Raw genomic sequence first — 57671 nt, forward strand, 5'->3', positions numbered from 1 at the left:
CAGCGATTTAAATTTTGCCGTTCTTCGTCATTAAGTGGAATCAGATTTTCGATTAATGGGATCAGGAATCCGACATTATCTAATTGTAAATGAATCAGGCTTAGGATTAACCGTTCCTGAAGATCATTAAGCCCCTTGAATATTCGGGGTTGAATGCAGTAAAGCTCCTTTATTACCTCAATAAATTGTTGTTTGGCTTGTCCTTCTTTTTCACTTAACCCAAATGTAGGCAAGCTGTTGCTAAGCTCAAACCTGTAGATTAATTCTACTGCCGCATTTTCTTTAACAAAGGCCTTTTGCTTCAAGCTAACAATTTTCTGAAGGCACTTAATTAACTGTCTGAAAATTGGGCTTTGCGGGTTCGAACCAAATAAATCTCCACTCTGTTCAACATCATTAAAATTGAAATTGTTGAAATAGTCTGATTCGATATATACACTATGGTAGAAATTAATGGCATTGTTATTAAAAGAAGTGAGTTGTTTAAAAACTTCTTTTTTATCACTGTTTAAAAAATAATAGTAAAACTTATCACCAATTTTTTCATTCCAGCGAACAAAGGTAATTGTAAAATTGAAGCGCGAGGCAGAGGCATCTGAAATTTCCGTTTCACTACGCTCATGGTCTGCTAAAATATCATCATACTCAATGGGTTCACCGTTAATACACAATTTAAACTGCTGCTTGCTATTGAGCAGCAGAAACCATCCAAATTCGTGTTTAAGGTAGTTAATAAAAGATTCAGCGGAAAAAGAGTAGGCCGTAACACCAAAAAGATTAATCAATTTCAACTTTGTACCGGTTTGCATTACGGTTGACATCTTTTGGTGGTCATCGTGGTAGAAATCTTTATTAGCCGCATGAATGCTTACCTCGTAATTAATGTAATTGCCAGAGGTTTCATCAAAATAAGTGGTATCCCAGATGGCTGTTTGGGCAAAAGCAATAAAAGAGAAACGACCTTTTCCTTTTTTACCTCTTATATAAGATGAACGATGTTCTGCACCTCTCTTCAACGAATCTAAAAAAGCACCAAAAGTTTGATGTAAATGATTAAGGTTAATACCACTCCCATTGTCGATAATTTCGATAGAAGGAATGAAATCAATTTCATTGGTGTCGAATATAAGATTAACATTTGTTGCGCCGGCATCAAAACCATTCCAGATCAATTCTGATATGGCTTCCATATAATCTTTAGTAATTCCAGAAAAATCTACACTGTTATTGTTGATGCTTACCTTATTTTCCATACAATTCTGTTAAAGAGTTTGCAATTTACTAATTTACTTAGTAATATTTGGCCGGTGGAATAATTTTTATCCTGTTTTGTACCCGGTATTTATTCCTTTTAAAGGTGTGATTGGGATTCATGGATTTTCCACCTGTCCATTTAAGCCCCAAAGCGGCTGCTTAAGGGTTTAAAAATGTAGTCTATTGGTCGTTTATGGCAGTTTTATGATATTTTTTGTCTTTTAAAAACCTTTTTGGTAGTTTGTTGGTTTTATTTGCCAATAGCTGCTCAATGTTGTGCTCATTAAATGCCCTTATTGCTTTTGATGGTTTATGCTTTAAGGCGGGCAGCAAACGAAACAGGCATACCATTAAAACGGATTAGTTTGGAAACACAAAAAAAATACAACTCAGCACAAAAGTCTTTTCTTCCTAAGCTGCTGCTCATCCTGGTACTGGCATTGTTGCTTGGTGCAGAAGGTTATTTCGGCTTCAGGTTGCACCAGCTTTCCGATCAACAGGAGCAAATTAAGGAAGATTATTCCAACATCAACAACATTACCTACGGGCTGTTCTCGGTACAGCGCTGGAAAGATAATGTATCCAGAATTGTACATCATCAGGTACGTAACCTAAAGATGACCGGGAAACAAAAAAAAGTGCTGCAAACAGAAGTTGAAGAAGTATTAATAGCCTTAATTAACAAAGCCGAAGCGTTGGTAAATAAACCAAAAAAAACACTGAGTGGAAAAATTCAGAAGTTTGCAATCCGGAATTTTGTAAACACTGATAGTATAAAAGCACAGGTGCCGGGCTTTGCTAAAAAGATTATAGCCGAGGTAGACAATCCCCAAAATAAGCATCAGTTAAGTAAAATGGCCATTGGCGAATTTAATGAACTGGCGAATGAAGAAAAATTGGATAGTGCATTTTTGGCCAATAGTAAGGTGATAAAGGCTTTGTATCAGAAATACCAGGTAACCTCTACCGGGGAGCTTAATAAAAAGCTGGTCGCTTCGCTTGGTAATATCCGCACACAAACCTATGGTTATTCTTTTGGTATGCTTGGCTGTATTGTAGTTGTGCTTGCTTTTTGGTGGGGACTTCGCCGCCGCCGCGACCTGCATGTTGCGCTCTTTGTTATGTCGCTGCTTTTTGCCTTTATTTTGCTGGCCGTGGGGCTTACAGCGTCAATGATTGAGGTAGATGCCCGCATCCGGTCGCTTGATTTTGTACTGCTGGGCGAGCATGTGCGTTTTGAAGATCAGGTACTGTTTTTTCAAAGCAAAAGCATTATGGATGTGGTTCGGGTGCTGATTGGGCAACCGGGCATTGATTCGATTTTAGTGGGGATATTGATATTGGTATTTAGTATACTTTTTCCGGTGGTTAAACTAAGCTCAACCGGAATACACCTGCTGGGTGGTAAAAGACTGGCTGAAAATGGCATTGTTAAGTACTTCGCGTTCCAATCGGGCAAGTGGAGCATGGCTGATGTAATCGTAATTGCCATCCTGATGGCTTATATCGGCCTGAATGGTTTGCTGGAAGGACAGCTTCAGGCGCTTAATATTAAGAATGATTCATTAACCATTCTTACTACCAATAACACTGCCCTGCAACCGGGATATATTATATTCATCAGTTTTGTGCTTTATGGACTTATTCTTTCTACAATACTGAAGTTTATTACACCAAATGATGCCCATTAAAGCCCGTTTATTGCACCTTGATTAAAATTTATGGCAACAACAACACATAAACCTCAACATATTCCTGGTAAACCCGGTCGGATAGCTTCTTTTGCGCTCATCGCCGGACTTAGTATCCTTTTAGTAGCTGCAGGCTTTTTTGGCTACCGTTTTCATACACTTGCTGTTGAACAAAAGCAGATTAAAGAGGATTACAGCTTATCTAACAACATTACCTTCGGAATATTTTCAGTTGACAAATGGGGAGAGAAGATTTCGGCAGTGGTTGACCGAAGGGTAAAAGGCTTTAACCTAACAGCGAAGCAGAAAACTGAAATGCGGGAGCAGGTTGAAAAAGAATTACACGGCTTGGTAAATAAGGCTGTATCTAAAATTACAAAACCCCAGAAAAGCATTGGAGGCAAGCTCAAAAAACTTGCCTTTAATAGTTTTGTAGATGTAAAAGAGCTTCATGCACTGGTGCCTTCATTTGCCAAAACAATAGTGCTAAAAGTAACCAGTCCAACCAGCCTGAAAAGAATTAAAGGCATAGCCAGTAGTAAGGTTGATGAGTTGGAAGAACAAACTTACGACAGTACAGACACTACCATTACTACCGTTGAACGTAATATTTACCGTAAGTATCATGTTGCTGATGCAAAAGCTTATGATCACGTGGTGAAAGCAAGGCTGGCAGAAATTAAGCAAGCAGGGTTTCAATGTGCCCTGGGGATGCTTGGCTGTGTAATTATTGCGTTGCTTTTGTGGTTGTTTTTACGAAAAAGGGTACAGTTGCATGTTCCGCTGTTTGTAATGTCGCTGTTGTTTGCCGTTGTTTTGCTTGCTGTAGGCGTTAGCTCACCAATAATAGAAGTGGATGCCCGGATACAAAGTCTCGAATTTGCATTGATGGGTGATAAAATTGCCTTTACCAATCAAGTCCTTTTCTTTCAGAGTAAGAGCATATTGGGCATTATAGGTACATTGATTGAGCAGCCAAAGCCCGATGCGGTAGTTGTTGGTGTACTGCTGTTGGTTTTTGTAGTGGTGCTGCCTTTGTTGCGTATTATAGCAAGAGGTATTCATGTTTCCTGTGGGCATCTTTTTGGCAGCCGCAAAGTGCTTCGTTTCCTGGCCTTTGACTTGGGTAAATGGGATATGGCAGATGTTATGGTAGTGGGTATAGCCATGACCTACATTGGCCTTAATGGAATTTTGAAGAGTCAACTCTCAGGTTTAAATATGGAGAATGAAACACTTAAAACGGTTACTGCAAACAATTCGGCTTTACAGCTTGGCTTTTTTGTATTTGTAGCTTATGTAGCCTATGCAAAGGTTCTTTCTCTTTTACTCAAACGGATTGATGAACAAAATGGCCCTTGCGAATAATGAGGTGGTTAACCTTAAATGTTAAAGAAGGTTTTTATCCATTTGCCGGGCATCTATATCTGACTTATATCATTTTTGTTGTTTTGTTTGGCTATTGTAGATAGAACACTCTTTTTGATACTGTTTTTTTAAAAAAACAAGTATCTTGCTCACGAAAAGATTTCAATAGAAAAACAATATTATTTTTATCAATATTTGATTGGTTTAACATAATATTTTTCTAAAGTCTTCGTTAAAAAAATATTTAAGAAATAAACGGCTAATAACGCTCAAATATTTATTTATGACCAAACTCTTTATTGGTGGCCTTCCGGATAATATACAAGAAATGGATTTAGCAATCCATGTGAGTATTCATGGTCAGATAGATACCATAAAAGTTGTGCGTGATAGGGCAACAGGAAGATGTAAAGGCTTTGCATTTTTAGAAATTGTTGACCTTGCTGCGGCAAATAACATTATCGATAATTTAAATGGCGAAACTTTTAGGGGAAATACTATAACCGTAAAAATTTGTGAAGAACTGCCGCCTAAAAATCCTGTATATAAAAAGGTAATGGATCCGTCAAAGAAAAAGAGGGCAAGATTGTAGAAATATTTAAACTTTTAAGTTCAGGAATACCCTTCGTTCTGAACTTTCGGGTTTTTTAAAGTGAATACTGAAGTCATTTACCAAGCAACTCTCTGAAATAGCTGAATAAAATATTAAAAAAGGCTTACCGATGGTAAGCCTTTTTTAATGGATTATCTTGAACAGTCTGCTGTCCAGACCGCACCATCTTTACTGACCAGCATTTTGAGTGAACTTGCATTAATCGTAATACCAGTTAAGCCTGATCCTATGCTCACGTAAGAATTATCTCCCGATTTTTCGAATTTAACCCCAGTAATATCAGGAATATTATTTCCGAAATAGAAATTATAGGTTTCCCCAACTTTACTTACCGTAACCTTACCATCAGAACTGGTAATGCTTTGGCTATTTTTGTTGTAAGATACAGATCCTTTGTAGGTGCCAACAAAAAAGTCTTTGTCTGCCGGGTCGGTATCCTTTTTGCACGAGGCCATAACCGTTAAAACGATTAAGAATAGGCCTAAAAATTGAATTGTCTTTTTCATATAGGGTATTTTTGATGTACGCTGCTATATTCAAAGGTTATGCCAAAAAGGCTCTTCGGTGTAATAAAACACGGTTTCTGCTAACTAAAACAGGTCTGTTTTTGAATTATTTTTTTGATTGAAAACAACACGGTAACAATGTTTTAGGTGTTTTTTCTGACACATAAACTACCGGTAGGTTCCAGGCTCGGAAAAATCATTTTGGGCAGAGACAGAATTATTTATTAAATGGATTTTTTTGTCAACAATATGATCCTTTGTTTGGGCACTTCAGGTTATACAAGGTGTTAAAAACACTCTGCTTCCCAAAATCTTGACCATTTTTTACCTTTTTCAAGCCTGTTGATCCCTTCTTTGCGTTCCAGCCGTTGGTTATGATTTACTGAATCCGCAACGCCACACCAAGGTTCGAGGCAAATAAATGGTGCATCAGGCGCTGCCCAAATACCAAAGAAAGGGAAATCCTCAAAATGAAAGTGTAAGCCAAATTCATTTTTGGTATTTAAAAGACTAATACAATTGCTTTGCATGTTTTTAAAAACTAAAGCATCATTGTAAAACAAATTATGCTCTAAATTTAATTTATGCCCGCCAAGCTCAACATTGGCTGTTTCGTTCGCCACCAAACCTGCATCCAATTTCCAGTAGGTTAATTTATCATCGCTGTTAAAGGCGAGGTAATAATCTTCGTAAACGGTATTAGGCGTATTTGGTACAGCAAAAGCAGGATGTGCGCCTAAAGAAAACAACAGCTCTTCTGATCCAGTATTAATAACTTCGTAAGTGAGGTTAAGTTTTCTGTCTATAATTTGATATTTAAGTTTTAGTTCAAATTGAAAAGGATAAGCCTTTAAGGTTTCCTCGCTTTGCGATAGCGTAAATACGACTTCAGTTTTACTTTGTTTTTCGATGCCGAAAACCTGGTCTCTTGCAAAACCATGCCGTGGCAAATTATACGTTTTCCCTTTGTAGATGTAACTTTCATCTTTTAAAGATCCAACAATAGGGAATAACACCGGACTATGTTTTGCCCAATATTTAGGATCTGCGCTCCACAAATATTCTATTTCGGTTTCTTTACTAAACAGGCTTTGAAGTTCGGCACCTTTGGTTGCCAGGGTTACTTTTAAATAGTTGTTTTCTAAGGTTATCATTGTATTTTAAAAGTAACAAATAAGACGAGCTTTAAAAAAACTTTTTTATTAAATTTGGGAGGTGCCCATTTACAAAAAAAATGCATCTGTTAAAAACGGAATGCCCTATTTGCAGAAGGGAATTAATAACTCAGAAAAGAACCAAATAAAATTGGATCAAATGGTTTTAGATTTAAATAAGTTACCCAATATAAAAGTAAAAGCAGCTATTGTTGCTTTGCAAAAAGGCGATAGTAAGGGTTGGTTTGCTTTATGCGCCGAAGATGCCGTTTTATATGATGATGGAAACCAGGTACAGTTTAATAATTTCTTTAAAAAGGCAATTGGACACGAACGGTTTACGACTATTGATAAGGTTGAAAATAACGGGCTTGATGTATATGGCGATTTTCACTCAGACCAATGGGGCAATTTTAAAACCTGCTTTAAATTTCAAATTAATAAGGCCGGAAAGATAAGTAGACTGGATATTGGACAGGCTTCCTATTAGTTTCTTTTTTTAACCAAAGAGATTGAACTTACAGAGCATGCCGAAGTCCAATCTCTTTAATTTGAGGTTAACTATTCTCTTCCCAGATGCAGGCAATATTAACAATGGTTTGAATTGCTTTTTCCATATCCTGAACACTTATCCATTCTTGTTTGCTGTGAAAAGCATGTTCGCCGGCAAAAATGTTAGGGCATGGCAAGCCCATAAATGAAAGTCTTGAACCATCCGTACCTCCGCGGATACTTTGCTGTTTTGCCACAACACCTGCCCGTTCAATAGCCTCAATACCGTATTGAACAATTTTAGGATACTGATCCAGAATTTGCTTCATATTTCTGTACTGCGCTTTAATGTTTAGCTGGTACGTAGAATTGGGGTATTTCTGCATTACACTTTTTACCGTTTCTTCCAAAAACTGACCATGCTCCGCTAATTTTTCATCTGTAAAATCACGGATTATAAATTGTGCTTCGGCTTGTTCTACTTGCCCTTTTATGGCAACAGGATGAATAAAACCTTCTTTTTGGTGTGTGGTTTCGGGTGTTAAACGGTCTTTTGGTAAACTATCCAAAATTTCTGCAAGTATTTTAATGGCACTTTCCATTTTTCCTTTAGCAAAACCGGGGTGCGTGCTTACGCCATGAATAATTAAATTTGCACCATCGGCAGAGAAGGTTTCATCTTCAATAGAACCCAAAGTTTCGCCATCAATGGTATAAGCAAAATCAGCCGAAAGTTTTTTAAGGTCTGCCTTATCTACGCCACGTCCAATTTCTTCATCAGGCGTAAAAAGAATTTTAATGGTACCATGTTTTATGTCTGGGTTTTTAATCAAAAAGTGGGCAGCTTCCATAATTTCAGCTACACCGGCTTTATTGTCGGCACCCAATAATGTGGTACCACTGGCCGTTATAATGTCGTTTCCCAGCTGATGCTTTAAATCTTTATGGTCGGCCAGTTTTATAATTATGGTTTTATCATCAGGCAAAATTAAATCTTCGCCCTGGTAATTGGTGTGAATAATTGGTTTTACGTTTTCTCCGCTACAATCGGGCGAAGTATCCATATGCGAGCAGAAACAAATAACCGGTATGTTTTTTTCTGACGTAGCGGCTATGGTTGCATATACATAACCATTTTCGTCTATTTGCGCATCGGTAATGCCCATTTCCAAAAGTTCTTTTACAAGCGCTGTTCCCAGGTTTTTTTGTTTTGCTGTTGATGGACAGGTTGGAGAATTAGGATCAGATTGAGTGTCTATTTTAGCGTATTTAATAAATCTGGTCTCTATCGAATTGTTAAAATTTTTATATGTGCTCATAAATCAAAGGTAAAAGTTATAGATATTCAATAAACATATTATTTTTGTGAAAAAAAGATATGTTTGATAAACGACTGAAAATTACATTTGTAGCCGTTGCATTTTTGTGTTCAATTCAATATTCTTCAGCGCAATCTAACTATTTTAAATGGTCAGGCGGCTTCGGAGCAGGTATAAATCATTCCAGCACCGATGTTTATAAAGGAAGCTGGGGGCATACCTTTTACGGCGTAATCGATCATCATTTTACCCCATTTGTAACTGGAGGCATCGAAGCCCAGTATGGTTTGGTACAGGGAGGAGATATTGTAACCGATCCCCATAACAGGCAGTTTGTAAATCAATACAGTTCAATTGCGCTGAGTGGAAAAATTATGATCGGCGAGTTTGTAAACTATGAAAGGAACGACTTTTTAAATTATATTAAAGGATTATACATGGGCGTTGGCGTTGGGGCAATCGGCAACAACATCACCCAGATTGTGCGTTATAAGCCTTCATGGGCCGCTATTGATCCCGGTTATGGTCCTTTTCCGGGAGAAGATAAAAGTTTAAACCTGTGGGTGCCTATAAATATAGGAATCAACTTTTTTATTAACGATGGTTACGGATATCCACGATATGTAATAAATTTTAATGCGCAAAGTAATTATACTTTTGGCGAAGGATTGGATGGATACAATGATCCATCAACCAAATTTAAGAATTACGACCCTGATACGTACAATGTGTATAGTATTGGATTTAGGTATTTCTTTGGAAATATTAAGGTTTACCGCAAATCGCTGTAAACAAATTACTCAATAAATAATTGCATGAGAAAAATCTTCGTGCTTTGGCTGCTTTCCCTAACGCTGAATACAATGGCACAACAAACTCCTTACGAACACAGTAATAAAACCGAAACAACAACCTATGGCGAGGCAATTGATTATTATGAAACGCTTGCCAAAACCTACCCCCAGGCCAAACTCTTAACCTATGGTAGCACCGATTTCGGGAAACCACTGCATTTGCTGGTTTTATCAAAAGATAAATTATTTGACCCTGAAGCAATTAGAAAGCAGAATAAACGCATTTTACTGATCAACAACGGCATTCATCCGGGAGAGCCTGAAGGTGTTGATGCCTCCATGATGCTTGCCCGCGATTTACTTAAAACCGATAAGCTGCCGAAGGATGTGGTAATTTGTATTATACCTCTTTATAATATTGATGGTAGTTTTAACCGAACCGGAACATCAAGAGCCAATCAAAACGGCCCGCTTGCCTATGGTTTCAGAGGGAATAGCAAAAACCTGGATTTAAACCGGGATTTTATTAAAACAGATTCCAAAAATTCAGCTACTTTCCAGCTCATATTTAACACCTGGAAACCCGAAATATTTGTAGATACACATACGAGCAATGGGGCCGATTACCAATATGTAATGACTTTAATCCCAACGCAAAAGGATAAATTAAATGCGGTTCTTTCGGCTTACCTAACCCAAACACTTGTGCCCGATTTGTACAAAGGGATGGAGAAATTAGGTTACCCGATGATTCCTTATGTAAACTCTATAAACGATACGCCAGAAAGTGGCATAACCGGTTTTATTGAGTCGCCGCGTTATTCAACAGGATACACCACGTTACACAATACAATTGGCTTTATGCCCGAAACACATATGCTGAAGTCGTACGATTTACGCGTTGATGCAACCTACAAACTATTACAAACTTACATTAACCTGGTGGAGCGTGATGCAAAAATTATAGGCGAAAACAAACACAAGGCAGATGAGTTTGTTGCTGCACAGGAAGAATTTCCTTTAGAGTGGAAATTAAATAAAAGTGAGGTTAATGATTTGACTTTTAAAGGGTTTGAATCCGGACAAAAGCCAAGCACAGTAAGTGGGGCCGACCGGTTATTTTACGACAGAAATAAACCATATACTAAAACCATTAAAGAATGGAATAAATTTGAACCGGCAATAACAGTGAAAAAACCCATTGCTTATATTATTCCAAAAGCCTGGGATAAAGTTATCACCTTGCTGAAGCTTAATGGTGTTAAACTGGAGGAATTAAAATCAGATGTTAAAATTGCCGTCGAAAGTTATTATATCGCCGACTTTAAAACTACGGCACGTCCGTATGAGGGACATTACCTGCATTCGGCTGTTAAAATAAACCCTGTTGAACAAACTTTGCAATATTATGCGGGAGATTATGTAGTGTATGTAAATCAACCGGTTAACCGTTATGTGGTAGAAACTTTAGAGCCACAGGCCACAGATTCTTTCTTCAACTGGAACTTTTTTGATTCGATACTGGATATGAAAGAGCATTATTCAGCATATGTATTTGAAGATACTGCAACAGGAATTCTTAAAAATAACCCTTCATTAAAGGCCAAACTCGACGAAAAGAAAGCATCAGATGAGGCATTTGCAAAGAATGGAGCTGCACAGCTTGATTTTGTCTATAAAAATTCTGATTATTACGAGAAAACACATAACAGATATCCAGTAGCACGTTTAACCAGCAACGTAAAACTCGATTTAAAATAAGCCAAATGGAATACCTAAACGCAGCCCCGGTTGCCACCATCATTTTTGTTTTTACCGTTGTTACAAGTCTTTACGCATTTTACGACAATGGCCTTTATGGCAAGTTTATGCTTCATCCTTACAGTGTAGCAAAAGGCCATAAAGTTTACTCCATTATAACCAGTGGCTTAATCCACAAAGATTGGATGCACCTGTTTTTTAACATGTTTACATTTGCTGCCTTTGCATTTACATTAGAACAGCTAATGGGAAGCTGGCAATTTGGTTTGCTCTATTTTTTAGGTTTGATTTTAAGTGATTTACCAACAATTTTTAAGCATAGGGACGATTTTCATTACAATAGTTTAGGGGCTTCTGGGGCAATCAGTGCGGTCCTTTTTAGTTACATATTGTTCAACCCAATGTCTAAAATCTATATTATGTTTATTCCAATTGGAATTCCAGCAGTAGTATTTGGTGTAATATATTTGGTGTATTGTGCTTATGCCTCCAGAAATTCGAGAGACAGTATTAACCACGATGCACATTTTTTTGGCGCACTTACAGGTTTAATTTTTACCATTATTTTTGTTCCCGGAATTTTACAAAATTTCTTTACGGCTTTAACAGGCCGATAACATGCCAGCTAAAAAGAGTTTACCCAGCCACCGGTAAATAAGGTTTTTCGAAGAAACTCATAGGTTGCTCCGGATTTTTAATAATTTCGAAAACGACATAACCCCAGGGTTTCCAGAAATTTTCCAGTACCTGTGCATAAATTTTATGCTGCCAAACATCAAAAAGAGGTTTAGTCATATTGCCGCGTAGCGGCATGGCCTCAATATAGGTTGTGCCTTCAACGGGCATATAAGTATATTCAGGCAGCCGATTAAACAAATAGGCCGAATAATAAAAACGGGCGCTTAACTCTTCAAATTGTTCAGCACTTAAAGCCTTTGCTTCTGCCTCATTAACAATATCCTGATGATATCGTTTATTGGTTCCATTATCCTGTAAACAAGCTATTATTCCAAAATCTTTCATCTTTAAAGAGAAAGTCAGGGTGTTAATTTCGTCGCGGAAGCTAAAAGGTGTATTTTCATTTTCCAGTTTTACGACGGTGATAGACCAGGGTGTAAAATCTTCAAATTCTAAGCTGGTGTATAGGTTCTGCATCATGAAATTCAGGTTTCCAAACTTCATCATTAAAGATTGCGACATATTTAAACCATCTGCTGTCATTTCTTTTCTTAAGGCAGAATGCATTTCGATGTAAACAAAACCGTATAAGAACTTACCAATCCAATTAAATAAATCCAGTGGTGGCAATGCTGATACGGCGCTGTAACCCTGTGCAAAAGCCGTTTCTATTTTCGCTTCCAACGGATTTAAGAACTGCTCATTAACCTCACTGTTTACCGGAATAACCAAAGTGTTATACGAGCGGATGCTTTCATCCAAAAACTGAATTTGTTCTTCTCCCGTTAAACCTGCCTGTTCTAAAAGCCATTTAGGAATTAAAGGGACCTGAATAACCGGAGAATTAAAAGTTTCGCCGCTTAAAAAGCAGGTTTTATATAAAAAATCGAATTTTTGGAAGGGATTGTATAAGCCGGTATTCATTGCTGCAATATTAGCCATTATATTTTTATGGCTTTGCAACAGCGCATTATTTTAACTTTTGGATTATAAAAGGTTCAGTTTCTTAATAATTGTTATAAAAGTAGGTAATGGAATTAACCAGCTGGTTGTAAATAGGCTTTGTAAACTCCAGGAATAGCGCACCGGGTGGCGGTGGTATAATTTCCTTTCTTCTGCACATGGCAAGTTGTTGATTGTTTAAAGCCCTGTCATCGCCATTGTAGCTTGCCCAGCTGTCTTGCCAGATATAAGTTCCAGGGAATTTTTGTTGCCTGATTATTTTTTGACTTTGCCAGTCTGTAATGGTTAAATCCAATAAGCCTGATGAAGAAACCTTTTTATCGAAAATACTTAAAGTGGCTTTAACGGTTCCATAAACTGCTTTTTTGTCTCTTGTTTCGCCTACAACCACACTATCACGTTTTAATTTTTCTACCCGCTCTTTAACATAAGTTTCACCAACAACAAAATCATCAAAATTTAAACTCAAAACCTGGTCTGGTTGTATTTTTTGGCTGCTTGCCTGTTGCTCTGAATAAAACAAAACAAACTTATTTCTTTGGTAATCTTCTATAAAACGATCAATTTGTTGTTGAAAATAGTCTGCACTCAATTTGTACGTGCGGCTGTTTACCAAAATAGGCTGCACCACAACTCTAACTACAGCGGCCCAATAAGCATCTTCCAATTTGGCTTTAACATCCTTATAATTAGGGTAATAATTTTGCGCTTTTTCAAATTCGTAATACGCATTTTTAGCATTTAAACGATTGTTTGCCTGCAACAAAGATAGCCCCGAATTATACCTTGAGGCTGCTGCATTATACTTACCATCGGCAAGTTCTTTAACATATTTACTTGGGTTTGCCACTACGTTTAAGCAAGCAGGGCAACTGTTAATTTCATCAGCAAGCTGATTAATTTTTTGATAATCGTATATAATGGCTTCCCATTTAAATTGGTCGGCAGATAACTTGGCTTCCTCTATTCTCCTTAAATGGTCTTGTAAAGATAAGTTATAAGCGGTTGATAAAACCTGGATGGCCTCGGCATTTTTAGGAGAATTTTGTAATCGCCCTACAGCTTTCAGTACGGAAGCATCATAATCGCCTTTTTGTAAGGCCTTTTTCCCTGTAGTACATCCCCCAATAATTATTAAGGATAAATAAATAAAATACCGTAATCTTGAAATGTTTTTCATGGCAGGTGTCGATTTGCGTTAATAAACAAATATACTTCAGTCAGGGAAATTTTACCCTATTTATTTTATAGACGATTGATAATGAAAATAAGTTGCAAGCCATTTGAGCTCGAATTAAAACATCCTTTTTCTATTTCTAAATTTACCCGTACCAGCACACCACTGATGCTTTTAAAGGTTCAGTATGAAAATTTTATTGGTTACGGGGAAGCTTCTATGGTGCCTTACATGGGCGAAAGTTATGAAAGTGCAAATGCTTTTCTGAGTTTAATAGATTGGAGTAAAATCCAGTATCCTTTTAATTTCAAGGAGATTATCGCTTATCTGGATAGTTTGGCTCCGGGACAGCCAGCAATAAAGGCTGCTATTGATATTGCATTGAATGATATTTACGGTAAAATATTAAATAAACCTTGTTATGAAATTTATGGTGCCGATTTATCGAAAATGCCGGTTACCTCATATACCGTTGGTATTGATACCCCCGAAGTAATCCGGGAGAAACTGAAGGACGCTGAAGCCTTTAAAGTAATTAAAGTAAAATTAGGCCGGGATAACGACCAGGAAATTATCGAAACCATAAGAAGTTTAACCGATGTACCTTTGTATGTAGATGCCAATCAGGGCTGGACGGATAAAATCAGCGCCATTGATTTAATTTATTGGCTACATGCCAAGGGTGTTGTTTTAATTGAACAACCAATGGATAAGAATAACCCTGACGGAAATGCCTGGTTAACAGAAAGAAGTCCTGTTCCTTTACTGGCCGACGAAGCTGTGCAACGTTTAGCCGATATGGATAAACTGAAGGGCGTGTACCATGGCATTAATGTAAAGCTGATGAAAAGTTGTGGCATGTATGAAGGCCATCAGATGATTTTAAAAGCAAGAAGTTTTGGAATGAAAGTTTTAATTGGCTGCATGAGCGAAACCAGTTGTGCTACCCTGGCGGCAGCGGCATTGGCTCCATTATGCAATTGGGCCGATTTGGATGGTCCCTGGCTTACTAAAAATAATCCTTTTAAAAACCCGGAATTTGAAAATGGACGTTACATTTTAAACGATTTACCGGGATTGGGGTTAGAAGGCATTACTCCGGATCTTTTTCTTTAAAAGATTTCCGGATTTCTTTTGTAAGCTGAATTTTAAAATAAATTAAGCAAGCAGCTGTGCCCACTAAAAATGCAGCCGGAATGTATTTTCCGTTGTTGTAGCACCAAACCAATCCAAAAATAGACAGGATAATGGCCAGGTTATAGAAAATATTTAATGCGAATTTTTTGCCCACGGTGTAAAGTATAGTAAAAAGTAAATTATAAAAATAAATGATCAGGTAATTTTGAATGAGCAAATAGTACATTGCTTATTAAGATTCACTCATTCAAAATCCGATCATTATTTAGTAAACAGGCATATTAGGATCAAAAGCTTCTTGCCAGGCTAAAATTCCGCCTTTTAAATTGTAAAGATTATCGAAACCATATTGTTGCTCTAATTGCATTACTGCAGCAGCACTTCTTTTACCACTGCGGCATTGAATAATAACAGGTTTATCTTTAGCAACTTTATCTGCTTCTATTAAAATTCCACCTAAAGGAATGTTTTCTCCATCAAGGTTAGAAACTTCATATTCAAATGTTTCACGAACATCAATCAATTGAAAATCTTCTTTAGCGTCGATTTTCTGTTTTAGTTCTTGTACTGATATTTCTTTCATGTTATTTTGTGTATGCACAAAGATATAAAAAACTGAATTAGCGAGCCGACTAAAAAAACTTCTTACAATATTCAGATTTTTTGTAACATGTTTAAACCTCAGGCGTTTAATTATAAAATATTATCATGGACAAACTGAACCGCTTTTTCTGGTTTTGCTCTGGCGCTCATATACCAACACTCGAAAAATATCCTTCTGAACAAAATAAATATACTGGCATTGGGGCTACAATCTTTTTTACAGGGCTTTTTGCTGCCTTATCGGGTGGCTATGCCATGTATTTTGTATTTAAAGGTGATGACCTGGCCGTTATTTTTGCTTTGCTTTTTGGGTTTTTATGGGGAGCTGCCATCTTTAACATGGATCGTTATATTGTATCAAGCATTAATAAAAGTGCCTCAACCAATAAACAACTTTTACAGGCTACACCCCGTATTTTACTGGCCATTATGATTGGTATTGTAATTTCGAGGCCAATAGAACTTAAAATTTTTGACAAGGAAATTAAAGAACGGTTAAAAGTAAGTTATTTAAATGGGCAACGATCTAAAATAGACACATTGAATAAGGCCTTTGAAAATAAATACCAGGTAGAATTTGGACGCCTTAACCAGCAAAAAGCGACCCGGGATTCATTAGAAAAGGGAATAAAATCTGACAGGCAAAAACTGAATTTTGAAATTTTTGGAAATAAAACAACCGAAACATCAGGCGTGATGGGTTATGGGCCTTATGCCAAACGTAAAGAAGCAGAAATAAAACAAAGAGAAACCGATCTGGATAGCTTAAAAGTGAATATCAACAAATCGGAAACTTTTATCGATAAAAGAAAACAGTTTGATGGTTTGTTTACAGAAAAGTTATTTACAGCAAAACAACAGGATAGTTTAGCCAATATTGCGGGTTTTGCAGATCGAAACTGGGCTTTAGGTCAACTTAAATTCAATGCGGACGGTACAAGAGATAATAATACGGCACTGGCGGTTACTTTTATTGGTTTACTGTTTATTTTCTTTGAATGTTTGCCTGTGTTTGTGAAGTTGATGAGTAATAGAGGTCCTTATGATTATGCTACTTCTGATGGTGATGAGGTTGCGATTTATCAATCTAAAAAAGATAAGGATTTCCATATGGAAGTTGCAGATAACATTCATGAAACCCGTGTAGCTTCTGAAACTTCCAAGAGAAATGAAATTTTGAAAGGTAAAGCCTACCGTGATCTGGAAAAATATGATTGGGATCAGGAAACGGAACGTTAATATATCCTAAAACTTACTCCGTTTTTTTAATTTTTAAATTACTTTTACACTAATTCGCTAATCACCTTATTAAATAACCACATGAAGAAAATTTTTTCTTTCGCTGTTGCAAGTTTTCTCACTTTGCAACTGAGCGCACAGAACATTGATAAAATTATAACCAAAGAATATGCCGATCACTTGATTAAAACGTTAAGCAGCGATGAAATGCAGGGGCGGGCAACCTTTTCGCCAGGTATTGATAAAGCCGCAACTTTTATAGAGTCGGAATTTAAAAAAATTGGTTTAAAACCATTAACAGGTGCTACAGGTTTTCGCCAGAGCTTTTCTAAATATCAGATCAAAAAACTAAGTACATCCGTTAAAATAGATGGCAAGGAAATTGACCCCGCTTCGGTAATGGTTTCGGGTGTAAGCACCGAAAGCACAAGTATTAATAAAAGCAATACCGAAATTGTTAAACTTGATGTAAACAAACCTTTTGTTGAGCAGTTTAGAGCTGCGCTTAATTCAAAGAAAAATCAGCTGGTTTTAGTTGATGCTAAATTTGCCGAAAATTTTAAAAGATATAAAAGTTATATTGACAGGCCTGCTACCCTGGATGAAAAAGACATCAATCCGGGACAACCTACCGCACAGGTTTTTGTGTTAGGCGTTGAAACCGCAACAGATTTCACTGCTGATGTGAAGAGTAAAGTAGATAAAATGCCCCTTTTTAATGTAGCGGGCATGATTCCTGGAAAATCTAAAGCAAAAGAACTGGTTGTTTTTTCAGGTCATTATGATCATTTAGGGATAATGAAATCTGTGGAAGGCGATAGCATTGCAAATGGAGCCGACGATGATGCATCAGGAACAACCGCTATGATTGCTCTTGCGAAATACTACAAAACTTTAAACAACAATGAGCGTACCTTAATTTTTGTCGCTTTTACAGCTGAAGAAATTGGTGGTTTTGGTGCAAGATATTTCTCTGAAAAATTAAATCCGGATGAAGTAGTTGCAATGTTTAATATCGAAATGATTGGTAAAGATTCAAAGTTTGGAAAGAATAGTGCTTTTATAACCGGTTATGATAAATCTGATTTCGGTAAAATTTTGCAGAAGAACTTAACCGGAACAGAATTTACTTTTTATCCAGATCCTTATCCGCAACAAAATTTATTCTACCGCAGTGATAATGCAACGCTTGCCGCGTTGGGTGTGCCTGCACACACCATCAGTACCGACCAGATTGACGTAGATAAATTTTACCATACCGTAAAAGACGAATACAGTACTTTAGATGTAGAAAATATTTTATCAACCATTAAAGCCATAGCAAAAAGTGCAATCACGATTGTGAATGGAACAGATACACCAACAAGAATCCCTAAACTGAAAGAATAATTTTTGGTATAGTGGCTGAAATGAAAAGCCGGAAACGCTAAGATCTGATCATAGGGTTTCCGGCTTTTTTGTTTTATAAAGGAAGAACTAATGCCTGCGTACCTGAGTTCCTTTACTCAAATCATTTCCTTTAATGTTAGGCTCAAAATTTACAGGCACAGATACCAATCCATTTTTTTCATTTGGAATGAGCACATTAAAGTACTTTTCTTTAAGCAGCAGGGTGCCAAAAGCATTTTCCAGGTTTTTATCTTCAGCCCCAATACTAATCCGCAAAGGACACATTAGAGGATTTTTAAAAACAAATTTTATGGAATCTTTTTCCAGGCTAAAACTTCTGAAATAAGTAAACTGATTATATGTTTTTTCGGTATCGTTTTTAATGGTTGAACAAGAAGTAACTAAAAAAAGGAATGAAGACAAAATAAGACAAGCGCTTATTTTTGACTTTTTCAAAACCATTAAAATTTATATTCCATTACATAATCGTCCATTACAAAGCCATTACCAATGTCAATCGTAACCGATTCTTTAACAGTAAATCCGGCTTTTAAGTAAAAGTCTTTCGCTTTGTTGTGCTTGTTTACATTAAGTTGCAAAGCACTGCCCCCGGCATCTTTAATGAGGTTTACCACCTCGTTTATTAAAATTTTGCCTACACCCTTGCCATGCGCAGATGGCAAAACATAAAGCTTATGCAGTTTGTAGATTCTTTCTTCATGGTTATAAATTGAATACCCTGCAAAACCGTACTGATTTTCATTTTCTTCGGCAATTAAAAATATGTGGCCATCCATTAACTGCTTAAGCAATTCGCCTCTGCTGTACATTTTATCCAGCATGTAGTCTATTTGTGCCTGCCCAATTAGGTCAAGGTAAGTATCCGGCCAGGTTTCGTTGGCAATATCTCTAATTAACTCTATGTCTTCTTCTTTGGCTTTTCTAAGTGTAATCATATTTGTTCGCTAATAAAAATAGGTTCTCCTGAAAAACTAAAATCGATAAAGCCATCTTTAACAACCGTAAACAAGCCCGTTTCATCTTGTAAAAGGTTGCTAACTTCTATATATGAATTGCCATGAATGTTAAATAAACTGCCAGCTGGTTTCCAAACAGAAAAGCCACTTTTAACGGTGTAAAATTTTTCGGTAGCAGTAAATACCACTAAATTTATGTTGTTGTTAAAACCAGCAAACCTTTCTAAATCAAATTTATCCGCAATCACATTTACTGCCGGATATTTTTCCTCAACAAGGTAATTTACGGCCACCATTAAGGCATCAACAGGCCCCTGGATAATTTTAGTGTTTTCCTGCGTATCAATTTCTGGTGGATTAACCACCACATCGACCTTTAAACCTAAAGAAAGAATTTTATCGTAATTGCTGTAATTAACCAATAAAGTTGGGCTCCACTCTAAAAGCTGGCCGAGGTTTTCTTCATTAAAATGGCCAAGTTCATCAATATATAATGCAGGCTCTTGTTTTTCTTTTACAATATGGTGTGAAGACATGTAGCGAAGATAAAAAAATAGAACTAAGTAGAGAATACGTAGAATCAGAACAAAGTAAAATCGCTTTAATGATTATAGGGGTGTTCGTTAATCCAATGAAAACCTCTGTTTATAAGTTTGAAATTTTTCAAATCGTACTTTTTAAGGGTAACGGAAAGAGAATCCAGATTTTTAGAGCCCACCAGAATTAATTGGTCATGTTCAAGTTTATATTGAAATTTAAACTCAGTTTGAATGCTGGTTTTAGATTCCATTTTAATTTTTTTTGTCTTAGGCTCCAAAATAAGGTTAAAAAAAAGGCTGCTGTCGTTCATTAATTTAACCCTTACAAATTCAGAATTTTCAATGATTAGCTGTTTCCATCTTGTGTTATCTGTTAGGAGCGGAGGTTTTTCCTTCCCATTTAAGCTATAGGTTTCAACATTATAAATCCCATACAAAGCCGGCTTGGGTGCAAGTGTACCATATTGATATTGTGAAGACCAGGCATTGTTTAGCATAAAACCGACAGTGAGAATGATAACCAGATATTTTACTGCTGATACCGTTAAATTTTGCCATTTCTTTTTAAAAACCGGCGGTTGTGGGGTAACGAGTTGCTGTGGGGTATTGCTAAAGAAAAATCGAAAAATAGTGATGAAGTAAGGCGCCAAAATAAACAGACACAAGAATACCAGCGCAGTGGATAATATTTTAACAGGCACATCATAAAAATAATTCATGGCCATTACGTGCACACTTGCTGCTAAAGACAGAAATGCACCGGCAACCATCGTTTTTCTGAACAACAGGAAGATTGAGGAAATTTCAATAATGCCCATAAAGATGTTGTAACCCTTAGAAAAACCTAAAAAGGTCCAGGCCAGCCCCATTGGCGATGCTTCTCCAAATGGTTGAAGGAGCCGGGTTAAAGATGGGTCTGGGAATTGTAGCTTTATTACTTTAATGGAGCCATATAAAATAAGCATAAAAGCAACGTAGAAACGCACAAACACAATTAACCAATAGTATAATTTAGTATAGCTTTTTCTTTTCCGATCTAATGCAAACCATAAAATGCTGCCAAATAATGACAGGATAAAAAAGAACAGAATTGAAACATAGTTGTAAGATGTATCGCCGCTCCCATTTGGAAAAATGGTAAAGTCGTAATTGTATTTTAATACGTTAGCAGAAAACCAGGGAATAAATTGCCTAAGCAAATGGTTTGGATAGGAAATAAAGGGTTGTAAGAATATGAATGCTCCGTTATTGTTAAAAATAATGAAGAGCGCGATGAAAATGAAAAAAAACTGGAATGTAATTTTTTTTGAAACACTCCAGTTTAAATTTTGTGAAAAAGAGAGATCAGACATTTTATAGATTTGGTTTTAATCAAATCTATAAAATATATTTTCACTAACAAATTGTAAACGAGCGGCTTTTATGCTTTTACCGCGTCGTGAAATGCCTGATAGGCCTCTTCGAAATCGCTTGCGAAATTTATAGCCCCAGATACCGCAAGGCCATAAATTCCGGTTTGCATTACGGCTTCAGCATCTTTTAGCGTTATGCCACCTACTGCCAAAACAGGGATTTCAATATTATTTGTTTTAAGTTTAAGCATAGCCTCTGCATACCCGCTGATGCCTAAAACAGGGAAAGTATTTAGCTTGGTTTGTGTTGTTGCATATGGACCAAAACCTGCATAATCTGCGCCTTCCTGTGCCAAGCGAATCAGATTTTCAACTGTGTTTGCAGAACCGCCCAAAGTAACGTCATTGCCAACCAATTTTCTGATGGAAAGAAAGTCTGCATTCATATCTTCTATATGGAAACCCTGAATATCTGCCTGTCCGTTTAAGTGAATATGATCTGTTACAATCAAAGTTGTGCCCCAGTCGTCGCATATTTCAGCAATTGCATTAATGTCTGTTAAAAGCGCACCATCTGTTTTACTTAAACACCGGTATTGAATCCATTTTGCGCCTGCCTCGCACGCTTTTTGTGCTTGTTCGATATGGCTTAAATGCGGAATGTCATGCGTGATGTATTGAAGTCTCTCTATATATTTATTCATGATTATAGTTTTTGTCTATTCTTTCTAAAAAGAAAACCCGGTGAATATAGGCAATGTGCCATTATCTACCGGGTTTAAAAATCTATTTATTAAATTTATTTATTTATTGTGCTTGGAGTTTTCCGCGGTACTCAAATATACAAGTGAAATAATTTAATATTAAAACTTAAGGTTAACGCTTAATAAGAAATTGCGGGTAGCTTGCGGATAATAATAATTCGACCTGCTCAGTTCGCCAGCATACAAGTACGGATAAGTTGCGCCATTACTTTCGTATAAAGTGCTGAAAACGTTATTGATTAAAAGACTAATGCCTATGTTTTTAACCCCTACAAAAGCGGTGTTGTACCTTAATCTAATATCGTTTACAAAAAAGTCGGATAAAATGCGTGTGCTTGAAGAGGTATTGTCGAGGTTTTGTTTTCCTACATATTTACTTAATAAAGCAATATCAGCATTTTTTAATATCGTGTAATTAATTTCACTTGAAGCAATTACTGAAGGTGAAAAAGAAATGTTGATGTTTTTATAATTGTTGATTAAAGGTGCCCCGTCTTTCTTATCATAAATATATTCTGCAAAGTCTTTAATCTTATTTCTGCTCAAAGTAGCTGTTGCAGCCCAGTAAAGATCTTTAGAGATTTTCCACCGTCCGTCAAATTCAAGCCCGAGTCTATAACTATCCGGAACGTTTTGCCTGGTTTTACCGCCAACATCATTTAACTCTCCGGTGTTAATTAACTGGTTTTTATAAATCATGGCATAACCATTAATGCCAAAGTTAAAGTTAGAAATTTGAGTACGATAACCGGCTTCAAAATCGGTTAAATGCTCAGGTTTTGGTCTACTGTTTATGCTCGAGTATTTAAAATCATCGCGGTTTGGCTCTTTATTGCCAATGGCCACTGAGGCATAAACATTACTTTTATCATTGAAATTATAAGTTATGCCCGCTTTAGGATTAAAGAAATTAAGCGTTGCATTTTGTTGTGCAGGATTTTTTGATACGTCTACCCCAAAATAAGAATAGTATACACGTCTATATTGCAAATCGGCAAAGATATTAAATTTGTTTAGCTGATAATTTCCCCTCAAAAAGGTGTTGAAATCCGTTTTAAGGGCATCGTTATCGTTATATCTGTGGCGAATAGAGCCACTGCCGTCATAATTTGCATATTGTGCCCAGATAACCTCGTCAAAGTGCCTTCCTTTATACTCATTGTAAGCGCCGCCAAGGGTAAAATCAAGGTTGTTTTTAGGTTTGTAATTTAGGGAATACGTTGCGCCGTAAAAATCGTTATCCAGCCATAAACGTCTAACCAAATCAGAAACATCCTTGGTAACGCCGCCTATAACTAAGGGCTCAATACCATAATCTGTCAGCAGCTGGTCTTTTTGATATTCTTCATAATAACCTCTGCCATAAGTATAATGCAAGGCTGCGTTTGCAACTAATTTATCACTTAAAGTTCTGGTGTAAAACAATTGGTAATGATCTTGCTGGTAATTATCGGTCTGGTTATCGTAAGTAAAATCATTGTGCCTGCGGTCAATTGTCAGCATTTCTTCTGATATGCCATTCCAGGCCTGATATGTTTTTTCCGCACCGCTGAAAACGTTGGCACGAAGAATATCTTTTTTGCCATAGTAGGCACCCGATACAAAAAATGATTTTAAGTTGGCAGAGGCACGATCAACATATCCATCTGATTTAATTCTTGATAAACGGCCATCGAAACTAAATTTATTATTGATTAAACCTGTACCTAAGTTGATGGTGTTTTTCCAGGTATTGTAAGAGCCGAAGGTATTGTTCAGTTCTGCATAGGCAGAATCTCTCCGGGTTGTGGTTTGAATATTCAAACTGCCACCAAAAGATCCGGCGCCATTTGTTGAAGTACCAACACCCCTTTGAATTTGAATGTTATCTACTGAAGAAGCTAAATCAGGCAGGTTAACAAAAAAACTACCCTGGCTTTCGGCATCGTTTAACGGGATTCCATTTAGCGTAACATTGATCCTTGTTGCATCACTTCCACGTATGCGTATTCCGGTATAACCTATACCTGTGCCACCATCAGAGCTTACCACTACCGATGGTGTTTGATTTAGCAAGTAGGGCAAATCCTGGCCGAGGTTATTTTTTGCAAGTTCTGTTTTATCCAGGTTGCGGTAAGTTGTTGCTGAGTTTTTAGAAGCTCGGGTTGCACTAACCACTACCTCATCCGTTAAAAAAGTTAAGGCATTTAAACTAAAGTTTATGGTGCTGTTGGTCGTAAGGGCCATTGTTTTTTCGTCCGTTTGGTAGCCAACATAACTGGCAACAACTGCGATTTTGCCTGCTGATAGGTTACTGATGGTATAATTGCCACTTTCATCACTCCTTACTACAGTTTTATTGTTTTTTAATTTAATGGTTGCCCCCGAAAGAGGTTTTTGGTTATTGTCTGTAATTTTTCCGCTAATAGAAATTTGTGCCATTACAACACATGGCAACATCAAGGCAAGAACTGCCAGTAAACTTAATCTTTTCAATTTTTTGCTTTTTAGTAAAACCTGTCGTAAGTAGGGGTACTCCCGACTTTAGTTAAACGCCATAACTCCAATCCCTACGCCGGCATTACCCGGATCAGGTGCATTTAAGGTTTGGGGTTTGAAGGTTAAGATTTAGGATTTGCATGTTGCATAACCTTTTACTTTTTGCCTTTACCTTTCACCATAAAATGGGTATGTTCTCAGCCTGTTTTTGTGTTTTATAAAAAAAACAAGGCACCCCTTTTGATTTGGCAAATGTAGAAAAATATTTAAAGAATTGATTTTAATTATTTAACGATTCGTTTAAGAAAGCGTTGGTGGCCTCAATTGCATTTTTAAATCTTTCTTCGCCTGTTCCTCCAATCACTTTGTAATTGGCATTTAACTGGCCAAGTTCTTTGTGCCAAATTTCCATAAAATATTCACGCTGATTTGGGAAATCCCTTAACGGATCATCCTGCCATGGCAAATCAATATCCATTAAAAGGTATAAATCATAAGGGCGTTGGGGCAAAGCATCCAAAACAATTTTAGGCGTTTCGCCCAGTACTTCATCGCTCCATATTTTTACCGTAATAAAAGTGGTATCACAAATTATAAAATCCCCCGTGTTGGTTGCCAATACAGCATCTTCAAGTGCAATCTGACCATAGTACATGTTTACTTCATCTTGTAAAGTATAAGGACCCACTAAAGCCTCGCAATAATAACGGGCATACTCGGGCACCCATGCTACTTTATAGTGTTTGGCTAAAAATTGAGACATGGTTGATTTGCCCGTACTTTCGGGGCCTACAATGGCGATTTTTTTAATGACTTTGTTCACGATAAGTTTTTCTCCAATCCAAATAACCTTTAAAGGCAATCAGAATCAATACAAAATATAAAACGGCACTTAAATTTAGGTGCTTGTAAATAAACAAAGGTACGTAGCAAATATTGGCAAAAACCCATAAAAGCCAGTTTTGTAAAATTTTCCTGGTTAATAATAGCTGGGCTACAAAACTTACTGAAGTACAAAAGCCATCCGCATAGGGTACCGTACTATTGGTATAGGTTGCCATAAACCAGCCCAGTAAAAGGCTAAGCAGCGGTATTGCAATACTAACTAAAAGCCATCCCTTTTGGCTAAGGTTTGTTATGGCTTTGGGTTTTTCAATTTTTTTAGCAATCCAGAAATACCAGCCATAAAAAGCGGTGAATAGAAAATAAACCTGCAGGCTCATGTCTCCGTACATAGCTTCTTTATAAAACAATAAACCGTATGCACAAACACTGATTATGGAAATTGGCCAGTTCCAGATGTTTTCTTTGGCAGCCAGATAAATGCAGATAAAGCCGGTAACTACAGCAAGCCATTCCAATATTGAAGTATGCCTGAATTGCTCAATCAGAAACTGAAAAAATGGTGAAGCCAGCAAAATCATAGATTCAAATGTAAAAGAAAATGGCATTAAAAGAAAAAATCCGGTTGGGGAGGGCTCCCCAAACCGGATAATAAACCAAACAAACTATTTATGAAGAAAATCCTCTGTGGGTAACTAAGCCACGAGGAAGCTTTAGAACTAACTAAAGTATTTACAAAACGCAAATATGTTCTGCTTATTACAACATTATTGCCAATATCTTATTTAATATGTTTTCGTGACTTAAACATGACTTCTGGCTTCTGGATGCCATAAAAATGTTACTTGCCTGGGCGGTATGTTAAAAAATTTAACATAAAAGAATCAAATGTTTTTAGGAATTTGCGCCGCTGTATAAAAAAGAGCGCAGCAATTACAGTACAACGGAGCAGATCGTTTTAGACAGTAGAAAAACAATAACTAAAACGAGATGTTATTAAGCATGATCCTGATTAAAAAGGATTTATTTTTAACAAACCATATTAAAATGAAAAAGTTAGGTATTTTTTTATTCGCTTTAATTGTATCATCAGTATGTTTCATTGCGTTTACCGGTATTAAACTTGGCGGTATTACAGGCCGGGTAAATCCGGCTAATGCAGTTATTTCAGTTTCGTTGGCCGCTGCTGGTGCAGACACTTTAAAGGCGCAGGTAAATGATGGCGCTTTTACTTTTACAAACCTTAAACAAGGTGTTTATACCGTGTGGATTAAGGCTAATGCACCTTATAAAGATACTGTGATTGATAATATTGCAGTGAAGGATAGTGCCACAACAGATTTAGGCGAAATTAAATTGCAACAATAATTACAACAACAAAACAATAGTGTAAAAAGGAGGGTATTTCAACCCTCTTTTTTATTTTAAAAAAAGACCATAATTTATCTTCTAAACGTGTATCTTTGCATCCCGACAGAACAGTTGGGATTTTTCTTCTTACAAAGCACAAATCTCGTTGCTTCAATGGTTCTAACAAGAGCCAACACTTTAGAATTTTAATTATAGTATTAAGCTTTACCAATGCCTAAAGACACTTCCATTCGCTCAGTATTAATTATCGGATCAGGACCAATTATTATTGGACAAGCCTGCGAATTTGATTACTCGGGTTCTCAATCGGCCTTATCTTTAAAAGAAGAAGGAATTGCCGTTTCAATTATCAACTCTAATCCGGCAACGATTATGACGGATAAAGTTATTGGCGACCATGTTTATCTGCGTCCGTTAACTGTTGATTCAATTGAAGAAATTTTACAGGAACACATCGCTTCTGCGGATTTGCCCCGAATTGATGCCGTACTGCCTACCATGGGTGGTCAAACTGCATTAAATTTATGTAAAGAAGCTGAAGAACGCGGTGTTTGGGAAAAATACGGCGTTCGGGTAATTGGCGTTGATGTTGATGCCATTGAAAAGACAGAAAACCGTGAATCTTTCCGCCAGTTAATGGTTGATATAGGTGTAGGTGTAGCTGAATCCAAAATCGCAAACTCTTTCTTAGAAGGTAAAGAAGCCGCACAGGAAATTGGTTATCCTTTGGTAATCCGTCCTTCATATACATTAGGTGGTTCTGGTGGTGGTTTTGTACACAGAAAAGAAGAGTTCGACGCCGCATTAAAACGTGGTTTAGAAGCCTCTCCTACGCACGAGGTACTGGTAGAAAAAGCAGTTTTAGGCTGGAAAGAATACGAGCTTGAACTTTTGAGAGACAGCAATGATAACGTAATCATCATCTGCTCTATCGAAAATTTTGACCCGATGGGTATTCATACCGGAGATTCGATAACAGTTGCCCCTGCAATGACTTTATCTGATCGTTGTTACCAGGAAATGCGTAACCAGGCGATTAAAATGATGAGAGCCATTGGTAACTTTGCCGGCGGTTGTAATGTTCAGTTCTCGGTTAATCCAGCTGATGATGCAATCATCGCCATCGAAATTAACCCACGCGTATCGCGTTCATCTGCTTTAGCAAGTAAGGCAACGGGATATCCGATTGCTAAAATTGCAGCAAAATTAGCCATCGGTTATAACCTTGATGAGATTGAAAACCAAATTACAAAAACAACTTCAGCCTATTTTGAGCCTACTTTAGATTATGTGATCGTAAAAGTTCCACGTTGGAATTTCGATAAATTTAAAGGTGCAAATAAAGAACTTGGCTTACAGATGAAATCTGTTGGTGAGGTAATGGCCATCGGTCGTACCTTTATTGAAGCCCTTCAAAAAGCTTGTCAGAGTTTAGAGATAAACCGTGCAGGCTTAGGTGCTGATGGTAAACAAAACCGCAACATTAACGAAATTATGGACGGATTGGAGCATGCTTCCTGGAACCGTTTATTCTTAATTAAGGATGCGATGACGATGGGTGTGCCTTTGGAATCTATCCGTAAGGTAACCAAAATTGATAAATGGTTCTTAAACCAAATTCAGGAATTAGTTTCACTTGAAGTTGAATTAAAAAGATATTCTTTAAACAATATTCCACAGGATTTCTTCTTTACCCTTAAACAAAAAGGTTTCTCTGACGAACAAATTGCCTGGTTACTGGGTAATGTAACTGAAGATGAAGTTTACGACAGAAGAAAAGCTTTAGGTATTAACCGTGTATATAAAATGGTTGATACTTGTGCTGCAGAGTTCCCGGCACAAACACCATACTATTACTCTACTTTTGAAGAAGAGAACGAATCTATTCCTTCCGACAAGAAAAAAGTAATTGTACTGGGATCAGGACCTAACCGAATTGGACAAGGCATTGAGTTTGATTACTCTTGTGTGCACGGTTTGCTTGCGGCTAAAGAGAGCGGTTTTGAAGCCATTATGGTAAACTGTAATCCTGAAACGGTTTCTACAGATTTTAACATGGCAGATAAGTTATACTTTGAGCCGGTTTTCTGGGAGCATGTTCGCGAAATTATCGAACTTGAAAAACCTGTAGGTGTTATTGTTCAGCTGGGTGGACAAACAGCTTTGAAAATGGCTGATAAATTAACCAAACTTGGTGTTAAAATTATTGGTACTTCTTTCGAGAACATGGATATTGCTGAAGATCGCGGTCGTTTTTCAGACTTGTTGAAAGATTTAAATATTCCTTATCCTAAATATGGGGTAGCTGAAAATGCTGAAGAAGCCATTATCGTTGCAAATGAAGTTGGTTATCCGGTTCTGGTTCGCCCAAGTTATGTGCTTGGTGGACAAGGCATGAGCATTGTAATCAACGATGAAGATTTAGAAAAAGCAGTTGTAAAATTATTGGGCGATTTACCGGGCAACCGTGTGTTAATCGATCACTTTTTAGATCGAGCTGAAGAAGCAGAATCTGATTCGATCTGCGATGGAGAAGATGTACACATTATTGGTATGATGGAACATATTGAGCCTGCAGGTATCCACTCAGGCGATTCATTTGCTGTATTGCCAACATTTAGTTTACCTGAAAAGGTTACTAAGTCAATGGAAGAATATTCAATTAAACTGGCTAAAGCTTTAAATATTAGTGGATTGTTAAATATTCAGTTTGCCATAAAAGATGAAAAGGTTTATGTAATTGAAGCCAATCCAAGGGCGTCGCGTACGGTTCCTTTCATTGCTAAAGCTTACGATGTACCTTATATCAACATCGCTGCGAAAATTATGTTAGGGGTGGCAAAATTGAAAGATTTCACCATCGAACGCAAGCTTAAAGGATATGCCATTAAAGAACCGGTTTTCTCTTATGAGAAATTCCCGGAGGTGGCTAAAGAATTAGGCCCGGAAATGAAATCTACAGGCGAAGCCATTCGTTTCATTAAAGATCTGGAAGATCCTTATTTCCGCAAGCTTTACAAAGATAAATCAATGTATTTGAGTAAATAATTTCAATGGGCAGTTAATCACTGCCCATTTTTATTTAACTGCAATTTTAAACTTTTACCTTTTGTTTTGCCGTACTGTTTGTAATTCCTTTATCAAAATTCTCCCGATTCTTAAAATCCAGTTTCAACTTCTTTATTTTTACCCTTATGGAAAACCTAACAGGAAAAAGTGCATTAATTACAGGTGCAGGTAAAGGCATTGGCAAAGCAATTACTATAGCTTTAGCTAAAGAAGGCGTAAACGTTGGTTTAATAGCCAGAACGCAAAGCGACTTAGATAAATTAGCAAAAGAATTAGAAGTTTATAATGTAAAAGTAGCTACTGCAGCAGCAGATGTAAGCGATATCAATTCTGTTAACGAAGCGGTAAAGAGGATTCAAGCTGAACTTGGTTTTATTGATATTTTAATCAACAATGCAGGCATTGGGAAGTTTGGTAAATTTTTAGAACTGGAGCCAACTGCTTGGGAAGAAATTATAAAAGTTAACCTTTTAGGCCCTTATTATGTAACCAGAGCCGTTGTTCCGGAGATGATTGAAAAAGGAGCCGGAGATATTGTTAACATTTCGAGTTCTTCGGCCCACAGCCCGGCTGCGGTAACCAGTGCGTACTCTGCTTCAAAGGCTGGGTTAATTGCCATGTCAACATCGTTAATGCAGGAAATGCGTAAGCACAACATCAGGGTAACTTCACTTAGCCCAAGCACAACGGCAACCGATATGGCGATTGATCTAAAACTTACCGATGGGAATCCTGATAAAGTAATGCAACCTGAAGATTTAGCCGAACTGGTTATATCACAGTTGAAATTAAACCGCAGGGTTTTTGTAAAAGATGCAGGCTTGTGGTCTACAAACCCATAAAGAAACTATAAATAAAAACAGCGATCAGAATAATCTGATCGCTGTTTCACTTTATGATCTATGATGGATTATTAGAACAATTTTTCTAATAATTCTGGTTGCAAATCCGCATAACGATTGTTGCTGGCCAATACTGGTTTAGCAATTACACTAATGTTTGTGTTTTGAGCAGTAAAATCGTCCATTTTCATTTTTGCCTCGCTACCTAAAGTGGCTTCGTGATTTTCTGTAGAACCTTCCAGTTTTAAACTTGCTGCATCGTTTACTGATGTAGAAAGTGTTACGGTATTTGCATTAATAGCTGCAGTAGCCTGGTCTTTCAGTACAATTTTAAGGTCTAACAAATTGAATGATCCCGATGTAAATACTTTCGATGTGTTCGAAGCTTCAACGGATGATAAATTGTTTACGTGGGCAATAATGGTTAAAGCATCTTTCGTAAACGAACTAATCCGAAGTTCAGCACCCTGTTGTTGGATCAAAGCATTTTTAGAATAATACTGGTCGTAAACCTCAACACCTTCTCTACTGTCTTGAACTAAAATTAATTTTACATTGCCGCTTACTACAATTTTGCTGATGTTTTTAACTTGTGTTAAAGCAGTATAGCTTGAATTATTTTCTGAAGCATTGGCTGCTAATGTTGCGCTGCTTAATACAACTGTTGTTAAAGCTGCTGCGAATAAAGTTTTGATAAAAGTTTTCATGATCTTAATATTTTATGTTTATATATCTTTTTTTTAAATCCCTAATAATTAGGTGGTTTTGTATATAAGACCATAATAGTTTAGAAACGTTTCAGCGGTTTTTGGCATATTATACCAGGACCATGTAATTATAGACGAACGCCAATTTTACCTATACGAAAAGCCGTACAAATTTTGTAATTCATTAATTGTCTTAAAATAAATGCTTGATTTGGAGAAGCAAACTATGCAGATTTTAGCTGTAATATGATTTAACATTTATTTTTCTGTTAAAAAGAGTTAAACCCTTTCTTAAACTAAGTATATAGTTTATATTCGTGGGTCTAATCAAAATTAACAAATGAGAAAAAACTTACTATTATGGTGTTTCTTCCTCTCCCTTTTTATTCATGCTAATGCTCAAAGCCAGCAGTTTATAAAAGGAAGAATTATTGATACCGCCTCTACATCCATTCTTAGCGGTACATCGGTTTCTGTTTTAAGGGCAAAAGATTCTACCCTTGTAAAATTTACACGTGCCCTGGATAATGGCAGTTTCGAAATTAATAATATTCCAAAAGGAAAGTATATTTTGCTGGTTTCGTACCCGAAATATGCAGATTTTGTGGATCATTTTACCTTGGATTCTGTAAAATCGAGTATTGACTATGGAAGAATTAATTTAACAGGAATGGCCAAAATCCTGGCTGATGTTATTATTAAAGGAAACCGGGCCGCCATTAAAATTAAAGGTGATACAACGGAGTTTGATCCTAAAGCGTACAACATAGAACCCAATTCAAAAGTAGAAGATTTAATTCGTCAGTTTCCGGGAATTGAAATTGATAAAGACGGAAAGATAACTGCCCAGGGGCAAAAAAATGTAAAAGTATTAGTTGATGGAGAAGAGTTTTTTGGTGATGACCCTACCTTAGTTACCAAAAATATCAGGGCAGATATGGTAGATAAAGTGCAGCTTTATGATAAAAAGAGCGATCAGGCTACTTTTACCGGTATAGATGATGGTGAAAAGACTAAAACGCTTAATATCAAACTGAAAGAAGATAAAAAGAACGGTTATTTTGGAAAGGTAACCGGTGCGTATGGAACAGATGATTTTTATCAGGGACAGGCAATGTTTAATAAATTTTGGGGTAAGAAAAAGTTTTCTGCTTATGGCATTTTAGGCAATACAGGGCAGGTTGGTTTAGGCTGGCAAGACAGTGATAAGTATGGTTCGCGTAATATGCAGGTGAGTGATGACGGCGGCATTTATTTTTTCAGTAGCGGTGGTGATGATTTAGATTCTTACGATGGACAATACAACGGCCGGGGAATTCCCATTGCAAGAGCGGGCGGTATGCACTTTGACAGTAAGTGGAACAGCGATAAAGAATCGTTAAATACAAATTACAAAATCGGATCGATGTCCGTAAGGGGAAATACCAATACCATTAATCAGAATAACCTTTCTTCTGGTGTGATTAACAGCATCTCTGATCAGAATTTTGATAACGATATGTTCCGTCAGAAACTGGATGCAACTTACGAGGTTAAACTGGACTCTACCTTAACATTAAAAGTAAATGTAGATGGGACATTAAAAAACAGTAAAACAGCCAGCAGCAACTCTACAATAAGTACACGTGGCGACAATAGTTTGTTAAATAATTCGGGCAGAACTTTAAGCAATGATGCAGACGATCAGCAATTTAATTTCAATGCCTTGTTAACAAAAAGATTGAAGAAAAAAGGCCGTACGCTATCGCTTAATCTGAACCAATCGGTTAATAAAAATAAAACCAACGGTTATCTTAACACTTTAAACAACTATTACGATCTTACAGGCACAACTATAGATAGTACCAAAGCCGTAGATCAGTATAAAGTTAATCACATCACCAATAATTCGTTTAAATCCAACCTGGCTTATACTGAACCCTTATCTACAACATTAACCGTAATTGTGAATTATGGTTTAAGTATTATGGGCGGAAAATCAGATCGCAAATCTTTCAATAAATCAGGAACTGGCGATTACGATGTTTTAGACACTAAATTTAGTAATGATTACGAGCTGGATCAGGTTATTAACCAGGGGGGCGCAATTTTTAATTATAAAAAAGGTAAAACAATAATCAACTTCGGTTCTAAAATTAGCGGGGTTAATTTTAAGCAGGCCGATTTATATAACAATAAAACCTACACCCGTAATTTTGTAAATTACATGCCCCAGGCATCCTATCAGTATAAATTTTCTCAGCAAAAATCGTTTAGGTTAAATTATAATGGAAATACCAACCAGCCATCATTAGATCAGTTGCAGCCGGTTAGGGTAAATACCGATCCATTAAACGAAATTTTGGGTAATGCAGATTTAAAACCATCTTTCAGAAGTAATTTAAATGCGAGCTATAATTCTTACAAAGTTTTAACCAACGAATCTATTTGGCTCAGTGCAAATTACGGCTTTACGGCCAACCCAATTATTAGCGATGTGGTTACAAACTCAGGAGGTGCAAGCAAATCCAGATTTGTAAATCTATCTGATAAAATGGCTTCAAATTTTAGCATTTATGGAAATTATGGAAGAAAAATTAAAGGGATTGATTTAAATACAGGTATTTATGCCAATGCTTATGGAAATAATTCATTCAATTATATTACAACAGATTTAACAAACATCAGAGAATTAAATAAAACAGAAAGTTATACGTACTCAGGTGGGATAAACATTTCCAAGTACAAAGAGAAAAAATATAATTTCTGGGTAAGCTTTGGCCCAAGTTACAACATCACTAAAGCATCGGTACAAAAATCAGGAAACAGCAGTGGCTGGGGCTGGAATGGAAATGCATCAACTACGGTTCAGTTGCCGGGTAAATTCGAAATTACCACGGATGGAGCCTATCAGTTTAACGGAAAAACGCAAACTTTTGATCAGAACTTTGAACGTTTTATCTGGAATGCGTCCTTAGCCAAAAAATTCTTTAAAGGAGAAAACTTAAAAGTTTCTGTTTCTGGAAACGACCTTTTAAATCAGAATGTTGGCTTTAGCCGTTCGGCGTATAATGGTAACATTTCGCAAAGCAGTTATACTACTATACAAAGATATTTCATGTTTACCGTGGCATGGGATTTTAATAAAATGGGCGGAGGTGTAAAGAAATAAATCAAAAATTATGAAAGCTACTCTAAAATATACAATCATAATTGCTGTCATGTTCATCAGCAGCAACCTTTTTGCGCAAAACGTACACTTCATTCATAATGGGGTAATCGAGTTCGAAAAGCGTTCGAATATGTATGCCTTAATCAAAAAGAAACTTAATAAGAATAATGAATCTTACTTGCAGGCCGCTTTTGATGCATACAAGAAAAATAATCCACAGTTTAAATCGGCAAAAAGTACGTTAATTTTTACCAGGGATAAAAGTTTGTATAAGTGGCCCGAAACAAACGAACCTGTAAACACGAACTGGGTAAGCAGTGATCCGCTTGCGGATTTAAAGAATACAATCAGTACTGATTTTAAAACCGATATGAGTACCACACAGAAAAGTATTTATGAGGCAACTTACCTGGTTAAAGACAGTGTTCGGAAAATAAACTGGAAAATTACAGACGAAACCCGTGAAATTGCCGGTTATGAGTGCAGGAGAGCAAACGCAATTATTATGGATTCCATTTACGTTGTGGCCTATTACAGCAATCAAATTGCAGTTTCTGGTGGCCCTGAATCTTTTACTGGTTTACCCGGTATGATTTTAGGATTGGCCCTGCCCCACGATAATGTAACCTGGTTTGCCACAAAAGTAACGGAAGTAACCGTGCCCGAAAAAGACCTGTTGCCACCCGTTAAAGGAAAACCTGTAGATAACAAAGGATTAAAGGCTGTGTTAAACTCGGCTATGAAAGATTGGGGCGAATATGCTCATCCTATGTTAAAAGCATTTTCGCTGTAAATTAAAGCTGGTTTACATGGGCTAATTATCTTAATTTAGTGTCATCAGCCAGGTAAAAATGTATAGCGAGCTATTTGACCACATTAAGAAATTTATAGATTTTACAGGGGAAGAAGAGGAATTGCTCTCTACCTTTGTAAAATCTATTTCTGTAAAAAAGAAGCAATTTCTGCTCGAAGAAGGACAGTTTTGTAAGGCAAATTATTTTGTGAAAAAAGGCTGCCTGCGGTTATATTTTATTGATATTAAAGGTGCAGAGCAAACCACACAATTTGCAATTGAAAACTGGTGGATTACTGATCTCAGCAGTTTTCTCTTTCAAAAACCTTCTGAGTTTTATATCCAGGCGGCAGAAACTACAGAAGTAATTGCAATTGAGCAACATCATTACGATGAGATGTTTCATAAACTTCCTAATCTGGAGAGATACTTCAGGTTAATTCTGCAAAAAAACCATCAAGCTTCGCAAATGCGGATAAGATACTTCTATAGCCAAACGGCAGAAGAAAGATACAGACAGTTTAATGCTTTATTTCCTGCGTTTGTACAGCGTGTGCCACAATATATGCTGGCTTCTTACTTAGGGTTTACCCCTGAGTTTTTAAGTAAAATAAGGGCTAAGAAATAACCCGAACGTTCATTTCTTAAACTACATTAAGTTTTTTAATCAACCAGATGCCGACCTTTACCTTGTAAATAAAACAAATACAATGGAAAGCAGAATAGACATCCAGAAAGTACAGCCTGCAGCATATCAGGCTATGTATGCGCTCGAAAAGTACTTAAGTACAAGTAGCCTTAATCCCATACTTAAAGAGCTTATTAAAATGCGCGCGTCCCAAATTAATGGCTGCGCATTTTGCATCAATATGCACACAACAGATGCGCGTAAATATGGCGAAACAGAGCAGCGGATTTATCTTTTAAGCGCCTGGAGAGAAACAACATTATTTACAGAAGAAGAGCAGGCGGTTTTGGCTTTAACCGAAGAAGTTACTTTAATCAGCAACCATGTTTCTGAGGCAACCTATCAGCAGGTGGCCCGTTTTTTTAACGAAGAAGAAATCGCTCAAATTATAATGGCAATTGTAACCATTAATGCCTGGAACAGAATGGCCATTACTTCAAAAACGATGGTTGGATAATTTTTTTAAATGAGTTCGCCGGTAATTGGACAGGCGAACTTATTTTTTCTGATTAATTTTTTTCATTGCTGAATATACCAGCCGTGCAACTTCTGTGGCACCTTCAGGTTGGAAATGCGTGTCGTCTTTTTGTCCCTTTGGATAAGCTTCATATTTGCCCGAATCTAAATGCATAAAATATTTCTCGCTAACCCAGGCTCTGCCTTTTTGAGTAAAAAAGTCGGCAGAAATTGTGGTCAAATCAATTAATGGCACATTTAATTCCTGTGCAACATCTTTTACCGCCCGCGGATAATTTCCATGAGCATTGCCCAGCTTATTATCTTTCCAGGGGTAATTTCTGGTTACGGGTGTAATCAGAATTGGAAAAGCACCTTTTTCTCGACTTTGATTAACATACATTCTTAAAAAGACTTTATATCCGGGAATATCAACATAACGTTCGGGTTTGTCTTTAGCCGCATCATTATGCCCAAACTGAATAAGTACCAAATCATTTTTAGTAAGTGTTTCTAAAATTTCTTTCCAGCGGCCTTCCTCAAAAAAGGTTCGGGTGCTTCTGCCGCCTTTTGCTTTATCGACCACTAAAGCGCTATCACTTTTTATTAAATTGTTTAACTTTTTTAAACTATCGCGATTCAAAAATTGCTGAAAAACTTGTCCCCAGCCCGTAATTGGATATTTTTTTTGCATATAATCTTTTTCCAGACTATAATCGGCCACGGTCGAATCGCCAATTAAATAAACCTTCACTGGTTTTGGTTTCAGCATAAACGACATAAACAGAATGCTGATGCTTAAGAGGATTAGGTATTGATCTTTCTTCTTCATTTTATAGCTGATAAATTTTATTTTAGGGCTTCAACTCTAAACCAATCGTATTCTGCAATTCCCGAATCATTTGTCTGGCTGTCCCGAACTGCAAATAAACCCATTTTAGCACCAATCCATTGTCCGGCTGTTGCCTGAAATCCTGTTCCGGCATTGGTAAAATTTGTTCCGTCTTCACTATAGCTGAATGCACATTTTGCCCCTAAACTTACCTTTAGCCGTAAAAAAACGATACCCGATTTAAGTTTGGTAATTTCAGTTTCATTCTCCGTTTTTCCTTTGTCGGCACCTATGCAGGAACTATAAACAAGGTATAAACCATCTTTTTTACGTTTAACAGCAATACTTGCGTAACTTCTACCCATTACCACCAATCCGGTTTTTTCATTTTCGAGCTTTGGATTGGGTTTAAAATTAAGCTTTGTACTGGCCATAAACTCATCTGCAGGAAACTTTTGCATCAATAGATTAGGTACATCCCATAAATTTTTAGCCTCATCAGGAATCTGGCTGGTATATAATTTTAATACACCTTTTGCTGCATCGGTAAAGGCCCAAACAGCCTTGGGGTTGGCCTGCCATTGCCATTGCAAACCTAACGCTTGCATATTAAATTCATCACTTTCTGCGGGGCTTTGAATGGGGTAAACTTTACCAACGTTGGGCTTTTTGTAAATGCTTACTGGTTCTCCTATTCCTGAATTATTTTTATCCAAACCAATTACCGGCCAATTATTTATCCATTTCATGGGTTGTAGGTGTACCACACGACCGTAAGCATCTTTATCCTGGAAATGAAGGAACCAGTCCTCGCCTGTTTGTGTATTTACCCATGCTCCCTGATGTGGTCCGTTTACGGCAGATTTCCCTTGATCCATGGCAACCTTCCGTTCGTAAGGGCCATAAATATTTTTACTTCTTAAAATTAATTGCCAGCCTGTAGAAACGCCTCCAGCCGGGGCAAAAATATAGTAATACCCGTTTCGTTTATATAGTTTTGGTCCTTCAATGGTTGGGTCTGCTTCATGCCCATCGTAAACAATTGTTCCTGACCCGGTTGTCTTAGTTCCTTCCGCATTTAAAGGCATCATCGCAATCACGCTCTTTATGCCTGCCCTGCTGCCTGCATACGCATAAGCCAGGTAAGTTTTTCCATCTTCATCCCAAAGCGGACAAGGATCGATTAATCCTTTGCCTGCGGCAACCAGTTCGGGGGTACCCCATTCGCCGGTAATGGTTTTGGCCTTTGTTAAATAAATCCCAAAATCGGGATCAGGATAATAGATATAAAACTCACCATTCCGATACCTTATAGATGGTGCCCAAACGCCATTTCCATGTTGTGTTTTTTCAAAATGTTCAAAAGGAGGTTGTCTTTTTAAAGCATGGCCAATAATTTTCCAATTGACTAAATCTTTGGAATGTAAAATCGGTAAACCCGGAACGGCATCAAAACTGGAGGCAATCATATAAAAATCATCTCCAACCCGAATTGCATCCGGATCAGAATAATCAGCATTAATTACCGGATTTTTATAGGTTCCATTGCCCTGATCTGCTACCCAAACGTTGGAAATATCATTCACTTTAACTGTTTGTTGTGAAAACCCTGGTTTGTAAAAAAACAGTGATGCAACAGTTAAACATATTTTAAGGCCATTTTGTAAAGGAAGGAAATTGGTTTTATCCATAATTTGAATAGAAATGGGTATTGAATACCTGGTTATAAACAAGGTTAAGTGATTTTTTAATTTAATCCAACCTCATAATATGCAATCGTTCCCGACATCGTTTGCAATCTTTATTGTTGGCTTTTATTCGTTCAGCAGGGTTTTATTCTTTAAAATTGTTCATCATATATTTTATTAGAATGCGGCTGCGTTGCATGGTTAGAAATCGCGCAGCCGGTTTTAATAATAGCCTAACCAAATTTTATATGAAAACATTTTTATTCTTTCTCCTTACGTCCGCTTGCCTATATGCGCATGCAACTGGTGTTAAACCCGATTTTATTGTAGCCGCAGATGGTAGCGGTAATTTTAAAACTGTTCAGGAGGCCATCCATGCGGTACCTGATTTTCGAAAAACTACCACGGTAATCCTGATCAAAAAAGGAATCTATAAAGAAAAACTGATTTTGGCCGCATCCAAGCAAAATGTAAAACTGGTTGGCGAAAACAGAGATGAAACCATTTTAACTTACGATGACTATGCCCAAAAGAAAAATACTTTTGGAGAAGAAAAAGGCACTTCGGGTTCATCCAGTTTTTATATTTATGGGGAAGGTTTTACCGCGGAGAACATCACCTTCGAAAATTCGTCAGGACCGGTTGGGCAAGCCGTTGCGGTGTGGGCCGGCGGCGATAAATTGATTTTTAATAACTGCCGCTTTTTGGGTTTTCAGGATACACTCTATACCTACGGAGGCAACAATCGCCAATATTATAAAGATTGCTACATTGAAGGTACCGTCGATTTTATATTTGGCGCTTCTACTGCCTGGTTCGAAAGCTGTACAATCTTTTGTAAAAAAGCAGGCTATATTACGGCTGCATCAACAGCAGATACTACAAAGTATGGTTATGTGTTTAATCAATGTAAAGTAATTGGAAATGCCCCTGAAAATAGCTTTTATCTTGGCCGCCCCTGGCGCCCTTACGCAAAAGTTGCCTATTTAAATTGTGTACTTCCTGAGTTTATCAAACCAGAAGGATGGAATAACTGGGGTAAAGAAACGAACGAAAAAACGGCCTTTTACGCTGAATATAAAAGTACAGGAAAAGGAGGTGAAATGAGCAGGAGAGTAAAATGGTCGCACCAGTTAACAAAGGAAGAATATAAGCTGTATACTTTAGAAAACGTTTTCCGTGGCTGGATTCCTGAGTTAAAATAACTACACTAACGAATTGATTTAAAAATAGATAGCGCCTATTTGTAGGTGCTTTTTTGCCCTTTTTCACGGCAACGATTGCATAGATTTCTCTTCTGATTTACCCTCAAACACCGTACACTTGTTTTAAGAAAAACCAAGTATAAATTTAACAGCGCAAAACAATGATTTTTTTTCCACGTAATTTATGCCGTATCCGAACTGCTTTGGCTTGTCTGATTTCATTTTCAGCGGTTCAGGTATCCGCACAACAACCCGCTCTTCCAATCATACAGCAAGTAGATTTTAAAAAAGATACCACCAATATTATTAGTTTTGGTGCTAAGGGCGATGGTGTTTTCTTAAACACAACCAACATCAACAAGGCCATTGCAAGCGTAAGCCAAAAAGGTGGTGGAGTGGTTTTAATCCCTTCGGGTTTGTGGCTCACCGGACCAATTGAACTAAAAAGCAATGTAAACCTGCACTTAAAACGTGATGCCATTTTACAGTTTACCGATGATTTTAACCAATATAAATTAGTAGAGGGCAATTGGGAAGGTGCACCTGCATGGCGCAATCAAAGTCCTATATCTGGCAATAACTTAGAAAATATAGCCATTACCGGAACCGGAATTATTGATGGAAACGGTGGCGCCTGGCGCATGGTTAAAAAAGATAAATTAACCGAATCGCAATGGAAAAAACTGCTTGCATCTGGCGGTGTGGTAAGCGAGGATAATAAAACTTGGTATCCTTCTCAGAAGGTGGTTAAAGGTTCTAAAATAAAAGGTGCGGGTACCATAGAATCGGGGAAAACAGCAGCAGATTACGATGACATTAAAGATTTTTTGCGCCCTAATTTACTGGTGCTAACCAATTGTAAAAAGATTCTTTTGGAGGGTGTTACTTTTCAAAACTCGCCGGCATGGAATTTACACCCATTACTTTGTCAGGATTTAACCTTGAGAAATCTTCAGGTTAAAAACCCATGGTATGCCCAAAATGGAGACGGAGTTGATGTGGAGTCTTGCAAAAATGTATTGATAGAAGGCAGCACATTTGATGTTGGAGATGATGGGATTTGCATTAAATCGGGCCGTGATGAAGCCGGTAGAAAACGGGGTGTTGCAACAGAAAATGTAATTATCAGAAATAATATTGTTTACCATGCACATGGTGGTTTTGTTATTGGCAGTGAAATGAGCGGTGGAGCTAAAAATATCTGGGTATACGATTGTTCTTTTATTGGTACCGATATTGGTTTGCGTTTTAAAACTACGCGTGGCCGTGGTGGTGTGGTAGAGAACATTTTTGTAGACCGGATTAACATGATCGATATTCCGGGAGAAGCCATTTTGTTTGATATGTATTACGCTGCGGTAGATCCTGTTCCACTGGCGGGCGAAAAACGCGAAGCCATTAAAACCGTTTTAGTTCCGGTTACGGAAGCTACGCCTCAATTTAAGAACTTCTACATTAAAGATATTGTTGCAAACGGAGCCGAAAAGGCAATATTTTTCAGGGGATTACCAGAAATGAACATTAAAGATATTCATTTAGAAAACGTAACCATCCAGTCTAAAAAAGGCATTGAAATTATTGAGGGCACCGGCATTTTCCTTAAAAATGTAAATATAATAACGGCAGATACCAATCCTATTGTGCATGTACAAAACAGCAGCAACATTAACATTGACGGTTTGCAGTTTAAAAATGAGAGCGAATTATTGTTTCAAGTTACAGGCGAGAAATCAAAAGACATTAAGGTTTCAGGAACGGATGTTTCTAAAGCTAAAAAGGTATCGGTTTTAAGTGATGATGTAGCTAAATCTGTTTTGTCTATTAAAAAATAAGATTATGAAAAGATACATCCTGATCGTTTTTGCAATTGGTTTAAGTATCGCGCAGAGCGGATTTGCCCAGAAAAAACTTTCTGAACAGCTAACATTAACGGCAATGGAAACCATGTTTAGAGACAGCATTTACACCAATAATCCTAAAGGGCCAAAATGGACTTACGATATGGGTGTTGTGCTTGAAGGTGCTGCTGTGGTGTGGAGGAATACCGGTAACGGAGATTATTTTAAATACATACAGTCGTCAATGGATGCCTATGTAGATAAAGCCGGAAACATTAAAAACTATAAACAGGAAGATTACAATATTGATAATGTTAAAAACGGACGGTCTTTGCTGCTTTTGTACAAAGTTACCGGCCAGCAAAAATATCTGACAGCTGCAACACAATTGTATAATCAATTGGAAAAGCAGCCAAGAACTAAGCAAGGTGGTTTCTGGCACAAGAAAGTTTACCCAAATCAAATGTGGTTGGATGGTTTATACATGGGCGAACCTTTTTATGCTGAATACGCGGCCTTAATGAAAAAGGATGTTGCATTTACAGATATTGCCAACCAGTTTATTTATATGGAGCAAAATGCGCTCGATAAAAAAGCAGGATTACTTTACCATGGCTGGGATGAATCGAAAGTAGAAAAATGGGCAAATAAAAATACCGGAACCTCGCCAAACTTTTGGGGAAGGGCAATGGGCTGGTACCTTATGGCACTGGTTGATGTGTTGGATAATTTTCCTGCAAATCATCCTAAACGGCCAGAGCTGCTTGCCATTTTAAAGCGAACCGCAAATGCCATCGTTAACTATCAGGATGCTAAAACAGGAGTTTGGTATGATGTAATGGATATGCCGGATAAAAAGGGGAATTATCTTGAATCCTCCGCATCCAGCATGTTTGTTTATAGTCTGGCAAAAGCCATTCGCCAGGGAAATTTACCACAGTCTTATTTTGCAGCGACTGAAAAAGGCTATAAAGGTTTACAGAAAGAATTTGTTTCTGCCGCCGGAAACGAGCGCATTAATTTAAACGGAACGGTTGCTGTTTCGGGTTTAGGCGGAAAGAACCCCTATCGCGATGGCAGTTTCGAATATTACATCAGCGAAAAGGTAATTACTAATGATCCGAAAGGTGTAGGTGCATTTATACTGGCCGCCGCCGAAATGGAAATTGCCGCTTTGCCCAAACCAGGAAAGGGATTAACCGTAACAGTAGACAATTATTTCAATAACGAATTTAAGGATGGGCCTGCGGGTACGAAAATCCCTTTTCATTACTTGTGGGATGAAGATGATAACAATGGTTTTTCCTTATTCGGCAATGTTTTTAACCATGCAGGCGTAAAAACGGGAACGCTTTCTGTAGCACCAACTGCAAAAAACTTAAAGAACAGCAACATCTATATTCTGGTTGATCCGGATACGGAAAAGGAAACGGCTGTGCCCAGTTATATGAATGCAGCAGATGCGAGGCAAATTGCAGAATGGGTAAAAGCCGGAGGTGTTTTGGTGATGTTGCTAAACGATGTCGGCAATTGCGAAATCACGAAGTTTAATATCCTGCCGGAAATGTTTGGTATTCAATTTAATGAAGATAGCCGCAATAAAGTTCAGGGCAATAATTTTGAACAAGGCGCAATAAAAATTCCTAACGGTAACCAGATTTTTAAAACAGCGAACAAAGTATACATCAAGGAAATTTCGACAATTAAAGTTAAAAATCCTGCAGTTTCTGCGTTGACAGATAATGGAGATGTAATTGTTGCGACTGCAAAATACGGTAAAGGAACCGTTTTCGCGGTTGGCGATCCATGGTTTTACAACGAATACATTGACGGACGTAAGCTGCCAAAAGATTTAGAAAATTTTAAGGCAACCAACGATCTGGTAAACTGGCTGATTAAACAAGTGCCAACTCAAAAATAAAAAGATATGAAAATGAAAATAGGATTATCGCTGGCCTTTTCCTGCCTGTTGGGATCTTGCTATGCGCAATTGCCAACTGATTCTATAGCCGATAAAATGCTTGTTTATCAGTTGGGTAACGGAGGTTGGCCCAAACAGCTGCAAGATAAAAGTGTGGTTAGATATGAAAATCCGCTTACTCCGGAATTAAGAACACTAATTAAATCGACTAAAGATTTACACGCCACTTTTGATAATAAAGCAACCAGCAGAGAGGTTGTTTATTTGGTTAAAGCGTATCAGAAAACCCAGAATAAAGCATATCTGAAAGCCGCAGAAAAAGGGATCGATTATATTCTTGAAGCACAGTATGCAAATGGTGGCTGGCCTCAGTATTATCCTGATAAGGCTTTGTATCGTTCGGAAATTACTTTTAACGATGATGCAATGATTAATGTACTGAACATTCTTCAGGATATAGCCACTAAAAGCAACGATTTTGAAAGTGTAAATCCCGCCTATATTCCACGAGCAGAAAAGGCCGTAACCAAAGGAGTAAGCTGCATTTTAAAAACGCAGGTTAAACAAAAAGGAAATTTAAGCATCTGGGCTGCACAATATGATAAAGATTCGATGCTGCCTGCCAAAGCAAGAAACTTTGAACCCGCATCTTTAAGTGCCGGCGAATCTGTTGGCATTGTTCGTTTTCTGATGCGGATTAAAAAACCTTCTCCAGAAATTAAAACAGCAATTGAAGCTGCCATGAAGTGGTTTGAAACAAATAAAATTGTTGGATACCGGTTTGACGATATTAAAGACAGTACCAAGCCAAACGGTGTTGACCGTTTGCTGATTGCCGATCCATCCTCAATTATTTGGGCAAGATTTTACAGCTTGGATGAAGATAAACCCATTTTTGGCGACCGGGATAACTCCATTAAAACGGATGTAATGGAATTAAGTTATGAGCGCAGAAAGGGATATGCCTGGTATGGCAGTTGGGCTAAGAAACTGATAGAGAAAGAGTACCCAAAATGGTTAAATACCAACGGATTTAAATAATAAAGAATAACCTCATCATTACAGCGCTTTTGCCATGATGAAAATGTAACAGCACATGATACTCAGCAGAGAAAATTTAATCCACATAAATTCAGCAAGTGTAATAAAACCCGGGGCCGAAATTTTTGAATTGCCTGAAAAGGTAATTCAGTTTGGTGCAGGCGTTTTGTTGCGTGGACTACCTGATTATTTTATTGATAAAGCCAATAGAAAGGGCATTTTTAACGGACGTATTCTGATTGTAAAATCAACCTCCAATGGAGGGGCAGATGAGTTTGCTAAACAAGATAATTTATACACCCTTTGTGTTAAAGGTATTGAAGGCGGGGTAAGTGTAAAAGAAAATACAATAAATGCCTCAATCAGCCGGGTATTGGCTGCTTCGCAGGATTGGGCCGAAATTTTGAAAGCAGCCCATTCTCCCGAAATGCAAGTGGTAATCTCCAATACAACAGAAATCGGTATTGTTAGCAGTGAAGATAAAATAACCGATTGCCCGCCTCAATCCTATCCGGGTAAATTGCTTGCGTTTTTACACGAACGTTTTGTTGCTTTTAATGGATCTGCTGCACATGGGATGGTTATTGTTCCGGCCGAATTGATTAGTGATAATGCCAATAAATTAAAGGAAATACTTTTAGAACTGGCCATTCAGAATAAACTCAACTGGGATTTTATGCAATGGTTAAAAACTGCAAATTATTTTTGTAATACTTTGGTCGATCGCATTGTTCCTGGTAAACTTCCGGCTGCAGAACAAGGAGAAATTGAAGCCGGTTTGGGTTACCAGGATAATTTAATGATTATGGCCGAGCCTTTCAGGCTTTGGGCAATAGAATCTTCCAGCAAAAAAGTGAAAGAAATTTTATCTTTCGCAGAGGCAGATAAAGGCATTTTTGTTGTTCCATCAATCAATAAATTTAAAGAACTTAAATTACGTTTGCTAAATGGAACCCATACTTTAAGTTGTGGGTTGGCAATTTTATCAGGTTTTAATACCGTTAAAGAAGCGATGGCTGATGCCGATTTTTCCGCATATGTTAAAGGCCTAATGCAATATGAAATTTCTGAAGCGTTAATAAATGAAGAAATAAGCCATACCGATACCGTAGATTTTGCTGCAAACGTAAGCGATCGTTTTAGAAATCCATTTTTAGAACACCAATGGCAGGCTATTGCATTAAATTTTACTTCGAAAATGCAGATGCGTAACATTCCGCTGATTAGAAAATTGTATACCCGCAATACGGAAGTACCAGCACATATGGCTTTGGGCTTTGCAGCCTATATTTTATTTAACAAATGTGCAAAAAACGGTGATCATTATGCTGTAAATGTAAATGGAAAAGTTTTTCAGATACAGGATGAATATGCAGAAATTTTATGTAATTACTGGAAAAATCCGGCTACGGTTGTCGAAAATATATTAGCGGATGAACGCTTGTGGTCGATTGATTTAACAAGATACCCCGGTTTTAAAGACGCCGTAAAAAAGAACGTAAATTTATTAAAAGAAGAAGGTACAAAAGCTGTAATGAACAGCTTGCGTGTAGAAAGGACAGTTTAAATGGTTACGAGAATTTTAAAAATCCATCCTAATGATAATGTTTTAGTGGCTTTGCAGAATTTGGCAAAGGGCGAAACCATTATCCACGAAGGGCAGGAATATATTTTGCAGGACGATATCCATGCAAAGCATAAATTTTTTATGCAGGATATGCATGCAGGCGATCCGATTATGATGTATGGGGTATTGGTTGGAAAAGCCCAGCATTTTATCCCTAAAGGAGGTTTAATGGATACCGAAAACACCAAACATGCATCAGATCCATTTGAGTTCAGACCTTACCATTACGAGTGGCATGCGCCTGATGTATCTAAATTTAAAGACCGTACTTTTAACGGTTACATCAGAACCGATGGTCGCGTTGGTACGGCAAATTACTGGTTGTTTATTCCAACAGTTTTTTGTGAAAACCGCAACCTGGATGTAATTCGCGAAGCTTTACACAATGAACTGGGTTATGCCGTAACCGATAAATATAAATCTTACACCCATCATTTAGTGGATGCCTGGAAAAATGGCGAAAGCTTAGCCGAGGCTGACCCGGGTTTAATTGCACAAGCCAATCCGGTAGCAAGCCGGGTTTTTAAAAATGTAGATGGGATTAAATTTTTGAATCACCAGGGTGGATGCGGAGGTACCCGTCAGGATGCAGCGGTTTTAAGTAAGCTTTTGGCTGCTTATGCCGATCATCCCAATGTAGCTGGTGTTACCGTTTTAAGTTTAGGCTGTCAGAATTTGCAGGTTCAGGATTTGATGGACGATTTGAAACAACGCAATCCAAATTTTGATAAACCTTTATTCATTTTCGAGCAACAACAATCACAAAGTGAGGAGCAACTGGTTAAAGAAGCCATCAGGAAAACTTTTATCGGGCTTACCGAAGTTAATAAAATAGAACGCCAGCCTGCACCATTAAGCAAACTGGTTTTAGGGGTGAAGTGTGGTGGCAGCGATGGTTTTAGCGGCATTAGTGCCAATCCTGCTGTGGGCTACACTTCCGACCTTTTGGTTGCTTTAGGTGGAACCGTACTTTTGGCTGAATTTCCTGAACTTTGTGGGGCAGAGCAACAGTTAATAGACCGTACTAAAGACGAAAATGCAGCTAAAAAATTTATCCGGCTGATGAAAGCCTATAGTTTTGCTGCCGAAAATGCAGGTTCGGGTTTTCACATGAATCCTTCACCGGGGAACATAAAAGATGGCTTAATTACTGACGCGATTAAAAGTACAGGCGCTGCAAAAAAAGGAGGAACTTCTCCTGTTGTAGATGTTTTGGATTATACAGAAGCGGCAATAAAACCGGGTTTAAATTTAGTTTGTACCCCTGGTAATGATGTGGAAGCTACCACAGGCAAAGCGGCATCGGGCGCAACTTTGATTTTATTTACCACAGGTTTGGGTACGCCAACCGGAAATCCGGTTTGTCCGACGATTAAAGTGGCAACCAATAATGCTTTAACCAAGCGTATGGGCGATATCATCGACATTAATACCGGACCTGTGATAGAAGGCGAGAAAACGATTGAACAAATGGGCGAAGACATACTGGAATATTGCATTAAAGCCGCCAGCGGCGTGGTAATTCCAAAAGCCGTTTTGTTAAATCAAGATGATTTTATACCTTGGAAGCGCGGAGTAAGCCTTTAGGTTTAATTCGCCCTAACCCGATTGTAAATTAACCAAATTGATACTTAGGCACACATAAATATTAAACTTTGTGTGTGCATTCTACATAACATCCACTTCAAATGAAATCTTTTTTAGACGAAAATTTTCTTTTGCAAAGTAAAACAGCGCAAACGCTTTACCACAACTTTGCAAAGTCATTACCCATTATCGATTATCATAATCACTTAATTCCTGAACAGATTGCCAATAATGTTCAATTTGCAAATATTAGTCAGGTTTGGCTTTATGGCGATCACTATAAATGGAGAGCCATGCGTGCAAATGGTGTAGATGAAAAATACATTACAGGAGCAGGTTCTGATTATGAAAAATTTGAAAAATGGGCAGAAACTGTTCCTTATACTTTACGTAATCCTTTATACCATTGGACACATTTGGAGTTACAGCGCTATTTTGGTGTAAACGATTTGCTTTCGGGTAAAACGGCACAAAAAATATACGATGACTGCTCTGCTAAACTCCAAACGCCTGAATATTCGGTGCGGGGTTTACTGGCAAAAATGAATGTTGAAGCGGTTTGTACTACCGATGATCCACTGGACAGTTTAAACTTCCACCAGCAATTGGCCAGGGAGGGTACAAATTTAAAAATGCTTCCCGCCTTTCGCCCTGATAAAGCCATGAACAGCGATGATGTTGAAGGCCTAAACGGATATATTGATAAACTGGAAAGTGTAGCAGATAAAAGCATCCATAATTTTCAGGATTATGTAGATGCACTTAAAAGTAGACATGATTATTTTGCCGCTAATGGTTGTTCAGTTTCTGATCATGGTTTAGAACAAATTTATGCTGAAGATTATACAGAAGCGGAAATTTCAAACATTTTTGATAAGATTCGCCGCAAACAAAATATTTCTGAGCAGGAAAACCTGAAATTCAAATCAGCCATGCTGGTTTACTTTGCAGAATGGGACCATGAAAAAGGTTGGGTACAGCAATATCACCTGGGTGCACTGCGCAATAATAATGCACGTATGCTCAGTAAATTAGGTCCTGATACGGGTTGGGATTCCATTGGCGATTTTAGCCAGGCAAGAATGTTATCTAAGTTTTTAAACCGATTAGATACACAGGATAAATTGGCCAAAACCATCATTTACAATCTAAATCCAGCCGATAACGAACTAATCGCAACCATGATTGGTAATTTCAATGATGGATCTGTGGCGGGTAAAGTGCAGTTTGGTTCGGCATGGTGGTTTCTGGATCAGAAAGACGGAATGATTAAGCAGTTAAATGCACTATCCAATATGGGGCTTTTAAGTCGTTTGGTAGGGATGCTTACCGACTCGCGCAGTTTCCTTTCTTTTCCGCGCCACGAATATTTCAGACGGATTGTTTGCAACCTTTTTGGAGAGGATGTAGAGCTTGGAGAATTGCCTAACGACATAGAGTGGATTGGCAAAATTGTGCAGGATATTTCGTATTTTAACGCAAAAAATTACTTCAAATTTTAATAAAAAAGTGCTTTTTGAAGGAAAATGGTTCGAAAGAAATCATTTCAATCGTTTTCCTTTAATTTTCAACCCACTGATGAGAATGGGTCGAAATACGCCGTTTAGAGATAAAAATGACTAACCAAATATCACTCCTTTCAAAAAAAAGAGAAAAAGTTTTAAGCTTCGGAGAATTACTTTTACGCATCTGTCCGGATATGGATGGACAATGGCTTAAAGAAAATAAACTGCCCTTCTATGTGGGTGGCGCAGAGCTTAATGTAGCAACCGCACTTGCACTTTGGGATGTGCCTTCTGCTTACTTATCGGCCGTGCCCGATCATTCTGTTGCGCATGAAATTGTAGATGAATTATCGGCTAAAAACATCGATGTTTCTAATATGATATTTGCTGGCGACAGGCTGGGGTTATATTATTTGCCAAAAGGAAAAGACCTTAAAAATGCGGGTGTTATTTACGACCGTGCAAATTCTTCTTACGCCAGTTTGCAGATCAATCAAATCAACTGGAATGAAGTTTTTGAAGGCGTAAGCTGGTTTCATTTTAGTGCAATTTGTCCGGCCATAAGCCAATCCGTGGCCGATGTGTGTTTAGAAGCCGTAAAAGTTGCCGCCGCAAAAGGAATAACCATTTCTTTAGATTTAAATTACCGGGCAAAACTTTGGAAATATGGTAAAGAACCGATTGATATTTTACCTCAACTGGCTCAGTATTGTACATTGATTATGGGCAATGTTTGGGCAGCAAATAAAATGCTTGGAATTGCTTTGCATGATGATTTAACAGCCGATGGCGGTTATGCAAAGGAAACGTTACTGCAACAGGCAACCAATACTTCAAAAGAAATTATAAGTTTGTTTCCGGCATGTAAAGCGGTAGCCAATACTTTCCGTTTCGATCATGGTAAAGGCATAAAATATTCAACGGCCATTTATACCAACAACGAATTAACACGTTCAGCAACGTACATTTCTGATGAAATTCTGGACAAGGTTGGCAGCGGCGATTGTTATATGGCCGGTTTAATTTATGGTTTCTATAACCAGTTGCCCGTGCAGCAGGTAATTGATTTTGCAACTGCCGCAGCCTACGATAAATTATACATACCAAGCGATGCCACAACCAGTACCGTTACCGATATAGAAAAAAGAATTATACGTGATGATAAGTAACAAGCATAAAATTTTAGATGCCATTTTAGAACAAGGCATGCTTCCTCTTTTTTACCAGGATAGTGAAGAAGGAAGTGTAGAAATATTACGCACTTTGTATAAAGCAGGCGTTCGTGTTTTTGAATATACCAACCGCGGTAAATCTGCATTGCCCAATTTTAAAAAATTAAAAGAAATCAGGGATGCCGAAATGCCTGATCTTTATCTTGGAATAGGAACCATTAAAACACCAGCCGATGCCCATGCTTTTATCGAAGCAGGCACTGATTTTATTGTTGCGCCAATTGTAAATCCTGCAGTTGCAGAAATTGCAAACAAATTAAATATGCTCTGGATTCCGGGTTGTATGACGCCTACCGAAATTAGTGTTGCACAGGAGCATAAAGCCATGCTGATTAAAATTTTTCCTGCAAATATTTTAGGACCGGATTTCGTATCGTCCATTAAAGATTTATTTGCCGGACAATTGTTTATGCCGACGGGCGGAGTAGAAATTGACGCATCGAATTTAAAATCCTGGTTTAAATCAGGCGTTTGTGCCGTGGGCATGGGCAGTAAATTAATCAGTAAAGAGGTTATGAGCAAAGGCCTTTATGAGGAATTGTTTGACAACACAAAACTGGCGCTGGAATTAATTCAGCAGAGTAAATAAAACCTAAACACCAAACTAACCAAATGAACCAGGAAAAGATTGGTAAATACAGATGGACCATTTGTGCCCTTTTGTTTTTTGCCACAACCGTAAATTATTTAGACAGACAGGTATTGAGTTTACTTTCGGGTAAGCTTGAAACCGAATTTAACTGGACCAATAGCGATTACGCTAACATTACTGCGGCATTTCAATTTGTATATGCCATATCCATGCTGTTTGCCGGAAGGATTATAGATAAACTGGGTACGAAATGGGGTTATGCCGTTGCCATTATTGTATGGTCTTTAGGCGCAATTTTACATGCAAAAGCCATTCCGGTGGGTGGTGCAATTTCTTCTTTATTAGCCTTAGTAGGAATATCAGGAATTTCAATTTCAGTATTGGGTTTCATTGTTTCAAGAGCCGTTTTAGGTTTTGGAGAATCAGGAAATTTTCCTGCAGCCATTAAAGCTACAGCAGAGTATTTCCCTAAGAAAGAAAGATCATTAGCAACCGGTATTTTTAATTCAGGGGCAAACGTCGGTGCAATTCTGGCACCTGCAACGGTACCTTATATTGCCGAAGCATGGGGCTGGGAAACCGCCTTCCTAATTATTGGTGCTGCGGGCTTTTTATGGCTGATTTTTTGGTTTATTTTTTACGATAAACCTGAAGAACAAAAACGTTTACATAAAGCAGAGCTTGAATATATATTATGTGATACCGACCAGAAAGTTATCGTGCCAACAGAATCAGAAAATGAAGCAAAAAAGGTTTCCTGGTTTCAGTTACTGGGCTATAAACAAACCTGGGCTTTTACCTTTGGCAAATTTATGACTGATGGTGTTTGGTGGTTCTTCCTTTTCTGGTTGCCATCTTATTTAAAAGCACAATATGGTATGGAAGGTACATCAATTTCATTGCCGTTATTTGTATTGTACAGCATGACGATGATTGGAAGTATTGGCGGTGGCTGGTTTCCGGCATATTTCCTTAAAAAAGGGTACAATGTTTACGAAGGCCGTATGAAAGCCATGTTTGTAATTGCCTTGTTTCCATTGGTTATTTTATTGGCCCAGCCATTAGGGCATTATACCTATTGGGTTCCGGTAATTTTAATCGGTATTGGTGCATCTGCACATCAGGCCTGGTCTGCAAATATTTTTACAACCGTTTCAGATATGTTTCCTAAAAAAGCTGTTGGTTCCATCATCGGAATCGGCGGTATGGCCGGTGGTATTGGCGGTGTAATTGTTTCGAAAGTAGGAGGTGCATTATTTGATCACTATAAAACATTAGGCCACATTCAAACAGGTTATACCATTATGTTTGCTTTTTGCGCCGTTGCTTATATTATTGCGTGGGTAGTTATGAAATCATTGGTGCCTAAAATGAAAATTATCGAACTTTAAAAATAATAGGGCATTGTATATGCAATGCCCTATTTCTTAAAATAAATCTATACTAAAACCATAGATTAACCGAACCATTAAACTAATAACAACCAAATTGAGTACAACACTAAATCTCGACGATCTCTTCGTCGAAGAAAGCCAGATTCCGGATGAATTCCGGCTTTCAGAAGAAATCAACCAGAAAGAGTTTCTCTCTAACGGAGAAATGAAACCCTGGAACGGACCCTTTAATGAAGTTTTTTCGCCTGTTTGTGTGAAAACACCCGAAGGTTTAAAGCGAAAACGCATTGGTAGTTTTCCCGTTTGCACGGAAAAAGAATCAACAGAAGCCCTGGACGCTGCGGTAGCTGCATATGATAACGGGCGCGGACAATGGCCTACCATGAGTGTTGCCGACCGGATTACCTGCGTAGAAAATTTTACGCATAAAATGATGGAGCAAAAGGATGTTGTTGTTAAGCTGATTATGTGGGAGATTGGCAAATCTTTTGCCGACTCGGTTAAAGAATTTGACCGTACTGTGGAGTATATTTATGCAACAATTGATGCCTTAAAAGATGTGGACAGACAATCCTCACGTTTCGAAATTGAACAAGGAATTATTGCCCAGGTACGTCGATCGCCGCTTGGGGTTGTGCTGTGTATGGGGCCGTTTAATTATCCTTTAAACGAAACCTTTACCACTTTAATTCCTGCCTTAATTATGGGCAATACGCTTTTATTCAAACCACCTAAACATGGTACGTTATTACATTACCCTTTGCTTGAGGCTTTCCGCTCAAGCTTCCCTAAAGGTGTGGTTAATACCATTTATGGCCGCGGCAATACCATTGTGCCTGGTTTAATGAAATCGGGTAAAATTAACGTATTAACATTGATTGGATCGAGTAAAGTGGCAAACGAACTTAAAAAACTTCACCCAAAAGTTAATCGTTTACGCGCAATATTAGGTTTGGATGCTAAAAATGCAGCCATTATTACTAAAGATGCGGATTTGGATCTTGCTGTTTCTGAAACGGTTTTAGGCTCACTTTCTTTTAACGGACAGCGTTGTACGGCCATTAAAATTGTTTATGTGCATCGCAGTTTAGCCCAGGAATTTTTAAAACGTTTAGCTGCAGAGGTAGAGAAGCTTAAATTTGGGATGCCTTGGGAAAAAGGAGTGGCCCTTACCCCGCTTCCTGAATTGAATAAACCCGAATATTTAAAGGAATGTATTGATGATGCCGTGGCGCACGGAGCAAAAGTAATAAACAAAAATGGCGGCAAATCGCTTGAGTCTTTTGTGTATCCTGCAATTATGTATCCGGTAAACAGCAATATGAAATTGTATCGCGAAGAACAATTTGGCCCTGTTATTCCGGTTGTGCCATTTGATGATCTGGAGGAACCTATAGAATATTTAATTGGGTCGCCGCATGGGCAACAAGTGAGTATTTTTAGTAATAATGCAGCGGTAATTTCATCACTGATTGATCCTTTGGTTAATCAGGTGAGCCGCGTAAACATTAATTGCCAATGCCAGCGTGGCCCCGATGTATTTCCATTTACAGGGCGTAAAGATAGTGCCGAAGGTACACTATCGGTAGTTGATGCCCTACGCTCGTTCTCTATACGTTCTTTGGTGGCAACCAAGCTTACGGATAACAATAAAAAATTGCTGAATGAAATTGTAAGTGATAATGATTCCAACTTTTTAAGTACAAAATACATTTTCTAAAACGGGCAATTGCCTCAATAAAAAAGGTCACCATGAATATTTCACGGTGACCTTTCTGGTGTTTGTGCTTTTCTATTTAAGTTTCTTTGCCAAATCCAGCTTTACATCTTTAATGCCTTTTACCACTAAACCCGCTATAGTTTTAGCACCCTCAGGGCTTAAATGGGTATTGTCTTTTTTTCCGGTAGGGTAATTTACATTTCCAGAGTCGACATAGTTAAACAATTTGATTGAAGGCTGATCTCCCAGTTGTTTTAGCAAGCCTTCAGTCATAGCCAGCATATCAATTAAAGGCACTTTTAACGAATCGGCAACCCGCCTGGTTACAGCAGGATAATCGCCATGTGTATCGGTAAGTTCGCCTTTTTTAAAGCTTCTTCTTGCAATAGGCGTTAACAAAACCGGAAATGCCTTTTTGCTGCGGCTTTCATTTACATAATAAATGAGGTTGGATTTAAATTCTGCCAAAGAGGCGCCAACAGCAGGTTTATCCGTTTTCTCATCGTTATGGCCAAACTCTATAAATACATAATCACCAGCCGATAATTGATCTGCAATGGGTTTCCAGTGATCGGTAGTTTTACCCGTTTTGTCATTCACATCTGCTTTAAAAGATTTTGTACTGCGGCCATTTAATGCACGGTTATCTACGCTAACTTCATCATTGAAAAAGGCCTGCAATTCCATACCCCAGCCCGTTTCAGGAAAAGCTTTGGGTTGTTTATTTGCGGCGGTAGAATCGCCAATAATAAATAGAGTTGTTTTCCTTTGAAAAACAGTAAAGGAAGCTAAGGTAATTAGTGCCACAGCGGCCACAGCCTGGAGAAATTTTATGTTCATGTTTAACGTTTTGAGTGAAATGATTTGCCTGGGTTCCAGCCATCAGAACCGCCTAAAATGTTTAAAAAAGTATAAGATTTAAATTCCTGATCTGTTAATTGTTTCGCCCATTCAGCTCTTAATTTTTGATTTGCACCTGCGCCCATATTTTTATATTCTGCATACAAAGCAGTTTTTTCTTTATCCGGAAACATAGCATCTCCTTTCCATGGATTCCAGCCTTGGCTGGTAATATGCGCGCCCAATTCGCATTTAATAAATACAGTTTTTGCGTAAGGCCGCCATGGGCGACCAAGAAATACTTTTTTTACAGATGCATCTGCTATGAGTTTGCAGTTAAAAAAAACAAAGCCGAAAGGCTGACGCGACGAAGTAGCCGCTGCTGTAATGTAAGAATCGGCTAAACTTTTTATCGTACAGTTTTGGAATATAACCGTTGCCTTACCGAAAATAAAGTCGGTTGTGCCTTCTATAAAACAATCTTGGTAGTATTGCCGGCTGTTTTCGGTTGCTGCAAATAAAGTATCCTGATAGCCCAATATTTTGCAGTTTTTTACTGTAAAACGATCACCTTCCGTATGTAAAGCCACCGCCTGGCCAACCTTTCCAGCTGTATTTGCTATTGTTAAGTTTTCAAGGGTAACGTCGTCAGCTTCAACCAGCATGGTGTAGGAAGTATAGGTGGTTATTTTTTCTTTTCCAAAAATGTCCTTGCCTGCAGGATTTATTTTTCCTGAATAATCATCATAGCTGATGATGGTATTTTCTGCACTTTCGCCAATTAAAGCCATGTTAGTTTTCCAGGAAGGAATAACTATCTTTTCATTATAGGTGCCATTTTTAATATAGATTTTAATTTCTTTTTCACCTAAATCACGGATAGAATTAATGGCTTCCTGTATGCTTTTGTAGTTCCCGCTTCCATCCTGTGCAACCGTAATTTCGGCAGGGTAAGAAATATTTTGAGCAGCAACGGTGGAGGCAACAAGAAATAAAAACAATAAGGTTTGAAGGGCTTTAGCTTTCATTGTTAAACAGGTGTTTTAACCAAACTTAAGTACAGAATTTAATAAGATAAATAATTTGTCAAAAAAAATGGCAGATAAATTTTATCTGCCATTTGGGATGTGATTATACAATTAATAGGTCCATCTCGGATCGCCGATTGCGCCACCACCAGAAGAGGCGGTTAACAATGGAGAATCTGTTGGAAGTTTAAAGTTTGTGGTTGTGGCTGTCCAGCCTAAGTTTAAGGTTGTAGTTGCAATTGCTGCTGCCGGGAAAGCCAAAGTGCCATTTGAGCCATCCGTTAAATTAAAAGCGTTATTGTTATTCAGGTTGGTAGATGAGGTTGCGTTGATTAAACCGGGTACTATTCCTGACCTTGGAGAATTTGCAATGATTGAATTTTTCATTGAAAAACTAACCGGATTTGAACCGGATGTTAAAAATAGATACATACTTGAGGCCCCAAAATTATTAAAGGTGCAATTGGCAAAGCTAATTGATGGTGCTGTTGAAACAACCGTTGTGCAATTGACCAAACCTGGAGAAAAGTTATATAAGGTACTTTTTGTTACCGACAGCGATTTAAACAATAATTTATTTAGATGGAACATGTAATAGTTATTTACAGTTACGTCATAAATTAAACATTTGTTAAAGCTAATATCGCCAATGGTATAATTGTTTACGGTAGAGCGGTCGCCCCTAACAATTCCGGTTCCAATTCCATGTATTTTACAATTATCAGCCGAAATATTGGTAAAGGCTGCTGCAGCTGCATTAGAACTTGCGCTGGTTAAATCGGCAAAATAAGTAGCCGAATAGGTGGTGCCGTCAAAATCAATGCCTGCAACTTTAAGTCCTGCGCCTGTTCCTAAAAGTGTAAATCCTTTAAAGTTTACTTTAGTTGTTGCTGGATTATTATTAATTGAACGTAATGTAATTGTTTTTCCAGATAAGGTAACAGCCGTTGATAAATTATAAGTACCATCGGCCAAACCAATAACAGCTTTATCAGCTGCATTTGCCAGTATGGTTGCTAAATTATCTGCCGGACTAACCTGCAGGGTATACACAACTGTTTCTAAAGTGGTAAAGGTTAAATAACCATAACTCTTTGTGCCTACAAAAATTTCTCCTGCATATTTGGTATTAGGTGTTAACCCTGTTGCCACATAGGTTTTTGCTAAAATATCAGCGGCAGTTAAAGTAATGGTTATCGCTGCCCCGGTTGCCGGTGTTAAAACAATTGTTGAGCCCTGCGGAAGCGTTTTATAAAAAAGAGCAACAGTGGTTTCTCCGGGGTCGGTTAAGTCATCTCTAAACAATTGTGTGCCAACAATAGAAAAGGCCGAACTAATCAGGTATTTTGATTCCGGCACATCCGCAGCCGAAGCTTTAATTCGTGCATAATACTTTGTTCTTAAACTTAGGTTTGCTTCTGTTACGCTTACTCCGGTTGTATCAGATGTGGTG

Annotated in this window: 50 protein-coding genes and 1 riboswitch (2 of these 51 only partly in view); of the genes, 28 read left to right on the forward strand and 22 right to left on the reverse strand. The window is 37.7% G+C overall.

Annotation, left to right across the window (positions count from 1 at the left end):
* Positions 1–1253, reverse strand: partial view of an ATP-binding protein gene (locus tag R2Q77_RS04450; RefSeq protein WP_316802499.1) — the 5' portion only. It extends 28 nt beyond the left edge of the window; 1253 of the gene's 1281 nt are visible here — the first part of the coding sequence; its start codon is at positions 1251–1253; the stop codon falls past the left edge of the window.
* 366 nt (positions 1254–1619) lie between these two features.
* Here R2Q77_RS04450 and R2Q77_RS04455 point away from each other — a divergent pair, with 366 nt between their 5' ends.
* The 3 genes from R2Q77_RS04455 (at position 1620) to R2Q77_RS04465 (ending at position 4905) form a co-directional block, all read left to right on the forward strand.
* Complete coding sequence (locus R2Q77_RS04455) at positions 1620–2945, forward strand: paraquat-inducible protein A (protein ID WP_316802500.1); 1326 nt, start codon at positions 1620–1622, stop codon at positions 2943–2945.
* Between the two features lie 30 nt (positions 2946–2975).
* Complete coding sequence (locus R2Q77_RS04460) at positions 2976–4313, forward strand: paraquat-inducible protein A (RefSeq protein ID WP_316802501.1); 1338 nt, start codon at positions 2976–2978, stop codon at positions 4311–4313.
* Positions 4314–4596: 283 nt separating this feature from the next.
* Positions 4597–4905, forward strand: coding sequence for an RNA-binding protein (locus R2Q77_RS04465; protein ID WP_316802502.1), 309 nt, complete (start codon positions 4597–4599; stop codon positions 4903–4905).
* Positions 4906–5057: 152 nt separating this feature from the next.
* Here the strand turns inward: R2Q77_RS04465 and R2Q77_RS04470 are convergent, their stop codons facing one another.
* Positions 5058–5432, reverse strand: a complete 375-nt coding sequence (locus tag R2Q77_RS04470; RefSeq protein ID WP_316802503.1) for a hypothetical protein — start codon at positions 5430–5432, stop codon at positions 5058–5060.
* 287 nt (positions 5433–5719) lie between these two features.
* Positions 5720–6586, reverse strand: a complete 867-nt coding sequence (locus R2Q77_RS04475; protein ID WP_316802504.1) for an aldose 1-epimerase family protein — start codon at positions 6584–6586, stop codon at positions 5720–5722.
* A gap of 61 nt (positions 6587–6647) precedes the next feature.
* On the opposite strand from R2Q77_RS04475, the gene R2Q77_RS04480 reads away from it, so the two are divergent.
* Positions 6648–7076 (forward strand): hypothetical protein, encoded by a 429-nt coding sequence (locus R2Q77_RS04480; RefSeq protein WP_316802505.1) that lies wholly within the window; start codon positions 6648–6650, stop codon positions 7074–7076.
* Positions 7077–7143: 67 nt separating this feature from the next.
* Here R2Q77_RS04480 and pepT read toward each other — a convergent pair whose 3' ends face one another.
* A complete protein-coding gene (gene pepT, locus R2Q77_RS04485) occupies positions 7144–8397 on the reverse strand; it encodes a peptidase T (protein ID WP_316802506.1) in 1254 nt (417 codons plus the stop codon).
* A gap of 59 nt (positions 8398–8456) precedes the next feature.
* On the opposite strand from pepT, the gene R2Q77_RS04490 reads away from it, so the two are divergent.
* From R2Q77_RS04490 to R2Q77_RS04500, 3 genes are read left to right on the forward strand one after another with little or no spacing between them, the layout of a single operon-like run.
* Positions 8457–9188: a hypothetical protein gene (locus R2Q77_RS04490; protein WP_316802507.1), complete on the forward strand. Its 732-nt coding sequence runs from the start codon at positions 8457–8459 to the stop codon at positions 9186–9188.
* A 24-nt stretch (positions 9189–9212) separates the two neighbouring features.
* On the forward strand, positions 9213–10952 hold the full coding sequence (locus tag R2Q77_RS04495; RefSeq protein ID WP_316802508.1) for a M14 family metallopeptidase: 1740 nt from the start codon (positions 9213–9215) through the stop codon (positions 10950–10952).
* 5 nt (positions 10953–10957) lie between these two features.
* Positions 10958–11569 carry a rhomboid family intramembrane serine protease gene (locus R2Q77_RS04500; RefSeq protein WP_316802509.1) on the forward strand — a complete coding sequence of 204 codons (612 nt, stop codon included), beginning with the start codon at positions 10958–10960 and terminating at the stop codon, positions 11567–11569.
* Between the two features lie 19 nt (positions 11570–11588).
* Here R2Q77_RS04500 and R2Q77_RS04505 read toward each other — a convergent pair whose 3' ends face one another.
* Positions 11589–12572 (reverse strand): hypothetical protein, encoded by a 984-nt coding sequence (locus R2Q77_RS04505; RefSeq protein WP_316802510.1) that lies wholly within the window; start codon positions 12570–12572, stop codon positions 11589–11591.
* A 64-nt stretch (positions 12573–12636) separates the two neighbouring features.
* Positions 12637–13773 (reverse strand): hypothetical protein, encoded by a 1137-nt coding sequence (locus tag R2Q77_RS04510; RefSeq protein WP_316802511.1) that lies wholly within the window; start codon positions 13771–13773, stop codon positions 12637–12639.
* 81 nt (positions 13774–13854) lie between these two features.
* On the opposite strand from R2Q77_RS04510, the gene R2Q77_RS04515 reads away from it, so the two are divergent.
* Positions 13855–14886, forward strand: coding sequence for a dipeptide epimerase (locus tag R2Q77_RS04515; RefSeq protein WP_316802512.1), 1032 nt, complete (start codon positions 13855–13857; stop codon positions 14884–14886).
* Here R2Q77_RS04515 and R2Q77_RS04520 read toward each other — a convergent pair.
* Positions 14864–15061, reverse strand: coding sequence for a DUF6358 family protein (locus R2Q77_RS04520; protein ID WP_316802513.1), 198 nt, complete (start codon positions 15059–15061; stop codon positions 14864–14866). The genes R2Q77_RS04515 and R2Q77_RS04520 overlap by 23 nt on opposite strands.
* Before the next feature lie 111 nt (positions 15062–15172).
* Positions 15173–15490: a rhodanese-like domain-containing protein gene (locus R2Q77_RS04525; RefSeq protein WP_316802514.1), complete on the reverse strand. Its 318-nt coding sequence runs from the start codon at positions 15488–15490 to the stop codon at positions 15173–15175.
* A gap of 125 nt (positions 15491–15615) precedes the next feature.
* Here R2Q77_RS04525 and R2Q77_RS04530 point away from each other — a divergent pair, with 125 nt between their 5' ends.
* Positions 15616–16749, forward strand: coding sequence for a DUF4407 domain-containing protein (locus R2Q77_RS04530; RefSeq protein ID WP_316802515.1), 1134 nt, complete (start codon positions 15616–15618; stop codon positions 16747–16749).
* 81 nt (positions 16750–16830) lie between these two features.
* Entirely contained in the window at positions 16831–18138 is a 1308-nt protein-coding gene (locus R2Q77_RS04535; RefSeq protein ID WP_316802516.1) for a M20/M25/M40 family metallo-hydrolase, read from the forward strand.
* An 87-nt stretch (positions 18139–18225) separates the two neighbouring features.
* On the opposite strand, the gene R2Q77_RS04540 is transcribed toward R2Q77_RS04535, so the two are convergent.
* The 8 genes from R2Q77_RS04540 to pnuC all read right to left on the reverse strand — a co-directional run bounded on the left by R2Q77_RS04540 (position 18226) and on the right by pnuC (position 25699).
* Positions 18226–18594, reverse strand: coding sequence for a hypothetical protein (locus R2Q77_RS04540; protein WP_316802517.1), 369 nt, complete (start codon positions 18592–18594; stop codon positions 18226–18228).
* Between the two features lie 5 nt (positions 18595–18599).
* The gene (locus tag R2Q77_RS04545) at positions 18600–19094 is read right to left on the reverse strand and encodes a GNAT family N-acetyltransferase (RefSeq protein WP_316802518.1); all 495 of its coding nucleotides are present in this window, start codon (positions 19092–19094) and stop codon (positions 18600–18602) included.
* On the reverse strand, positions 19091–19651 hold the full coding sequence (locus R2Q77_RS04550; RefSeq protein ID WP_316802519.1) for a thiamine pyrophosphokinase: 561 nt from the start codon (positions 19649–19651) through the stop codon (positions 19091–19093). Before R2Q77_RS04550 ends, R2Q77_RS04545 begins: the two co-directional genes overlap by 4 nt.
* A 65-nt stretch (positions 19652–19716) precedes the next feature.
* A complete protein-coding gene (locus R2Q77_RS04555) occupies positions 19717–21006 on the reverse strand; it encodes a hypothetical protein (RefSeq protein WP_316802520.1) in 1290 nt (429 codons plus the stop codon).
* A gap of 68 nt (positions 21007–21074) precedes the next feature.
* Positions 21075–21710, reverse strand: a complete 636-nt coding sequence (locus tag R2Q77_RS04560; protein ID WP_316802521.1) for a thiamine phosphate synthase — start codon at positions 21708–21710, stop codon at positions 21075–21077.
* 159 nt (positions 21711–21869) lie between these two features.
* Positions 21870–24245, reverse strand: a complete 2376-nt coding sequence (locus R2Q77_RS04565; RefSeq protein ID WP_316802522.1) for a TonB-dependent receptor — start codon at positions 24243–24245, stop codon at positions 21870–21872.
* A gap of 54 nt (positions 24246–24299) precedes the next feature.
* A riboswitch (TPP riboswitch) is annotated at positions 24300–24497 on the reverse strand.
* 31 nt (positions 24498–24528) lie between these two features.
* Positions 24529–25071 (reverse strand): ATP-binding protein, encoded by a 543-nt coding sequence (locus R2Q77_RS04570; protein ID WP_316802523.1) that lies wholly within the window; start codon positions 25069–25071, stop codon positions 24529–24531.
* Positions 25055–25699, reverse strand: coding sequence for a nicotinamide riboside transporter PnuC (gene pnuC / locus R2Q77_RS04575; protein ID WP_316802524.1), 645 nt, complete (start codon positions 25697–25699; stop codon positions 25055–25057). The genes R2Q77_RS04570 and pnuC overlap by 17 nt, the downstream gene beginning before the upstream one ends.
* Positions 25700–26138: 439 nt before the next feature.
* Here pnuC and R2Q77_RS04580 point away from each other — a divergent pair, with 439 nt between their 5' ends.
* The 3 genes from R2Q77_RS04580 (at position 26139) to R2Q77_RS04590 (ending at position 30373) form a co-directional block, all read left to right on the forward strand.
* Positions 26139–26459 (forward strand): carboxypeptidase regulatory-like domain-containing protein, encoded by a 321-nt coding sequence (locus R2Q77_RS04580; protein WP_316802525.1) that lies wholly within the window; start codon positions 26139–26141, stop codon positions 26457–26459.
* A gap of 213 nt (positions 26460–26672) precedes the next feature.
* Positions 26673–29510 carry a carbamoyl-phosphate synthase large subunit gene (gene carB / locus R2Q77_RS04585; protein ID WP_316802526.1) on the forward strand — a complete coding sequence of 946 codons (2838 nt, stop codon included), beginning with the start codon at positions 26673–26675 and terminating at the stop codon, positions 29508–29510.
* Positions 29511–29656: 146 nt separating this feature from the next.
* The gene (locus R2Q77_RS04590; protein WP_316802527.1) at positions 29657–30373 is read left to right on the forward strand and encodes a 3-ketoacyl-ACP reductase; all 717 of its coding nucleotides are present in this window, start codon (positions 29657–29659) and stop codon (positions 30371–30373) included.
* Positions 30374–30444: 71 nt separating this feature from the next.
* Here R2Q77_RS04590 and R2Q77_RS04595 read toward each other — a convergent pair whose 3' ends face one another.
* Positions 30445–31080, reverse strand: a complete 636-nt coding sequence (locus tag R2Q77_RS04595; RefSeq protein WP_316802528.1) for a GIN domain-containing protein — start codon at positions 31078–31080, stop codon at positions 30445–30447.
* 340 nt (positions 31081–31420) lie between these two features.
* On the opposite strand from R2Q77_RS04595, the gene R2Q77_RS04600 reads away from it, so the two are divergent.
* The 4 genes from R2Q77_RS04600 (at position 31421) to R2Q77_RS04615 (ending at position 36169) form a co-directional block, all read left to right on the forward strand.
* Entirely contained in the window at positions 31421–34231 is a 2811-nt protein-coding gene (locus R2Q77_RS04600; protein WP_316802529.1) for an outer membrane beta-barrel family protein, read from the forward strand.
* 10 nt (positions 34232–34241) lie between these two features.
* On the forward strand, positions 34242–35024 hold the full coding sequence (locus tag R2Q77_RS04605) for a GLPGLI family protein (protein WP_316802530.1): 783 nt from the start codon (positions 34242–34244) through the stop codon (positions 35022–35024).
* A 58-nt stretch (positions 35025–35082) separates the two neighbouring features.
* Complete coding sequence (locus R2Q77_RS04610) at positions 35083–35652, forward strand: Crp/Fnr family transcriptional regulator (RefSeq protein WP_316802531.1); 570 nt, start codon at positions 35083–35085, stop codon at positions 35650–35652.
* A gap of 82 nt (positions 35653–35734) precedes the next feature.
* Positions 35735–36169, forward strand: a complete 435-nt coding sequence (locus tag R2Q77_RS04615) for a carboxymuconolactone decarboxylase family protein (RefSeq protein WP_316802532.1) — start codon at positions 35735–35737, stop codon at positions 36167–36169.
* A gap of 39 nt (positions 36170–36208) precedes the next feature.
* On the opposite strand, the gene R2Q77_RS04620 is transcribed toward R2Q77_RS04615, so the two are convergent.
* Together R2Q77_RS04620 and R2Q77_RS04625 are read right to left on the reverse strand one after the other, a co-directional pair.
* On the reverse strand, positions 36209–37000 hold the full coding sequence (locus tag R2Q77_RS04620) for a rhamnogalacturonan acetylesterase (protein WP_316802533.1): 792 nt from the start codon (positions 36998–37000) through the stop codon (positions 36209–36211).
* Positions 37001–37017: 17 nt separating this feature from the next.
* Complete coding sequence (locus R2Q77_RS04625; RefSeq protein ID WP_316802534.1) at positions 37018–38691, reverse strand: glycoside hydrolase 43 family protein; 1674 nt, start codon at positions 38689–38691, stop codon at positions 37018–37020.
* Between the two features lie 245 nt (positions 38692–38936).
* Between R2Q77_RS04625 and R2Q77_RS04630 the strand changes: the two genes are divergently transcribed.
* The 11 genes from R2Q77_RS04630 to R2Q77_RS04680 all read left to right on the forward strand — a co-directional run bounded on the left by R2Q77_RS04630 (position 38937) and on the right by R2Q77_RS04680 (position 54350).
* On the forward strand, positions 38937–39893 hold the full coding sequence (locus R2Q77_RS04630) for a pectinesterase family protein (protein WP_316802535.1): 957 nt from the start codon (positions 38937–38939) through the stop codon (positions 39891–39893).
* 161 nt (positions 39894–40054) lie between these two features.
* Positions 40055–41725 (forward strand): glycoside hydrolase family 28 protein, encoded by a 1671-nt coding sequence (locus R2Q77_RS04635; protein WP_316802536.1) that lies wholly within the window; start codon positions 40055–40057, stop codon positions 41723–41725.
* Positions 41726–41729: 4 nt separating this feature from the next.
* The gene (locus R2Q77_RS04640) at positions 41730–43652 is read left to right on the forward strand and encodes a glycoside hydrolase family 88 protein (RefSeq protein ID WP_316802537.1); all 1923 of its coding nucleotides are present in this window, start codon (positions 41730–41732) and stop codon (positions 43650–43652) included.
* Between the two features lie 12 nt (positions 43653–43664).
* Complete coding sequence (gene pelA, locus R2Q77_RS04645) at positions 43665–44693, forward strand: pectate lyase (RefSeq protein WP_316802538.1); 1029 nt, start codon at positions 43665–43667, stop codon at positions 44691–44693.
* Positions 44694–44748: 55 nt separating this feature from the next.
* Entirely contained in the window at positions 44749–46260 is a 1512-nt protein-coding gene (locus tag R2Q77_RS04650; protein WP_316802539.1) for a tagaturonate reductase, read from the forward strand.
* Positions 46261–47907, forward strand: a complete 1647-nt coding sequence (locus tag R2Q77_RS04655) for an altronate dehydratase family protein (RefSeq protein ID WP_316802540.1) — start codon at positions 46261–46263, stop codon at positions 47905–47907.
* A gap of 101 nt (positions 47908–48008) precedes the next feature.
* Positions 48009–49409, forward strand: a complete 1401-nt coding sequence (gene uxaC, locus R2Q77_RS04660) for a glucuronate isomerase (RefSeq protein WP_316802541.1) — start codon at positions 48009–48011, stop codon at positions 49407–49409.
* A gap of 113 nt (positions 49410–49522) precedes the next feature.
* Complete coding sequence (locus R2Q77_RS04665) at positions 49523–50581, forward strand: sugar kinase (protein ID WP_316802542.1); 1059 nt, start codon at positions 49523–49525, stop codon at positions 50579–50581.
* The gene (locus R2Q77_RS04670) at positions 50571–51233 is read left to right on the forward strand and encodes a bifunctional 4-hydroxy-2-oxoglutarate aldolase/2-dehydro-3-deoxy-phosphogluconate aldolase (RefSeq protein ID WP_316802543.1); all 663 of its coding nucleotides are present in this window, start codon (positions 50571–50573) and stop codon (positions 51231–51233) included. Before R2Q77_RS04665 ends, R2Q77_RS04670 begins: the two co-directional genes overlap by 11 nt.
* Positions 51234–51256: 23 nt before the next feature.
* Positions 51257–52627 (forward strand): MFS transporter, encoded by a 1371-nt coding sequence (locus R2Q77_RS04675; protein WP_316802544.1) that lies wholly within the window; start codon positions 51257–51259, stop codon positions 52625–52627.
* Positions 52628–52724: 97 nt separating this feature from the next.
* A complete protein-coding gene (locus R2Q77_RS04680; RefSeq protein ID WP_316802545.1) occupies positions 52725–54350 on the forward strand; it encodes an NADP-dependent glyceraldehyde-3-phosphate dehydrogenase in 1626 nt (541 codons plus the stop codon).
* A gap of 72 nt (positions 54351–54422) precedes the next feature.
* On the opposite strand, the gene R2Q77_RS04685 is transcribed toward R2Q77_RS04680, so the two are convergent.
* The 3 genes from R2Q77_RS04685 to R2Q77_RS04695 form a co-directional block, all read right to left on the reverse strand.
* Positions 54423–55190, reverse strand: coding sequence for a rhamnogalacturonan acetylesterase (locus R2Q77_RS04685; RefSeq protein WP_316802546.1), 768 nt, complete (start codon positions 55188–55190; stop codon positions 54423–54425).
* 2 nt (positions 55191–55192) lie between these two features.
* Positions 55193–56218: a pectinesterase family protein gene (locus R2Q77_RS04690; RefSeq protein WP_316802547.1), complete on the reverse strand. Its 1026-nt coding sequence runs from the start codon at positions 56216–56218 to the stop codon at positions 55193–55195.
* A gap of 111 nt (positions 56219–56329) precedes the next feature.
* On the reverse strand, positions 56330–57671 hold the 3' portion of the coding sequence (locus R2Q77_RS04695) for a DUF4957 domain-containing protein (protein WP_316802548.1). The gene runs 257 nt beyond the window's last position; only the last 1342 of its 1599 coding nucleotides appear in the window; its start codon lies off the right edge, out of view; its stop codon occupies positions 56330–56332.

This window comes from Pedobacter nototheniae, from assembly GCF_032678625.1.
Lineage (GTDB): Bacteria > Bacteroidota > Bacteroidia > Sphingobacteriales > Sphingobacteriaceae > Pedobacter > Pedobacter nototheniae_A.

Excerpts from the sequence above, each read along its gene's own strand:
- R2Q77_RS04460 (WP_316802501.1), top strand. The coding sequence starts at position 2,976 with ATGGCAACAACAACACATAAACCTCAACATATTCCTGGTAAACCCGGT.
- R2Q77_RS04465 (WP_316802502.1), top strand. The coding sequence starts at position 4,597 with ATGACCAAACTCTTTATTGGTGGCCTTCCGGATAATATACAAGAAATG.
- R2Q77_RS04470 (WP_316802503.1), bottom strand. The coding sequence starts at position 5,432 with ATGAAAAAGACAATTCAATTTTTAGGCCTATTCTTAATCGTTTTAACG.
- R2Q77_RS04475 (WP_316802504.1), bottom strand. The coding sequence starts at position 6,586 with ATGATAACCTTAGAAAACAACTATTTAAAAGTAACCCTGGCAACCAAA.
- pepT (WP_316802506.1), bottom strand. The coding sequence starts at position 8,397 with ATGAGCACATATAAAAATTTTAACAATTCGATAGAGACCAGATTTATT.
- R2Q77_RS04490 (WP_316802507.1), top strand. The coding sequence starts at position 8,457 with ATGTTTGATAAACGACTGAAAATTACATTTGTAGCCGTTGCATTTTTG.
- R2Q77_RS04495 (WP_316802508.1), top strand. The coding sequence starts at position 9,213 with ATGAGAAAAATCTTCGTGCTTTGGCTGCTTTCCCTAACGCTGAATACA.
- R2Q77_RS04500 (WP_316802509.1), top strand. The coding sequence starts at position 10,958 with ATGGAATACCTAAACGCAGCCCCGGTTGCCACCATCATTTTTGTTTTT.
- R2Q77_RS04505 (WP_316802510.1), bottom strand. The coding sequence starts at position 12,572 with ATGGCTAATATTGCAGCAATGAATACCGGCTTATACAATCCCTTCCAA.
- R2Q77_RS04510 (WP_316802511.1), bottom strand. The coding sequence starts at position 13,773 with ATGAAAAACATTTCAAGATTACGGTATTTTATTTATTTATCCTTAATA.
- R2Q77_RS04515 (WP_316802512.1), top strand. The coding sequence starts at position 13,855 with ATGAAAATAAGTTGCAAGCCATTTGAGCTCGAATTAAAACATCCTTTT.
- R2Q77_RS04525 (WP_316802514.1), bottom strand. The coding sequence starts at position 15,490 with ATGAAAGAAATATCAGTACAAGAACTAAAACAGAAAATCGACGCTAAA.
- R2Q77_RS04530 (WP_316802515.1), top strand. The coding sequence starts at position 15,616 with ATGGACAAACTGAACCGCTTTTTCTGGTTTTGCTCTGGCGCTCATATA.
- R2Q77_RS04535 (WP_316802516.1), top strand. The coding sequence starts at position 16,831 with ATGAAGAAAATTTTTTCTTTCGCTGTTGCAAGTTTTCTCACTTTGCAA.
- R2Q77_RS04545 (WP_316802518.1), bottom strand. The coding sequence starts at position 19,094 with ATGATTACACTTAGAAAAGCCAAAGAAGAAGACATAGAGTTAATTAGA.
- R2Q77_RS04550 (WP_316802519.1), bottom strand. The coding sequence starts at position 19,651 with ATGTCTTCACACCATATTGTAAAAGAAAAACAAGAGCCTGCATTATAT.
- R2Q77_RS04555 (WP_316802520.1), bottom strand. The coding sequence starts at position 21,006 with ATGTCTGATCTCTCTTTTTCACAAAATTTAAACTGGAGTGTTTCAAAA.
- R2Q77_RS04560 (WP_316802521.1), bottom strand. The coding sequence starts at position 21,710 with ATGAATAAATATATAGAGAGACTTCAATACATCACGCATGACATTCCG.
- pnuC (WP_316802524.1), bottom strand. The coding sequence starts at position 25,699 with ATGCCATTTTCTTTTACATTTGAATCTATGATTTTGCTGGCTTCACCA.
- R2Q77_RS04580 (WP_316802525.1), top strand. The coding sequence starts at position 26,139 with ATGAAAAAGTTAGGTATTTTTTTATTCGCTTTAATTGTATCATCAGTA.
- carB (WP_316802526.1), top strand. The coding sequence starts at position 26,673 with ATGCCTAAAGACACTTCCATTCGCTCAGTATTAATTATCGGATCAGGA.
- R2Q77_RS04590 (WP_316802527.1), top strand. The coding sequence starts at position 29,657 with ATGGAAAACCTAACAGGAAAAAGTGCATTAATTACAGGTGCAGGTAAA.
- R2Q77_RS04595 (WP_316802528.1), bottom strand. The coding sequence starts at position 31,080 with ATGAAAACTTTTATCAAAACTTTATTCGCAGCAGCTTTAACAACAGTT.
- R2Q77_RS04600 (WP_316802529.1), top strand. The coding sequence starts at position 31,421 with ATGAGAAAAAACTTACTATTATGGTGTTTCTTCCTCTCCCTTTTTATT.
- R2Q77_RS04605 (WP_316802530.1), top strand. The coding sequence starts at position 34,242 with ATGAAAGCTACTCTAAAATATACAATCATAATTGCTGTCATGTTCATC.
- R2Q77_RS04610 (WP_316802531.1), top strand. The coding sequence starts at position 35,083 with ATGTATAGCGAGCTATTTGACCACATTAAGAAATTTATAGATTTTACA.
- R2Q77_RS04615 (WP_316802532.1), top strand. The coding sequence starts at position 35,735 with ATGGAAAGCAGAATAGACATCCAGAAAGTACAGCCTGCAGCATATCAG.
- R2Q77_RS04620 (WP_316802533.1), bottom strand. The coding sequence starts at position 37,000 with ATGAAGAAGAAAGATCAATACCTAATCCTCTTAAGCATCAGCATTCTG.
- R2Q77_RS04625 (WP_316802534.1), bottom strand. The coding sequence starts at position 38,691 with ATGGATAAAACCAATTTCCTTCCTTTACAAAATGGCCTTAAAATATGT.
- R2Q77_RS04630 (WP_316802535.1), top strand. The coding sequence starts at position 38,937 with ATGAAAACATTTTTATTCTTTCTCCTTACGTCCGCTTGCCTATATGCG.
- R2Q77_RS04635 (WP_316802536.1), top strand. The coding sequence starts at position 40,055 with ATGATTTTTTTTCCACGTAATTTATGCCGTATCCGAACTGCTTTGGCT.
- R2Q77_RS04640 (WP_316802537.1), top strand. The coding sequence starts at position 41,730 with ATGAAAAGATACATCCTGATCGTTTTTGCAATTGGTTTAAGTATCGCG.
- pelA (WP_316802538.1), top strand. The coding sequence starts at position 43,665 with ATGAAAATAGGATTATCGCTGGCCTTTTCCTGCCTGTTGGGATCTTGC.
- R2Q77_RS04650 (WP_316802539.1), top strand. The coding sequence starts at position 44,749 with ATGATACTCAGCAGAGAAAATTTAATCCACATAAATTCAGCAAGTGTA.
- R2Q77_RS04655 (WP_316802540.1), top strand. The coding sequence starts at position 46,261 with ATGGTTACGAGAATTTTAAAAATCCATCCTAATGATAATGTTTTAGTG.
- uxaC (WP_316802541.1), top strand. The coding sequence starts at position 48,009 with ATGAAATCTTTTTTAGACGAAAATTTTCTTTTGCAAAGTAAAACAGCG.
- R2Q77_RS04665 (WP_316802542.1), top strand. The coding sequence starts at position 49,523 with ATGACTAACCAAATATCACTCCTTTCAAAAAAAAGAGAAAAAGTTTTA.
- R2Q77_RS04670 (WP_316802543.1), top strand. The coding sequence starts at position 50,571 with ATGATAAGTAACAAGCATAAAATTTTAGATGCCATTTTAGAACAAGGC.
- R2Q77_RS04675 (WP_316802544.1), top strand. The coding sequence starts at position 51,257 with ATGAACCAGGAAAAGATTGGTAAATACAGATGGACCATTTGTGCCCTT.
- R2Q77_RS04685 (WP_316802546.1), bottom strand. The coding sequence starts at position 55,190 with ATGAACATAAAATTTCTCCAGGCTGTGGCCGCTGTGGCACTAATTACC.
- R2Q77_RS04690 (WP_316802547.1), bottom strand. The coding sequence starts at position 56,218 with ATGAAAGCTAAAGCCCTTCAAACCTTATTGTTTTTATTTCTTGTTGCC.